The 57,671-nt window shown below is 69.6% G+C and carries 48 protein-coding genes (2 of these 48 cut by a window edge); 37 read left to right on the plus strand and 11 right to left on the minus strand.

What is annotated here, in order from left to right; translation table 11 throughout:
* Both eda and edd read right to left on the minus strand, forming a co-directional pair.
* On the minus strand, nt 1–175 hold the 5' portion of the coding sequence (gene eda / locus JAV51_RS18500) for a bifunctional 4-hydroxy-2-oxoglutarate aldolase/2-dehydro-3-deoxy-phosphogluconate aldolase (RefSeq protein ID WP_197322012.1). Its footprint begins 467 nt before the window's first position; only the first 175 of its 642 coding nucleotides appear in the window; its start codon is at nt 173–175; its stop codon lies beyond the left edge, outside the window.
* Entirely contained in the window at nt 172–2,088 is a 1,917-nt protein-coding gene (gene edd / locus JAV51_RS18505) for a phosphogluconate dehydratase (RefSeq protein WP_197322013.1), read from the minus strand. Before edd ends, eda begins: the two co-directional genes overlap by 4 nt.
* 275 nt (nt 2,089–2,363) lie before the next feature.
* On the opposite strand from edd, the gene JAV51_RS18510 reads away from it, so the two are divergent.
* The 4 genes from JAV51_RS18510 to JAV51_RS18525 are packed head-to-tail and all read left to right on the plus strand — an operon-like array spanning nt 2,364 to nt 6,223.
* On the plus strand, nt 2,364–2,654 hold the full coding sequence (locus JAV51_RS18510; protein WP_197322071.1) for a hypothetical protein: 291 nt from the start codon (nt 2,364–2,366) through the stop codon (nt 2,652–2,654).
* 40 nt (nt 2,655–2,694) lie between these two features.
* Complete coding sequence (locus tag JAV51_RS18515; RefSeq protein WP_197322072.1) at nt 2,695–3,492, plus strand: hypothetical protein; 798 nt, start codon at nt 2,695–2,697, stop codon at nt 3,490–3,492.
* Between the two features lie 57 nt (nt 3,493–3,549).
* Nucleotides 3,550–5,466, plus strand: coding sequence for a fumarate reductase/succinate dehydrogenase flavoprotein subunit (locus tag JAV51_RS18520; RefSeq protein ID WP_197322014.1), 1,917 nt, complete (start codon nt 3,550–3,552; stop codon nt 5,464–5,466).
* 1 nt (nt 5,467) lies between these two features.
* On the plus strand, nt 5,468–6,223 hold the full coding sequence (locus JAV51_RS18525; protein ID WP_197322015.1) for a succinate dehydrogenase/fumarate reductase iron-sulfur subunit: 756 nt from the start codon (nt 5,468–5,470) through the stop codon (nt 6,221–6,223).
* A gap of 69 nt (nt 6,224–6,292) precedes the next feature.
* Here JAV51_RS18525 and JAV51_RS18530 read toward each other — a convergent pair whose 3' ends face one another.
* The 4 genes from JAV51_RS18530 to JAV51_RS18545 all read right to left on the minus strand — a co-directional run bounded on the left by JAV51_RS18530 (nt 6,293) and on the right by JAV51_RS18545 (nt 9,595).
* On the minus strand, nt 6,293–7,153 hold the full coding sequence (locus JAV51_RS18530) for an amino acid ABC transporter permease (protein WP_197322016.1): 861 nt from the start codon (nt 7,151–7,153) through the stop codon (nt 6,293–6,295).
* The gene (locus tag JAV51_RS18535) at nt 7,150–7,797 is read right to left on the minus strand and encodes an amino acid ABC transporter permease (protein WP_197322017.1); all 648 of its coding nucleotides are present in this window, start codon (nt 7,795–7,797) and stop codon (nt 7,150–7,152) included. The genes JAV51_RS18530 and JAV51_RS18535 overlap by 4 nt, the downstream gene beginning before the upstream one ends.
* 103 nt (nt 7,798–7,900) lie before the next feature.
* The gene (locus tag JAV51_RS18540) at nt 7,901–8,815 is read right to left on the minus strand and encodes a glutamate ABC transporter substrate-binding protein (protein WP_197322018.1); all 915 of its coding nucleotides are present in this window, start codon (nt 8,813–8,815) and stop codon (nt 7,901–7,903) included.
* 51 nt (nt 8,816–8,866) lie between these two features.
* Complete coding sequence (locus tag JAV51_RS18545; protein WP_197322073.1) at nt 8,867–9,595, minus strand: amino acid ABC transporter ATP-binding protein; 729 nt, start codon at nt 9,593–9,595, stop codon at nt 8,867–8,869.
* 254 nt (nt 9,596–9,849) lie between these two features.
* On the opposite strand from JAV51_RS18545, the gene miaB reads away from it, so the two are divergent.
* Both miaB and JAV51_RS18555 read left to right on the plus strand, forming a co-directional pair.
* Nucleotides 9,850–11,337, plus strand: a complete 1,488-nt coding sequence (gene miaB, locus JAV51_RS18550) for a tRNA (N6-isopentenyl adenosine(37)-C2)-methylthiotransferase MiaB (protein ID WP_197322019.1) — start codon at nt 9,850–9,852, stop codon at nt 11,335–11,337.
* Nucleotides 11,334–11,819: a hypothetical protein gene (locus tag JAV51_RS18555; RefSeq protein WP_197322020.1), complete on the plus strand. Its 486-nt coding sequence runs from the start codon at nt 11,334–11,336 to the stop codon at nt 11,817–11,819. The genes miaB and JAV51_RS18555 overlap by 4 nt, the downstream gene beginning before the upstream one ends.
* A 67-nt stretch (nt 11,820–11,886) precedes the next feature.
* On the opposite strand, the gene JAV51_RS18560 is transcribed toward JAV51_RS18555, so the two are convergent.
* Nucleotides 11,887–13,248: a DUF349 domain-containing protein gene (locus tag JAV51_RS18560; protein ID WP_231642626.1), complete on the minus strand. Its 1,362-nt coding sequence runs from the start codon at nt 13,246–13,248 to the stop codon at nt 11,887–11,889.
* 173 nt (nt 13,249–13,421) lie between these two features.
* Here JAV51_RS18560 and JAV51_RS18565 point away from each other — a divergent pair, with 173 nt between their 5' ends.
* The 5 genes from JAV51_RS18565 (at nt 13,422) to JAV51_RS18585 (ending at nt 18,485) form a co-directional block, all read left to right on the plus strand.
* Nucleotides 13,422–14,126: a class III extradiol dioxygenase subunit B-like domain-containing protein gene (locus tag JAV51_RS18565; RefSeq protein ID WP_197322021.1), complete on the plus strand. Its 705-nt coding sequence runs from the start codon at nt 13,422–13,424 to the stop codon at nt 14,124–14,126.
* The gene (miaA, locus tag JAV51_RS18570; RefSeq protein ID WP_307845925.1) at nt 14,123–15,025 is read left to right on the plus strand and encodes a tRNA (adenosine(37)-N6)-dimethylallyltransferase MiaA; all 903 of its coding nucleotides are present in this window, start codon (nt 14,123–14,125) and stop codon (nt 15,023–15,025) included. Before JAV51_RS18565 ends, miaA begins: the two co-directional genes overlap by 4 nt.
* A 10-nt stretch (nt 15,026–15,035) precedes the next feature.
* On the plus strand, nt 15,036–15,872 hold the full coding sequence (gene dapF, locus JAV51_RS18575; RefSeq protein WP_197322023.1) for a diaminopimelate epimerase: 837 nt from the start codon (nt 15,036–15,038) through the stop codon (nt 15,870–15,872).
* A 111-nt stretch (nt 15,873–15,983) separates the two neighbouring features.
* Nucleotides 15,984–17,441: a GTPase HflX gene (hflX, locus tag JAV51_RS18580; RefSeq protein WP_197322024.1), complete on the plus strand. Its 1,458-nt coding sequence runs from the start codon at nt 15,984–15,986 to the stop codon at nt 17,439–17,441.
* Nucleotides 17,442–17,456: 15 nt separating this feature from the next.
* Nucleotides 17,457–18,485 carry a hypothetical protein gene (locus JAV51_RS18585; RefSeq protein ID WP_197322025.1) on the plus strand — a complete coding sequence of 343 codons (1,029 nt, stop codon included), beginning with the start codon at nt 17,457–17,459 and terminating at the stop codon, nt 18,483–18,485.
* Nucleotides 18,486–18,562: 77 nt separating this feature from the next.
* On the opposite strand, the gene lexA is transcribed toward JAV51_RS18585, so the two are convergent.
* Nucleotides 18,563–19,315: a transcriptional repressor LexA gene (lexA, locus tag JAV51_RS18590; RefSeq protein WP_307845926.1), complete on the minus strand. Its 753-nt coding sequence runs from the start codon at nt 19,313–19,315 to the stop codon at nt 18,563–18,565.
* 238 nt (nt 19,316–19,553) lie between these two features.
* On the opposite strand from lexA, the gene JAV51_RS18595 reads away from it, so the two are divergent.
* The 4 genes from JAV51_RS18595 (at nt 19,554) to JAV51_RS18610 (ending at nt 24,460) form a co-directional block, all read left to right on the plus strand.
* Nucleotides 19,554–19,859 carry a hypothetical protein gene (locus JAV51_RS18595; RefSeq protein ID WP_197322026.1) on the plus strand — a complete coding sequence of 102 codons (306 nt, stop codon included), beginning with the start codon at nt 19,554–19,556 and terminating at the stop codon, nt 19,857–19,859.
* 340 nt (nt 19,860–20,199) lie between these two features.
* Nucleotides 20,200–20,679, plus strand: a complete 480-nt coding sequence (gene nrdR, locus JAV51_RS18600; RefSeq protein WP_197322027.1) for a transcriptional regulator NrdR — start codon at nt 20,200–20,202, stop codon at nt 20,677–20,679.
* A gap of 56 nt (nt 20,680–20,735) precedes the next feature.
* Complete coding sequence (locus JAV51_RS18605) at nt 20,736–23,588, plus strand: vitamin B12-dependent ribonucleotide reductase (protein ID WP_197322028.1); 2,853 nt, start codon at nt 20,736–20,738, stop codon at nt 23,586–23,588.
* Nucleotides 23,589–23,692: 104 nt separating this feature from the next.
* Complete coding sequence (locus JAV51_RS18610; RefSeq protein WP_197322029.1) at nt 23,693–24,460, plus strand: SDR family oxidoreductase; 768 nt, start codon at nt 23,693–23,695, stop codon at nt 24,458–24,460.
* Here the strand turns inward: JAV51_RS18610 and JAV51_RS18615 are convergent.
* Nucleotides 24,420–26,498, minus strand: a complete 2,079-nt coding sequence (locus JAV51_RS18615; RefSeq protein ID WP_197322030.1) for a prolyl oligopeptidase family protein — start codon at nt 26,496–26,498, stop codon at nt 24,420–24,422. The two genes, JAV51_RS18610 and JAV51_RS18615, sit on opposite strands and share 41 nt — an antisense overlap.
* A gap of 261 nt (nt 26,499–26,759) precedes the next feature.
* On the opposite strand from JAV51_RS18615, the gene JAV51_RS18620 reads away from it, so the two are divergent.
* Together JAV51_RS18620 and JAV51_RS18625 are read left to right on the plus strand one after the other, a co-directional pair.
* Nucleotides 26,760–28,523 (plus strand): Xaa-Pro dipeptidyl-peptidase, encoded by a 1,764-nt coding sequence (locus tag JAV51_RS18620; RefSeq protein ID WP_307845927.1) that lies wholly within the window; start codon nt 26,760–26,762, stop codon nt 28,521–28,523.
* Between the two features lie 141 nt (nt 28,524–28,664).
* Nucleotides 28,665–29,801: a DUF4192 domain-containing protein gene (locus JAV51_RS18625; protein WP_197322031.1), complete on the plus strand. Its 1,137-nt coding sequence runs from the start codon at nt 28,665–28,667 to the stop codon at nt 29,799–29,801.
* Here the strand turns inward: JAV51_RS18625 and galE are convergent.
* Nucleotides 29,770–30,771, minus strand: a complete 1,002-nt coding sequence (gene galE / locus JAV51_RS18630) for a UDP-glucose 4-epimerase GalE (RefSeq protein WP_197322032.1) — start codon at nt 30,769–30,771, stop codon at nt 29,770–29,772. The genes JAV51_RS18625 and galE overlap by 32 nt on opposite strands.
* A gap of 385 nt (nt 30,772–31,156) precedes the next feature.
* The gene (locus tag JAV51_RS18635) at nt 31,157–31,855 is read right to left on the minus strand and encodes a metal-dependent transcriptional regulator (RefSeq protein WP_197322033.1); all 699 of its coding nucleotides are present in this window, start codon (nt 31,853–31,855) and stop codon (nt 31,157–31,159) included.
* A 94-nt stretch (nt 31,856–31,949) separates the two neighbouring features.
* Here JAV51_RS18635 and JAV51_RS18640 point away from each other — a divergent pair, with 94 nt between their 5' ends.
* From JAV51_RS18640 to ileS, 20 genes are all read left to right on the plus strand, one after another.
* Nucleotides 31,950–32,801, plus strand: a complete 852-nt coding sequence (locus JAV51_RS18640) for a sulfurtransferase (RefSeq protein ID WP_197322034.1) — start codon at nt 31,950–31,952, stop codon at nt 32,799–32,801.
* A 174-nt stretch (nt 32,802–32,975) separates the two neighbouring features.
* Complete coding sequence (locus tag JAV51_RS18645; protein WP_197322035.1) at nt 32,976–34,157, plus strand: acetoin utilization protein AcuC; 1,182 nt, start codon at nt 32,976–32,978, stop codon at nt 34,155–34,157.
* Between the two features lie 9 nt (nt 34,158–34,166).
* A complete protein-coding gene (locus tag JAV51_RS18650) occupies nt 34,167–36,929 on the plus strand; it encodes a GNAT family N-acetyltransferase (protein ID WP_374059069.1) in 2,763 nt (920 codons plus the stop codon).
* Between the two features lie 227 nt (nt 36,930–37,156).
* The gene (locus tag JAV51_RS18655) at nt 37,157–38,752 is read left to right on the plus strand and encodes a UDP-N-acetylmuramoyl-L-alanyl-D-glutamate--2,6-diaminopimelate ligase (protein ID WP_374059074.1); all 1,596 of its coding nucleotides are present in this window, start codon (nt 37,157–37,159) and stop codon (nt 38,750–38,752) included.
* Nucleotides 38,749–40,212: a UDP-N-acetylmuramoyl-tripeptide--D-alanyl-D-alanine ligase gene (gene murF, locus JAV51_RS18660; RefSeq protein ID WP_197322036.1), complete on the plus strand. Its 1,464-nt coding sequence runs from the start codon at nt 38,749–38,751 to the stop codon at nt 40,210–40,212. The genes JAV51_RS18655 and murF overlap by 4 nt, the downstream gene beginning before the upstream one ends.
* A gap of 58 nt (nt 40,213–40,270) precedes the next feature.
* A complete protein-coding gene (gene mraY, locus JAV51_RS18665; RefSeq protein ID WP_197322037.1) occupies nt 40,271–41,353 on the plus strand; it encodes a phospho-N-acetylmuramoyl-pentapeptide-transferase in 1,083 nt (360 codons plus the stop codon).
* An 8-nt stretch (nt 41,354–41,361) separates the two neighbouring features.
* Nucleotides 41,362–42,738 (plus strand): UDP-N-acetylmuramoyl-L-alanine--D-glutamate ligase, encoded by a 1,377-nt coding sequence (gene murD, locus JAV51_RS18670; RefSeq protein WP_231642658.1) that lies wholly within the window; start codon nt 41,362–41,364, stop codon nt 42,736–42,738.
* A 119-nt stretch (nt 42,739–42,857) separates the two neighbouring features.
* Entirely contained in the window at nt 42,858–44,246 is a 1,389-nt protein-coding gene (gene ftsW, locus JAV51_RS18675) for a putative lipid II flippase FtsW (protein ID WP_307845928.1), read from the plus strand.
* 163 nt (nt 44,247–44,409) lie between these two features.
* A complete protein-coding gene (gene murG / locus JAV51_RS18680) occupies nt 44,410–45,552 on the plus strand; it encodes an undecaprenyldiphospho-muramoylpentapeptide beta-N-acetylglucosaminyltransferase (protein WP_197322040.1) in 1,143 nt (380 codons plus the stop codon).
* Between the two features lie 43 nt (nt 45,553–45,595).
* Nucleotides 45,596–47,020: a UDP-N-acetylmuramate--L-alanine ligase gene (murC, locus tag JAV51_RS18685; protein ID WP_197322041.1), complete on the plus strand. Its 1,425-nt coding sequence runs from the start codon at nt 45,596–45,598 to the stop codon at nt 47,018–47,020.
* Between the two features lie 178 nt (nt 47,021–47,198).
* Nucleotides 47,199–47,858, plus strand: coding sequence for an FtsQ-type POTRA domain-containing protein (locus tag JAV51_RS18690; protein ID WP_307845929.1), 660 nt, complete (start codon nt 47,199–47,201; stop codon nt 47,856–47,858).
* 28 nt (nt 47,859–47,886) lie between these two features.
* The gene (locus tag JAV51_RS18695) at nt 47,887–48,393 is read left to right on the plus strand and encodes a DinB family protein (RefSeq protein WP_197322043.1); all 507 of its coding nucleotides are present in this window, start codon (nt 47,887–47,889) and stop codon (nt 48,391–48,393) included.
* Nucleotides 48,394–48,609: 216 nt separating this feature from the next.
* Nucleotides 48,610–49,908, plus strand: coding sequence for a cell division protein FtsZ (ftsZ, locus tag JAV51_RS18700; RefSeq protein WP_197322044.1), 1,299 nt, complete (start codon nt 48,610–48,612; stop codon nt 49,906–49,908).
* 67 nt (nt 49,909–49,975) lie between these two features.
* Entirely contained in the window at nt 49,976–50,680 is a 705-nt protein-coding gene (gene pgeF, locus JAV51_RS18705; protein WP_197322045.1) for a peptidoglycan editing factor PgeF, read from the plus strand.
* A complete protein-coding gene (locus tag JAV51_RS18710; RefSeq protein ID WP_197322046.1) occupies nt 50,665–51,414 on the plus strand; it encodes a YggS family pyridoxal phosphate-dependent enzyme in 750 nt (249 codons plus the stop codon). The genes pgeF and JAV51_RS18710 overlap by 16 nt, the downstream gene beginning before the upstream one ends.
* A gap of 81 nt (nt 51,415–51,495) precedes the next feature.
* Entirely contained in the window at nt 51,496–52,113 is a 618-nt protein-coding gene (locus JAV51_RS18715) for a cell division protein SepF (RefSeq protein ID WP_197322047.1), read from the plus strand.
* A gap of 47 nt (nt 52,114–52,160) precedes the next feature.
* Nucleotides 52,161–52,430, plus strand: coding sequence for a YggT family protein (locus JAV51_RS18720; RefSeq protein ID WP_197322079.1), 270 nt, complete (start codon nt 52,161–52,163; stop codon nt 52,428–52,430).
* Nucleotides 52,431–52,479: 49 nt separating this feature from the next.
* Nucleotides 52,480–53,319, plus strand: a complete 840-nt coding sequence (locus JAV51_RS18725) for a DivIVA domain-containing protein (protein WP_197322048.1) — start codon at nt 52,480–52,482, stop codon at nt 53,317–53,319.
* Nucleotides 53,320–53,385: 66 nt separating this feature from the next.
* Nucleotides 53,386–54,327 (plus strand): hypothetical protein, encoded by a 942-nt coding sequence (locus JAV51_RS18730; RefSeq protein WP_197322049.1) that lies wholly within the window; start codon nt 53,386–53,388, stop codon nt 54,325–54,327.
* Between the two features lie 334 nt (nt 54,328–54,661).
* Nucleotides 54,662–57,671, plus strand: the 5' portion of a protein-coding gene (ileS, locus tag JAV51_RS18735) for an isoleucine--tRNA ligase (RefSeq protein WP_197322050.1). Its footprint extends 170 nt past the window's final position; the window shows 3,010 of its 3,180 coding nt (coding positions 1–3,010); it begins with the start codon at nt 54,662–54,664; the stop codon falls past the right edge of the window.

A 57,671-nucleotide genomic window follows, 5' to 3' on the forward strand; every position in this document is an offset into this window, starting at 1 on the left:
CCTCGGCGGACACGCGCCGGATGGCATCCAACGCCGCGTCGGTGCGCAGCGTCAGCTCCATCACGCGCACACCGCCCGCGAGCAGGGCGCGCGCGGTGGGGACGGCCGCCTCTGCGTCGTCCAGCACGACGACGGGCAGGACGGGGGACAAGGCGAGCAGGTCGTCGGCGTTCATGCGCGTCCTTTCACGTCGACCAGGTCTGCGGTCCGGGTGGTGTCGGTCCTCGGGGCGGTCGTGTCGAAGGCCGGGCCGACGCCGCCGAAGACACCTCCGAAGACGCTGCCACCCAGTTCGGCGGGTCCCACGGTGCTGCGCAGCGCCGCGAAGAGTTCGCGTCCGTTGCCGTACCAGTCCTGATCGAGTGCCTGAGTGGCCGGACGTCGCGCCGCCAGGGTCTCCGCGTCCACGAGCACGTTCAGCTCACCGGCGTCGGCGTCCAGGTGCACGATGTCGCCGTCCTCCACCTTGGACAGTGGACCACCCACAGCGGACTCCGGACTGACGTGGATGGCGGCGGGGACCTTGCCCGAGGCGCCGGACATGCGGCCGTCGGTGACGAGAGCGACGCGGTGGCCCCGGTCCATGAGCACGCCCAGAGCCGGGATGAGGGCGTGCAGCTCGGGCATTCCCTTCGCCCGCGGGCCCTGGTCGCGCAGCACCACGACGACGTCCTGGTTCAGTTCACCGGCACGGAATGCCTGGGTGAAGTCGGCCTGTGAGGAGAAGACGCGAGCGGGGGCCCGCACCGCGCGGTGCTCCGGCGCGACGGCCGACACCTTGATCACCGCACGACCGAGGTTCCCGTCGACCATGCGGAGCCCGCCCTCGGGCGCGAAGGGGTTGTCGGCGGTGCGGAGCACCGTGTCGTCGAGCGAGGTGGTGGGAACGTCGCGCCAAATCAGCGTGTCGCCGTCGAGGATGGGTTCCTGCCGATAGCGGTCGAGGCCCGGGCCGGCCACGGTGTGCACGTCCGGGTGCAGCAGTCCCGCGTCGAGCAGCGTGCCGACGAGCACCTGCACACCCCCAGCGGCGTGGAAGTGGTTGATGTCGGCGCTGCCGTTGGGGTAGACGTTCGCGAGCAGCGGCACGGCCGCCGAGAGGTCGGCGAAGTCGTCCCAGGTGAGGTGGATGCCCGCGGCGGCGGCGACGGCGACGAGGTGCAACGTGTGGTTCTGCGATCCGCCGGTGGCGAGCAGTGCGACGATGCCGTTGACGATGCTGCGCTCGTCGACGACGTGAGCGATGGGCGTGTACTCGTCGCCACCGTGCGTGATCTCGACGATGCGCCGGGCGGCCTGTTCCGTGAGCGCCTTGCGCAGCGGCGTACCGGGTTGGACGAACGTCGCGCCCGGCAGGTGCAGACCCATCACCTCGACCACGAGCTGGTTGGAGTTCGCTGTGCCGTAGAAGGTGCAGGTGCCGGGCGAGTGGTAGGCGGCGGCCTCGGCGTCCAGGAGGTCCTCGCGCGTGGCCTTGCCCTCGGCGTAGAGCTGGCGGATGCGGGCCTTCTCCTTGTTCGGCAGGCCGGACGCCATGGGGCCGGCCGGGACCAGCATCGCCGGCAGGTGTCCGAACGCGAGTGCGCCGATGAGGAGACCGGGCACGATCTTGTCGCACACGCCGAGGAGCAGTGCGCCGTCGAACATCTCGTGGGAGAGCGCGATGCCCGTGGCCATCGCGATGACGTCCCGGCTGAACAGGGAGAGTTCCATTCCGGCGCGACCCTGGGTGATGCCGTCGCACATCGCGGGCACACCGCCCGCGAACTGTGCCACCCCGCCGGCCTCCCGTGCGGCGTCCTTGATCCACGCGGGGAACTCGTCAAGCGGCTGGTGGGCCGACAGCAGGTCGTTGTAGGCGGAGACGATCGCGATGCCGGGTTTGCGGGCCTCACGGACGGCGAGCAGGTCGGGTCCGGAGCAGGCGGCGAAGCCGTGGGCCAGGTTGCTGCAGCCGAGTCCGGCGCGCACGGGACCTTCGGCGGCGGCGCTCTCGACGCGCGCGAGGTACGCCTGGCGCGAGGCGGCGCTGCGCTCGGCAATGCGGTGGGTGACGTCGGCGATGACGGGATGAAGGCTCAACGGCATGGTCTCCGGGTTGAGTCACGGCAGGTGAACAGCGCAGATCTGCTTACGCAGAGTGACCGACTGAGGATGCGGTACGGCAGCGTCGGCGTCGTGTTCTGTGGGCAACTGACACGATACAGCGCCAGGCCGGGGCGACAATATCGATTCAGTGATCGAGATGTAGTGACGTCGATCACGTCAAACGGATGGGGGTGTGCTACTTGTCACATTGACCGGTCGGGTGCAGAGTCTGCCGTACCGGTTTCGGACGCGAGCAACAATTCCGGAGGGTGAGCATGTCGAGCGCCGAGATGACGGAGCTACGCCGGGCCATCGGGCAACTCCGACAGTGTGTAGGGGCCCTGAGATCACGGTACGGCGAGTCGCCCGCCGTCCGCCGCATCGTCAACGACGTCGACCGGCTCGACATCGACGCCGAGGACCTGGCCAAGCTGCCGCCCGTGCCCACGCAGTCGACCGGATCTCCTCCCGAGGTGGTGAAGATCCCCGACACCCCGTACGACCCGGCGCTCTGGAAGGGTGCCGACGACGAGGGCGTGGGTGGTTACCAGCGTGACCAGCACTGACCACTCGAAGGAGGACGACGCCACGGATTCCGACACCACTATGGACGGTGTGCCCACCTCGCGGAAGCGGGTCGCCCTGACCGAACGCACCCTGCGAACCGACCGGTGGTGGGCCGCGCCACTGTTCACCGCCCTCGGCCTCGCGGCGTTCGTCGTGTACGCCACGTTCCGGTCGTTCCTGCGTGAGGGCTACTTCGACGCCGAGTACCACTACCTCACCCCGTTCTACTCGCCGTGCCTGAGCGACTCGTGCGTGCCCGGGTCGAGTCACTTCGGCACGCCGTTCGGCGAGCTGCCGGGCTTCGTTCCGCTGGCGTTCCTCTCCCTGCCGTTCCTGCTCGGGTTCCGGCTCACCTGCTACTACTACCGCAAGGCGTACTACCGCTCGGTGTGGTTCGCGCCGCCTGCGTGCGCGGTGACCGAACCGCACGCGCGCTACACCGGCGAGACGCGTTTGCCGTTGATCGTGCAGAACGTGCACCGGTACTTCTTCTACGTCGCCCTCGTCATCACGGTGATCAACACCTACGACGCGGTCCTGGCGTTCGGCGGAGAGCGTGGGTTCGGGATCGGACTCGGCAACGTCGTCCTGCTGGTCAACGTGTTCTTCCTCTGGTGCTACACGCTCTCCTGCCACTCGTGCCGTCACGTGACGGGCGGCCGACTCAAGCACTTCTCGAAGAACCCGGTCCGGTACTGGATCTGGACGCAGGTCAGTCGGCTCAACGTCCGGCACATGCAGTTCGCCTGGATCACCTTGGGCACGCTGGTCCTCACCGACCTCTACGTGTGGTTGGTGTCGACCGACACGATCTCCGACCTGCGTTTCGTCAACTGACATCCCAGCCGTGCGGTGTGTGGCACGGCGGCACGACAGAAGGTGGCCTGACTTTTCATGACCGAGGTCGAACGGCACAGCTACGACGTGGTGGTGATCGGTGCCGGTGGGGCGGGCCTGCGGGCCGTGATCGAGGCGCGGCAACGGGGACTGTCCGTCGCGGTGGTGTGCAAGTCGCTGTTCGGCAAGGCGCACACCGTCATGGCCGAGGGCGGCTGTGCGGCGTCCATGGGCAACGTCAACCCGAACGACGGGTGGCAGGTGCACTTCCGCGACACCATGCGGGGCGGCAAGTTCCTCAACAACTGGCGGATGGCCGAACTGCACGCCAAGGAGGCCCCCGACCGGGTGTGGGAGTTGGAGACCTACGGGGCTCTGTTCGACCGAACCGGTGACGGCCGGATCAGCCAGCGCAACTTCGGTGGCCACACCTACCCGCGACTGGCGCACGTGGGTGACCGCACCGGTCTGGAGCTGATCCGCACGATGCAGCAGAAGATCGTGTCGCTGCAGCAGGAGGATCACGCGACCTACGGCGACTACGAGGCCAAGCTGAAGGTCTTCGCCGAGTGCACGATCACCGAGTTGCTCACCCAGGACGGTGCCATCGCCGGAGCGTTCGGGTACTGGCGGGAGTCCGGTCGGTTCGTGTTGTTCGAGGCGCCCGCCGTGGTGCTGGCCACGGGCGGGATCGGCAAGTCGTTCAAGGTCACGTCGAACTCCTGGGAGTACACCGGCGACGGGCACGCGCTGGCACTGCGGGCAGGTGCGTCGCTCATCAACATGGAGTTCGTCCAGTTCCACCCCACCGGAATGGTCTGGCCGCCCAGCGTCAAGGGCATCCTCGTCACGGAGGGGGTCCGGGGGGACGGCGGCGTGCTGCGCAACTCCGAGGGCGAACGGTTCATGTTCCGCTACGTCCCGGACGTCTTCAAGGGACAGTACGCGGAGACCGAGGAAGAAGCCGACCGCTGGTACACCGATCCGGACAACAATCGCCGCACGCCCGACCTGTTGCCGCGCGACGAGGTGGCCCGCGCGATCAACACCGAGGTCAAGGAAGGACGCGGTTCCCCGCACGGCGGGGTGTACCTCGACATCGCGAGCCGGATGTCCGCGGACGAGATCAAGCGCCGACTGCCGTCGATGTACCACCAGTTCAAGGAACTGGCCGACGTCGACATCACCGCGGAGCCGATGGAGGTCGGACCCACCTGTCACTACGTGATGGGCGGTATCGAGGTCGACCCGGACACCGCCGCGGCGAGCGTGCCGGGGCTGTTCGCTGCGGGGGAGTGCTCCGGCGGGATGCACGGCTCCAACCGGCTCGGCGGGAACTCGTTGTCGGACCTGCTCGTGTTCGGACGTCGAGCCGGTCTCGGGGCCGCCGACTACGTCGAGTCGCTCGCCGAGCGCCCCTCCGTGTCCGAAGTAGACGTCGCGGTCGCCGCGCGGGCCGCGCTCGCCCCGTTCGACCCGCCTCGTGACGGCCAGGAGGCGGAGAACCCGTACACCCTGCAGGCCGAACTACAACAGTGCATGAACGACCTTGTGGGCATCATCCGTACAGCCGACGAGATGGAGAAGGCACTGGAGAAGCTCGACGAGATCCGGGGCCGGTTGCGTGGTGTCACGGTCGAGGGACACCGCCAGTACAACCCCGGCTGGCACCTGGCACTCGATCTGCGCAACATGCTGCTCGCCAGCGAGTGCGTCGCGCGTGCGGCCCTGCGGCGCACCGAGAGCCGGGGCGGTCACACCCGGGACGACTACCCGCAGATGGACGCGCGGTGGCGCAACACGCTGCTCGTGTGCACGGTTGCCGGGGACGAGACGCCGGTGCCGCACATCGAAGTGACCACCAAGGAGCAGGAACCGATGCGCACCGACCTGCTCGGTCTGTTCGAGCTGGCCGAACTGGAGAAGTACTACACCGACGAGGAACTGGCCGACCATCCGGAAAGGACGGCCTGACATGGGATACGACGCGCACCTGCGGATCTGGCGCGGTGACGACGGCGACGGGGAGCTGCGGGACTACACCGTCGAGGCGAACGAGGGCGAGGTGGTGCTCGATCTGATCCACCGGTTGCAGGCGACGCAGGCACCGGACCTCGCCGTGCGCTGGAACTGCAAGGCAGGCAAGTGCGGCTCGTGCTCCGCCGAGGTCAACGGCAGGCCACGGCTGCTGTGCATGACCCGCATGTCGGTGTTCCGGCCCGACGAGGTCATCACCGTGACTCCGATGCGGACGTTCCCGGTGGTCCGCGACCTCGTCACCGACGTCTCCTACAACTACGAGAAGGCGCGGGAGATCCCGGCGTTCGCGCCACCGCCGGAGCTCGAACCGGGCGAGTACCGCATGCAGCAGGTCGACGTGCAGCGGTCGCAGGAGTTCCGCAAGTGCATCGAGTGCTTCCTGTGCCAGAACGTCTGCCACGTCATCCGTGACCACGAGGAGAACAAACCCGCCTTCGCCGGACCGCGGTTCCTGATGCGGATCGCGGAGCTGGACATGCACCCGCTCGACGTGGCCGACCGCAAGGACGCCGCACAGGACGAGCACGGTCTCGGCTACTGCAACATCACGAAGTGCTGCACCGAGGTGTGCCCGGAGAACATCCACATCACCGACAACGCGCTCATTCCGATGAAGGAGCGCGTCGTGGACCGCCGCTACGACCCCGTGGTGTGGTTGGGCGACAAGCTGTTCCGCCGTCACAAGAGCTGAGCGACGACGAAGGCCGCCGTCCCCGGAATCCGGGGACGGCGGCCTTCGCGTGCCGGGTCGACGTGCCGGTCAGGCCGGCTTGCCGTCGGTGAGGGTGGCCTCCTCGGTCTCGGCCGTGACGTCCACCGTCAGGGCCTTCTTGCTGCGCCGGTTGCGCGACTCCAGCCACTTCGCCACACCGGTCAGGGCGAGGCACATCAGGATGTACATCGCGCCGACCACGATGGTGATCGGGATGAGCGGCCGGTCGAACTCGATGATGCCGCCGAGGTAGCGGGCGTAGCGCAGCAGTTCCTCGTAGGTGATGAGGAAGCCGAGCGCCGTGTCCTTCAACAGCACCACGAGCTGGCTGATGATGGCGGGCAGCATCGCGCGCAGAGCCTGCGGCAGCAGCACCATGCGCATCACCTGCGTCTTGCGCAGACCGATGGCGTACGCGGCCTCGCTCTGGCCCCGGGGCAGCGACAGGATGCCCGCGCGGAACACCTCGGCGAGCACCGAGCCGTTGTACAGCGTCAGGCCCAGCACCACGGAGTAGAACGGCGCGCCCAGCGCGAGCCCGTAGTGGAAGAAGAAGATCATCACCACGAGGGGCACGGCGCGGAAGAACTCCACCACGAGGGTGGCGGGCACCCGCAGCACGGCGTGGTCGGACAACCGTGCCGCCGCGAAGATCGCACCGAACGCCAACGCGAGCACCGCCGAGACGGCGAACGCCCGCAGCGTGTTGAGCAGCGCGTCGAGCAGCTCCAACTGGATCCGCTCGTAGAGGATCCACTCCCAGATGCCGGCCTCGAACTGGCCGGCTTCGGCGAACTTGTAGACGACGTACCCGATCAGCCCCAGGACGGCGGCCACGCCGAGGACCGCGTACCCCCGGTGCCGGACCCGTGCCTTCGGTCCCGGGATGTCGAACAGCACCGCGCTCATCGGGCCACGCTCCAGCGCTTCTCGAGGCTGCGTTGCAGCAGGGTCAGAGGAGTGATCAGGATGACGAAGCCCAGCGCAACCCACAGCAGGCCGGTCAGCACGCTGTACCCGCGCTCCGACAGGTAGTTCTGGATCGCTCCCGCCTCGACGACCGAGAAGCCGGCCGCGATGGTGGTGTTCTTCAGCAGCGCGATCATGGTGCTGACCATCGGAGGCACCACGGACCGCGTGGCCTGCGGCAGGATGATCTGGTTCAGCGTCTGCCCGAACGTCAGACCGATCGCGCGTGCGGCTTCCGCCTGGCCGACGGGCACCGTGTTGATGCCGGAGCGCACGACCTCACAGACGAACGCCGACGTGTACACGGTCAACGCCACGACGGCGGCCCAGAAGTACGACAGGTCGACGATGTCGAGCAGCGGATAGGCGAAGACGAAGAAAAAGAAGAGCAGAGTCAGCGGGGTGTTGCGGAACAGCGTCACGTACGCCGCGCCCGCGGCGCGCAGGATCGGGACCGGGCTCACCCGCAACATCGCCAGGATCGTCCCCAGCACCAACGAGCCGATCGCCGACAAGACGAACAGTTTGATGGTGTTGAGAAAACCCGGCCCGTACAGGTCGAGGTTGTCCAGCAGTACGTCCATGTTTCCCTCGAAGGTGCGGGGACAGATGGGGCGGCTGCCGACATGCGCGGCCCCCGGCGGTCACGCCCGCGCGGGCGGTCACCACCGAGGGCCGGCGTCGGCGTCAGTAGCGGTCGACCTCGGGCATGTCGGCCTTGTTGCCCGACTTGCCGAGCGTGGCGTCGTAGATCTCCTGCCACGTGCCGTCTTCCATGGCCTCTTCCAGGATGTCGTTGACCTTGTCCCGGAGAGCGTCGTCCTCCTTGGGCAGACCGATGCCGTAGGGCTCCTCGGTGAAGGACTCGCCGACGACCTTCAGCTCGTCGGGCTGCTGGGCGGCGTAGCCGAGCAGGATCGCGTCGTCCGTGGTGACGACGTCGACCTTGCCGTTGAGCAGCTCGTTGACGCACTGCGAGTAGTTCTGCAGCTCGACGATCTCGCCGCCGGGCTCGTGCAGGCCCTCGTCACGCACGTTCTGGATCGGCGTGGACCCGCTCACGGAGCAGACCTTCTTGCCCTTCAGGTCGTCCTTGCTGTTGATGTCGTTGTTGTCCTTGGCCACCAGCAGGCCCTGACCGGCGACGAAGTACGGACCCGCGAAGCTGATCTGCTGCTTGCGCTTGTCGTTGATCGTGTACGTGCCGACGTAGTAGTCGACGTCGCCGTTCACGATGGCCTGCTCCCGACCCGCGGAGGGAACGGCCTTGTACTCGATGGTCTTGGGGTCGAAGCCGAGCTTCGCGGAGACGAGCCGGGCGATCTCGATGTCGAACCCGTTGTACTCACCCGTGGTCGGGTCCTTGTAACCGAGGTTCGGCTGGTCCTCCTTGACGCCGATGACGACGTGACCGGCCTTCTTCATACGGTCGAAGGTCGGGGAGTCCTCGATGGTGACGTCCTGCGCCACCTCGTAGGTCAGGGCCGCGGCGTTGCCGTCGCCGTTGCCGCCTTCGGAGTCGGACGGCGACCCTTCCTTGCCACATGCGGTGAGGGCGAGGCTCGCGGCCAGCAGTCCCACCGTCAGGGTGCGAATCTTCATGGCACCTCTCCTGTTTCGGGGTTGAGGCGGCCCACGCCGCCACGACATGTGTCAGTGAGTAAGGATCTTGCCGAGGAAGTCCCTCGCGCGCTCCGACTGCGGCGCGGTGAAGAACGCATCGGGCGTGGAGTCCTCGACGATCTCGCCGTCGGCCATGAACACCACCCGGTGGGCGGCACGGCGGGCGAAGCCCATCTCGTGGGTGACCACCAGCATCGTCATGCCCTCGTCGGCGAGCTCCGTCATGGTGTCGAGCACTTCCTGCACCATCTCGGGGTCCAGGGCGGAGGTCGGCTCGTCGAACAGCATCACCTTGGGGCGCATGGCGAGCGCCCGCGCGATGGCGGCACGCTGCTGCTGCCCACCGGAGAGCTGGGCGGGGTACTTCTGAGCCTGGTTGGCGATTCCGACCCGGTCGAGCAGTTCCATGGCCGTCTTGCGGGCTTCCTCGGGATTCTGCTTGCGCACCTTGATCGGGCCAAGCGTCACGTTGTCCACGATCGTCTTGTGCGCGAACAGATTGAACTGTTGGAAGACCATCCCGACGTCGGCACGGAGAGCGGCGAGCGCCTTGCCCTCGGCGGGCAGCGGCTTGCCGTCGATGCTGATCTCACCGGAGTCGATGGGTTCGAGCCGGTTGATGGCACGGCAGAGCGTCGACTTGCCGGAACCCGACGGCCCCAGGACCACGACCACCTGGCCCTTGGGCACTTCGAGGTCGATGTCCTTGAGCACGTGCAGGTCGCCGAAGTGCTTGTTCACCGCCGCCGCCTTGATCATCGGCGGTGTTGGCGTCGCGGTGCTCATCTGGCCTCCATAACACGGCAAGCCGCGGGTCGCGGGTTGTCACTAACAACATCCGGATCTAACACCTTTGGGGCAATCCGGCATGCTTCCTCAATCAAAAAGCAACCTTAAGTGTTCAATCTGGTCGTCCCGGGTGGGGGACGCCAAAGCATTCCCGGAACTCTAACGGCGGTGTGCGGGTCGGACGCCGTGAGGTGGCGGAACAGCGTTGACCTACCCTGACAGACGTGACCCGCACCTACGCGATCCGCACCTTCGGGTGCCAGATGAACGTGCACGACTCGGAGCGTCTCGCCGGGCAACTGGAGGACGCCGGTTACACGCATGCCACCGACGGTGAAGACCCCGACGTGGTCGTGCTGAACACCTGCGCGGTGCGCGAGAACGCGGACAACAAGCTCTACGGTCACCTCGGTCATCTCCGCGCGGCCAAGACGGCCAAGCCGGACATGCAGATCGCCGTCGGCGGCTGCCTCGCCCAGAAGGACCGGGGCGAGATCGTGCAGCGGGCCCCGTGGGTGGACGTCGTGTTCGGCACCCACAACATCTCGTCGCTGCCGGTGCTGCTGGAGCGAGCCCGGCACAACGCCGAGGCTCAGGTCGAAATCCTCGAAGCCCTGGAGACGTTCCCCTCGACGCTGCCTGCGCGGCGGGAGTCCGCCTACTCGGGGTGGGTGTCGATCTCCGTCGGCTGCAACAACACGTGCACGTTCTGCATCGTGCCGTCGTTGCGCGGCAAGGAGCGCGACCGTCGGCCCGGCGAGATCCTCGCCGAGGTGGAGGCGCTCGTGGCGGAGGGCGTGCTGGAGGTGACCCTGCTCGGGCAGAACGTCAACTCCTACGGCGTCGAGTTCGGCGACCGCTACGCGTTCGGCAAGCTGCTGCGCGCCTGTGGTTCCGTGGCCGGTCTGGAGCGCGTGCGGTTCACGTCGCCGCACCCGGCGGCCTTCACCGACGACGTGATCGACGCGATGGCCGAGACGCCCAACGTCTGCCACCAGTTGCACATGCCGTTGCAGTCCGGTTCCGACCGGGTGCTCAAGGCGATGCGGCGGTCGTACCGCTCCACGCGGTTCCTGTCGATCCTCGACCGGGTGCGCGAGGCGATGCCGGACGCGGCGATCACCACCGACATCATCGTCGGCTTTCCCGGGGAGACCGAGGAGGACTTCGAGCAGACGCTCGAGGTGGTGCGGCAGGCCCGCTTCTCCAGCGCCTTCACCTTCCAGTACTCGCCGCGCCCCGGCACCCCGGCGGCCGAGATGGCCGACCAGGTGCCGAAGGAGGTCGTGCAGGAGCGCTACGACCGACTGGTCGAACTGCAGAACGACATCGCGTGGCAGGAGAACAAGAAGCTCGTCGGCAGGACCGTCGAACTGCTCGTGGCGACGGGGGAGGGCCGCAAGGACGCCGAGACGAACCGGATGAGCGGACGGGCCCGCGACGGCAGGCTCGTGCACTTCTCCCCGGTCGGCGCGGCCGTCGATCGGGAGATCCGGCCCGGCGACATCGTCGAGACGACGATCACCTACGCGGCGCCGCATCACCTGGTGGCCGACGGCGACGTGCTCTCGCACCGCCGGACGAAGGCCGGTGACAACGTGGAGGCCGGTCGACGGCCGAAGACGAAGGGCGTGAGCCTCGGTCTGCCGTCCTTCGGGGCCGCCTCGGTCCCGGCGGCCTCGCCCGCCGACGTAGGAGGGTGCTCGCTGTGAGCGATGATTCGGGAGCCAGGCCTCCGGAGCAGATCGACGCCCGCACCGCCGCCGACGTGGAGGAGACGCTCGGCCGCGCGACGCGCACGGTGGAGTTCGGCCGTCGCGGATTCACGATCGCGGTGTTCGTGTTCGTGTTGTTGATCGGGTTCGTGCTGCCCTGGGTCGACGGTCTCCCCGGATGGCAGGCGTTGATCGGTGAGGCGGGAGCGATTCCGCAGTTGTTCGCCGCGACGTCCGCCGGGTTCGGGGTGTTCGCGTCGGCACTTGCGCTCGCGACCCGGCGGTGGTGGCTGACGTGGGTGTGCGCGACCGGCGGCTGGTTCGCCTCGGTCGACGGCATCCTGGCTGTCTGGTCCCAACAGTCGTCGGGCATCAGCGGCGTGTCCGGAGGTGGGCCCGGGATCGGAATGGTCTTCGCGGCCGTCGCGATGATCGTGCTCGCGTTCCAGTGGATGCGCGTCGCCTGGTCGCGACACTGACACCACGAGATCCGATACGACAACGAAGGGGTGGGCAGCCGCAAGTTCCCCACCCCTTCGTCGTGCGTCAGCGGTTGGCGACCGCTTCCTCGGCCGTGCGCAGCCACTCACGCCACTGCGCGGCCTGGGCCTCGGCCTGCTTCGCGCGCTTCTCGTCGCCCGCGGCCCTCGCCTTCTCGGCCTGGGCCTCGAACTGTTCGACGCGCTCGCGGAACTGCGCGGCCCGCGCCTCGGCCTCGGGGTCGGTGCGACGCCAGCGCGCGTCCTCGGCGGCGCGAATCCGGTCGGCGACCGCCTTCAACCGGCCGTCGAGTTCGCGGATGCGGTCGCGCGGCACCTTGCCGATCTCGTCCCAGGTCTCCTGGATGCGGCGGAACTGCGCCTTCGCGGCGTCCAGATTGACCGACGGGTCGATCTTCTCGCCCTCGACGAGCAGCTCCTCCTTGCGCGCCGCGTTCTGTGCGAACTCGGCGTCCCGCTCCGAGAACGCCGCCGCCCGGCGGGAGAAGAAGGCGTCCTGCGCGGCGCGGAACCGCTGCCACAAGGCGTCGTCGGCGTCCTTCGGCGCCCGTCCCGCAGCCTTCCACTCGGCCATGAGTTCCTTGTAGCGGCTCGCGGTCGGTCCCCAGTCGGTGGAGTCGGACAGCGCCTCGGCCTGCTCGATCAACTCCTCCTTGCGGCGCTTGGCCGCGGCACGCTGCTTGTCCAGTTCGGCGAAGTGGGAGCCCCGTCGGCGGCTGAACGCCTCGCGCGCCTTCGAGAACCGCTTCCACAGCTCGTCGTCGGTCTTGCGGTCGACGCCCTTGATCGTCTTCCACTCTTCGAGGATGGCCTTGAGGCGGTCGCCCGCGGCCTTCCACTGCGTCGACGAGGCGGCGATCTCCTCGGCCTCCTCCGCGAGCGCCTGCTTGCGGGCGACGGCCTCGGCCCTGGCACGTTCGCGTTCCTGCTTGCTGTGTTCGAGGGCCTTCTCCGCGTGGGTCACGACCTGGTCGAGGCGGACGCGCAGGGCGTCGAGGTCGCCGACCACAGCGGCCTCGGCCAGGCTGTCGCGCAGGTGCGTAGCGCTGGACAGGGCCTGCTTGGGGTCACCCGCGCCCGAGGCCAGTCGGGACTCCAGCAGCTCCACCTCGGTCCGGAGGTCGTCGAACTTCCGGGCGTAGTGCGTCAGTCCCTCGTCGGGCGAGCCGGCCTGCCACACGCCCACGGCACGTTCACCGTCGGCCGTGCGCACGTAGACGGTGCCGTCGTCGGCGACGCGACCCCACCGCGACGGGTGTGTCTCGGCGACCGGCACAGCGGGTGCCTGCGCGCCCCCGGCGGGATGGGGCACCTTGTGTGGTGCGGGGACGTCCGCCGGTGCGGCGGTACCGGGAACGTCGGCAACTCCGCTGACGTCACTGCCGCGGTGGGTGTTCTGCTCGGCCATGGCCGGCTCCTTCTCGCTGTCCGGCCCGCGTGCGTGCGGGCGCCCCGCGGTGTTGCGGGGCCGGGTGGTGCGTGTACGGGTCTGTAGGCCGCATTCAAACAGGTAACACCGCTGATGGGTACTCCATGCCTCGATAGGTACCTCTCGTGGCGCTGCCGGTAACCTCGTGATGCGTGATCACGTGTGCCGTCGTGGTGCCCTCGCCGCCGCTGCTCGTGCCTGCTCTCGTGCCCGGCGCGGTCGAGCGCAGCGCTGCCGTGCGCGACGCCACGGTGAGCGTCGTGCGCGCCTTGGCACAGGTCGGCCGTCGGTGGGTCGCGGTCGGTGTGGCTGCGGCTCGACAGACGGTGCGGCCGAGTGCTCGCGGCAGCTTCGGTGGTTTCGGCGTGGACGTCCCCGTCGCGCTGTCCGACTCCGCGACCGAGGATCGGCGACGCTCCATGCCGCTGCCCGCACTCCTCGCGGGATGGCTCCGCGAACAGGCGGGAGCGGAGTCCGTGCGGGTGGAGCTCGTGGACGCCGGGGCGTCCGTCGAGGACTGTGTCGCACTCGGCGAGCAGCTCGCCCGCTCCGACGAGACGGCGCTGCTCGTGCTCGGTGACGGGTCGACCCGGCATGCGTCGGCTCCACCCGGATGGGCGGACCCACGAGCGGAGCCGTTCGACACCGTGGTGCGGACGGCGCTCGCCGAGGCGGACGACGAGGCGCTGCTGTCGCTCGACCCGGAGCTGGCCGTCGAGCTCCAGGCGGAGGGACGGGCGGCCTGGCAGGTGTTGGCGGGACTCGCTCGTTCGACCGGGGACTGGAGCGGTGAACTTTGGTACTCCGACGCTCCGTTCGGCGTGGCCTACCACGTGGCGAAGTGGACGCGGTCGTGATCGCGCCGGTCGCCGTCGTCGGGCCCACCGCCACGGGGAAGACGGCTCTCGGGGTGGAACTCGCGCTCGCGTTGGGCGGTGAGGTGGTCAACGCCGACGCCATGCAGCTCTATCGGGGCATGGACATCGGCACGGCCAAGGCCACGAGCGAGGAACGGCGTGGCGTGCCGCACCACCTGTTGGACGTGCTCGACGTGACCGAGACCGCCTCGGTGGCGGCGTACCAGAAGCAGGCCCGCGCGACGATCGAGTCGCTGTTGGACCGGGGTCGGGTCCCGGTGATCGTCGGCGGTTCGGGGTTGTACGTGCAGTCGATCGTCGACGACCTGCGGTTTCCGGGGACCGATCCGGTCGTGCGACGGGATCTGGAGGAGCAGGCGCGAAATCAGGGGGCCGCGGCCCTCCACGCCCGGCTTGCGATGCTCGATCCCAAGGCGGCCGACACGATCCTGCCCACCGACACCCGACGGATCGTGCGGGCCCTGGAGGTCATCGCCGTCACGGGAGAGCCCTTCTCCGCGAACCTGCCCACCCCGGGACCGCCGCGCTACGGGACCGTGCTGATCGGCGTCGACCGCGCGGTGGCCGACCTCGACGAGCGGGTGGAGCAGCGTGTGGAGCACATGTTCGACGTCGGGCTGGTGGACGAGGTGCGCAGGCTCGAACAGCGCGGGTTGCGACACGGCAGGACGGCGTCGCGGGCGCTCGGGTACCGGCAGGTGCTCGACGCGCTCGCCGGGGACGGCGACCTCGACGCCGCCGCACGCGAGACGGTCGTGGCCACCCGGCGGTTCGTGCGGCGGCAACGATCGTGGTTCCGGCGTGACGACCGCATCACGTGGTTCGACGGCGGCGCGGACGATCTGGTCGGCGCCGTGCTCGCCCACCTCGACCCGTAACCTGGACGTCATGGCTGGCATCGAGTTTCTCAAGGGGCACGGCACCCAGAACGACTTCGTGCTCCTGCCCGACCCCGACGCGTCGTTGGAGCTGACCGCGCGACGGGTGGCCGTGTTGTGCGACCGGCAGCAGGGGCTCGGTGCCGACGGCGTGTTGCGGGTCGTGCGGTCGTCGGCGATGGGTGTGGAGTCCAAGGGCGAGTGGTTCATGGACTACCGCAACGCCGACGGATCGATCGCGGAGATGTGCGGCAACGGGACACGGGTGTTCGCGCGCTACCTCGTCGAGGCGGGGCTGGAGGCGGGGCCGGAGTTCGTCGTGGCGACCCGGGCCGGCGATCGGCCGGTGCGCGTGCAGGGCGACGCGACGGGGGACCTCTCCGTGACCGTCCACATGGGACCTGTCGCCGTGACGGGGACCTCGGTGGCCGTCGTGGACGAGCGGCAGGTCTCCGGAGTCGCGGTGGACGTCGGCAATCCCCACCTCGTCTCGGTGATCGACGAGGACGTGGACACGCTCGACCTCAGCCGCGCGCCGCGCTACGACTCCGAGGTGTTCCCCGAGGGCGTCAACCTCGAATTCGTGAACGTGCTCGGTCCCGACGCGCTGCGGATGCGCGTCCACGAACGCGGTGTGGGGGAGACCCGGGCGTGCGGAACGGGCACCGTGGCGGCGGCCGCGGCGGCGCTGCACCTGCGGGGCGAGGACGCGGGCGAGCTGACCGTCGACGTGCCGGGCGGTCGTGTCTCGGTGACCGTGCGCCAGGGCGCGTCGACACTCACCGGTCCCGCGACGTTCGTGGCGAAGGGTGAACTGGACGCCGACTGGTGGGACGCGCTCGACTAGTCAGGAATGCGTCGTCGACTCCCCACGTTGTGCCAGGTGAACGAGCCGGCACCGCGTCCGAGCAGGTAAACGGCTCGACTTTCCCACGAACCGTGGGACGATAGGGAGACGATGACAGAACTGACACACGAGACTTCTCACGGTGCCGTCGAGGCCGCCGACGACGACATGGAACTGTCGCAAGGCGAACTCGAACTCTCCGACCGCGCCTCGCTGCGCCGGGTCGCGGGCCTGTCCACCGAACTGTCCGACGTCACCGAGGTCGAGTACCGGAAGCTGCGGCTCGAACGGGTCGTGCTCGTCGGCGTGTGGACCGAGGGCACGGCGGCGCAGTCCGAGGAGTCTCTGGCCGAGCTCGCGCGGCTCGCCGAGACCGCGGGGTCGGAGGTGCTCGAAGGCCTGGTCCAGCGTCGCACGAGGCCGGACCCGTCCACCTACATCGGGTCGGGCAAGGTGCGCGAACTCGCCGACATCGTCCTGGCGACCGGCGCCGACACCGTGATCTGCGACGGCGAGCTGTCACCCGGGCAGCTTCGCAACCTGGAGGAGAAGCTGCGGGTCAAGGTCATCGACCGCACCGCGTTGATCCTCGACATCTTCGCTCAGCACGCGCGGTCTCGGGAGGGCAAGGCGCAGGTCGAACTGGCCCAGTTGCAGTACCTCATCCCGCGACTGCGTGGGTGGGGCCAGTCGCTGTCGCGGCAGGCCGGTGGTCGTGCCGGTGGCGCCAACGGTGGTGTGGGTCTACGTGGTCCCGGTGAGACGAAGCTCGAAACCGACCGCCGCCGCATCAACAAGCGCGTCGCGAAGCTGCGCAAGGACATCGCCGCGATGGACACGATCCGGGCCACGAAACGCGGCCGTCGGGTCGCCAACCAGGTGCCGAGCGTGGCACTCGTCGGCTACACCAACGCCGGCAAGTCGAGCCTGCTGAACGCCATCACCGGTGCCGGTGTGCTGGTGGAGGACGCGTTGTTCGCGACGCTCGACCCCACTACGCGCAGGGCGGCCACGCCCGACGGGCTCGTGTACACCCTGACCGACACCGTGGGCTTCGTGCGGCACCTGCCCCACCAGTTGGTCGACGCGTTCCGCTCGACGCTCGACGAGGCCGCCGACGCGGATTTGCTGGTGCACGTCGTCGATGGTGCGGCACCGTCGCCCGAGGATCAGGTCGCCGCCGTGCGCGAGGTGCTCGGTGAGATCGCCGAGAAGCGGTCGGAGTCGTTGCCGCCGGAACTCGTGGTGGTGAACAAGGCCGACCGCGCCGACGAGGTGACACTCGCGCGACTGCGGAATCTGCTGCCCGACGCCGTCGTGGTGTCGGCGCACAGCGGTCAGGGAATCGACACGTTGGTCGCCGAGATCGCCTCTCGGTTGCCCCGCCCCGACACCGTCGTGGAGGTGCTCGTGCCGTACACGCACGGCGAACTCGTCGCCCGGGCGCACGCGGAGGGCGAGGTCCTCGGAGAGGAACACCGGCCGGAAGGCACTCTGCTCAAGGCGAGGGTGCGCCCGGAGCTGGCTTCCACCTTGTCCGCCTACGTCACGGACGGCTCGCGCGCGTGACGCTACCGTAGCGGTGTGGGACGACGACTGGGTTCGGCCGCTACCGCGGCGGCGCTCGCGATCACGCTGATCGTTCCGGCCTGGGCGGGAGCGTCGCCCGACGCGTCCCCGCCCGCTCCGGAGGTGCTCTGTCACATCGACGACCCACGTCTGGAAGAGCTTTCCGGACTGGCCGCCGACTCCGAGTACGTCTACGCCGTGCCCGACGGCGGGGAGCGGCTGGAGGTCGCCGTCCTGGACGACGACTGCCAGGTGCGTGAGGTGCTGACGGCGCCCACCGACCCGTACGACGTCGAGGACCTCGCGCTCGCACCGGACGGGACGCTGTGGCTCGGCGACATCGGCGACAACCGCGCCGTTCGCGAGACGGTGGCGTTGCACGCGTTGACGCGAGACGGCACCGCGACGCTCTACCGGCTCACCTACCCGGATCGGCCCCAGGACGCGGAGGCCCTCGTGCTCGACCCGTCCGGGACGCCGTACGTCGTCACCAAGAGCGCGTTCGGTGCCTCCGACGTCTACCGCCCTGCGAAGGAGCTGACGAGCCCGGGACCGACCCCGATGGAGAAGGTCGGCTCGGTGTCGTTCCTGCCGACCGGCACGCCCGGTGGGCAGGTCGGGGCGGTGAGCAGCATGTTGGTCACCGGTGCCGCGATGTCGGCCGACGGCAGCGTGGTCGCCCTCCGCACGTACACCGACGCCTACCTGTATCCCGTGACCGACGGGGACCTCGTGGAGGCGTTCACCCGTGAGCCGGTCCGGGTGCCGCTGCCGAACGAGCCGCAGGGGGAAGCCATCGCGTTCACTCCCGACGGCACGTTGTTGTCGGCCGGGGAGGGAATCGGGGAGCCGCTTCGAGCCGTGCCGGACGCGGCGTCACTCGTGCGCCCGGGTGAGCGGACCGAGGGCCGCGGGGACCGGGGATCGTCCGAGGAGTCGACCGGCGGTGAGGAAAGCGGGTTGAGTCCCGTGCCCGCGGCGGCCGTGGCGATTGCCGTCGCCGCGGTACTCGTCGTCTTGGGAAGTCGTCGCCGTCGACGCTGACGTCTCCCGCGATCGCCGTCACGAAACGACGCGGCAATTCACGGGCGGCGATTCTGTGCGCGGAGACCCCGCGTCGCTCAGAGTCGACGAAGAACGGCGACGACCTTGCCGAGGATCGTGGCCTCGTCACCGGGGATCGGGTCGTAGGCATCGTTGTGCGGCATCAGCCACACGTGCCCGTCGTCCCGGCGCTTGAATGTCTTCACGGTGGCTTCGCCGTCGATCATCGCCGCGACGATGTCGCCGTTCTCCGCGGTCGGTTGTTGACGTACCACGACCCAGTCCCCGTCGGTGATCGCGGCGCCGATCATCGAATCGCCCGTGACGCTGAGGAGAAAGACCTCGCCCTCGCCGACGATGTCCTTCGGCAACGGGAAGACGTCCTCGATGGACTCCTCGGCCAGCACCGGGCCACCCGCCGCGATGCGTCCGACGAGCGGGACCAGTGCGGGTTGCGGGAGGGTGGTGGCCTCGTCGGACGAGTCGGAACCGGCCGCCGCTGTCGCGGTGCCCGCCGCGGGGGAGGCGCCGCCGTCACGGTCGATCGCGAGCACCCCGACGGCCCGGGGCCGATTCGCATCGCGGCGGAGATATCCCTTGCGCTGCAATGCCTTCAGTTGATGGGAAACCGACGAGGTCGAGGTGAGACCGACCGCCTCGCCGATTTCTCGGACGCTCGGCGGATATCCGTGTCGCTCCACCCAGGTGCGAATGACGTCGAGGACTTTCCGCTGGCGCGGTGTCAGGCTTTCGTCCGGGTTCTCGACCGGGCGCGGAAGGTCGGAAACCTCACCGCTGCTCACGTCGTTGCCCGTTGTCTTGCGTGCCACCGCGATTTGCCTCCCAGTCATGAGTCGCCCGTTGTGGGCGCTCGTGTACACATCCGGTTGCGACGCTAGTCCGCTTCGTCGGGGATTTCAAACATTTGTTCGACCTACACGCCGCATGCTCTCGATTTTCGCACGCGTTGGTGGTGCACATTCGCACGGGCGTTCGATAGAACGAGTGTTCGATCGCGGGGGACGTGTCGCTGTCCGAGGTTCGCTCGTCGATGAAGAGGTGGTTGGCATGGTGCTGGTGGCGCCGCGGTCCCGTGTCCGTCGGATTTCCCAACGGCCGCCCGTCGGGGTGGGCGTTCGGCATTCGCGGCGTCCTCCGTCGCGGCCGAGCGCCGCGCCGGGGTTGCGGCGAGGGCGGGCCGTTCGTGCCGTCCCCGGCGGCGGCTCCGGTGGGGGTGGCTGGCTGTGGCAACTCGTGGTGACCGTGACGGTCGCCGCCGCCGTGGTCGCGGCGGGGCTCGCCGTGGGCGTGGAACTCGACTCCGGGGATCGTGTCGACGGAGGCTCCGGTGAGGTCGTCCCGTACGGCCCGTAGGCTGTCCGGTCGGGCTCGCGAGCGGTGTCGGTGCGCGTGGAGCGCGGCCGTGTCGGTGGGCGTCGATCTCCGAACGAGGCATGGCATCCTAGGCCGGATTCACGCCCGTCGGTGTGAGGGGGGTCCGGTTGCGGCACCTCGGGGGTCGGCTTATCGTCAACCCCAACATCTAGTAGTTACATCGCTGTAGTTGGTCTACAGGTTGGGGTAGGATCGAGGTCTCGCTCGCGATCGGTGTTGTCCGTTCGGGGCGTGGGCGACACTCACGCGCGGTATGCCGTGAGATGCGGTTGTGGTGACGTTCCCGCTGCGGTGGGACTGTTTCGGGAGGTGTTCGGCCGTGCGGTGTCCGTTCTGTCGACACGCGGACTCCAGGGTCGTCGATTCCCGTGAGGTGGACGAGGGGCAGGCGATCCGACGACGTCGGTCGTGCTCGGCCTGTGGTCGCCGGTTCACGACGTCGGAGACGATGGTGCTCGCCGTCGTCAAGCGGTCGGGAGTGACCGAACAGTTCAGCCGCGACAAAGTGGTCCGGGGTGTGCGCCGCGCGTGTCAGGGGCGTCCGGTCGACGACGACGCTCTCAAGCAGCTGGCTCAGAAGGTCGAGGAGTCGATCAGGGCGACCGGGGTCGCGGAGATCCCGAGTCACGAGGTGGGTCTCGCCATCCTCGGCCCGCTGCGTGAGCTCGATGCCGTCGCGTACCTGAGGTTCGCGAGTGTCTACCGATCCTTCTCGTCGATCGAGGACTTCGAGTCCGAGATCAAGAACCTGCGTGAGGCGATCGCCGAAGAGGCGGCCCAGCAGGACCGCAGCGAGTGAGGACGTGGGCGACGAGTCACGTCGCCACAAGTTTCGACAACGCGGGAGTGGGAGTCATGACAGAAACCGTGGGGGTCGGCGCGGAATCCTCGCCGAAGCCGAGCAAGAAGCGTGGTGGCTCGGGTTCGCGCAAGGGCCTTCGCATCAAGCGGGTCTACACCACCGAGGGCGTGCACCCCTACGACGAGGTGCGGTGGGAGCGTCGCGACGTCGTCATGACCAACTGGCGTGACGGCACGGTGAACTTCGAGCAGCGAGGCGTGGAGTTCCCCGAGTTCTGGTCGGTGAACGCGACCAACATCGTCACCAGCAAGTACTTCCGCGGCGCGGTGGGGAGCCCGGAGCGGGAGAACAGCCTCAAGCAACTGATCGACCGCGTCGCGAAAACCTACGTCAAGGCGGGGCTGGAGCACGGCTATTTCGCGGGTACGGCCGACGCCGAGATCTTCGAGCACGAGCTGACGTGGATGCTGCTGCACCAGGTCTTCAGCTTCAACTCGCCGGTGTGGTTCAACGTCGGCACGAGTTCGAAGCAGCAGGTCAGCGCCTGCTTCATTCTCTCGGTCGACGACAACATGGACTCGATCCTGAACTGGTACCGGGAAGAGGGCCTGATCTTCAAGGGCGGCTCGGGCGCGGGGCTGAACCTCTCCCGCATCCGGTCCTCGCGCGAGTTGCTGTCCTCCGGTGGTACCGCGTCGGGCCCGGTGTCGTTCATGCGTGGTGCCGACGCCTCGGCGGGCACCATCAAGTCGGGCGGCGCGACGCGTCGTGCGGCGAAGATGGTCGTGCTGGACGTCGACCACCCCGACGTCGAGGAGTTCATCGAGACGAAGGCGAAGGAGGAGCACAAGATCCGCGTGCTCCGCGACGCCGGTTTCGACATGGACCTCGGCGGCGCCGACATCTCCTCGGTGCAGTACCAGAACGCGAACAATTCGGTGCGCGTCTCCGACGAGTTCATGCAGGCGGTCGAGACGGGCGGCAAGTTCGGGCTGCGGTCGCGTACCACCGGTGAGGTGCTGGAGAGCGTCGACGCCAAGGGCTTGTTCCGCAAGATGGCGCAGGCGGCGTGGGAGTGCGCCGACCCGGGGCTGCAGTACGACGACACCATCAACGACTGGCACACGTGCCCTGAGTCGGGGCGGATCACCGCCTCGAACCCGTGCTCGGAGTACATGCACCTCGACAACTCGAGCTGCAACCTCGCCTCGCTGAACCTGCTGAAGTTCCTGCGCGAGGACGGCACGTTCGACGCCGAGCTGTTCGCCAAGGCCGTCGAGCTGGTCATCACGGCGATGGACATCTCGATCTGCTTCGCGGACTTCCCCACCGAGCCGATCGCGGAGACCACCCGCAAGTTCCGCCAGCTCGGGATCGGCTACGCCAACCTCGGCGCGCTGCTGATGGCCACCGGGCATGCGTACGACTCCGAGGGCGGTCGGGCGCTCGCCGCGTCGATCACCTCGCTGATGACCGCGGTGTCGTACCGGCGTTCGGCGGAGCTGGCGGGTGTCGTGGGCCCGTACGAGGGCTACGCCCGCAACGCCGAGCCGCACCAGCGGGTGATGCGCAAGCACGCTGCCGCGAACGAGCTCGTGCGCACGTACCACCACAACGACGCCGCGATCCGGGCGTTGGCCACCAAGGAGTGGGAGCGCGGCATCGAGATCGGCACGAGCAACGGCTGGCGCAACGCGCAGGCCAGCGTGCTCGCGCCCACCGGCACCATCGGCTTCATGATGGACTGCGACACCACGGGCATCGAGCCGGACTTCTCGTTGGTGAAGTTCAAGAAGCTCGTCGGTGGCGGCTCCATGCAGATCGTCAACAACGCGGTGCCGCGGGCGCTGCGCTCCCTGGGCTACCAGGAGGAGCAGGTCGAGGCGATCGTCGACTACATCGCCGAGCACGGCCACGTGGTCGACGCTCCGGGACTGCGCCCCGAGCACTACGAGGTGTTCGACTGCGCGGTCGGTGAGCGTTCGATCGCGCCGATGGGTCACGTCCGGATGATGGCCGCCGTGCAGCCGTTCCTGTCCGGGGCGATCTCCAAGACGGTGAACATGCCCGAGTCGGCCACCGTCGAGGACGTCGAGGAGATCTACTTCCAGGGCTGGAAGCTCGGTCTCAAGGCGTTGGCGATCTACCGCGACAACTGCAAGGTGGGTCAGCCGCTGTCGACGGCCAAGAAGGACAAGGCCGAGGACGCGCCGAAGGCCGAGGAGAAGGTCGTGGAGTACCGGCCGGTGCGCAAGCGCCTGCCGAAGAAGCGTCCGAGCCAGACGGTGTCCTTCACCGTGGGTGGTGCCGAGGGCTACCTGCACGCCGGGTCCTACCCCGACGACGGTCTCGGCGAGATCTTCGTCAAGCTCGGCAAGCAGGGCTCGACGCTGGCCGGCGTGATGGACGCCTTCTCCATGTCGATCTCGGTGGGTCTGCAGTACGGCATCCCGCTCGAGTTCTACGTGCAGAAGTTCCAGAACCTGCGGTTCGAGCCCGCGGGCATGACCGACGACCCGGACATCCGGATCGCCACGAGTGTGCTCGACTACCTGTTCCGCAGGCTCGCGCTCGACTACCTGCCGTACGAGAAGCGGGCGCAGCTCGGCATCTTCACCGCCGACGAGCGGGCGGCCCAGGTGGAGGCGGACTACGGCAACGGTGCTGCCGAGAACGTCGACCTGGACGCGTTGCGCAGCAGCGTCGAGGCGGGTGAGCGGTCGGCCTCCGACGAGGCGAAGACGGATCGCCCGAAGCGAGAGGCGCAGACGACCACCGAGTTGGTCGAGTTGCAGCTCGGCAAGGCGGCCGACGCGCCGCTGTGCATGACCTGCGGCACGAAGATGCGTCCGGCCGGCTCGTGCTACGCGTGCGAGGGTTGCGGCGCCACGTCCGGCTGCAGCTGACGGACGGTTCACGACGAGGGGGAGTCGACCGCCGGGGTCGGCTCCCCCTTTCGTGTGCGCGGAGAACGAGCGTCGGCCTTCCCGCGGTGCAACAGTGGTGATTCGTGAGCACGGTGGCTGTCACGGGAGGAACCGGCACTCTCGGCCGGGCGGTCGTGGGTGCGCTCGTGGCCGCCGGTCACGACGTCGTGGTGACGAGTCGGTCGTCGTCCTCGACACGGGAGGGGGTGCGCACGGTACGGGTCGACTACCGCGACCCCGCCGGGCTCGGACGCGCGTTCGACGGCGCCGAGGCGGTGGTGCACTGCGCCACCAACGTCAGCGGCCGTCATGGCGGCGAGGCGGAGCTGGGTGAGCGGGTCCTGGCAGCCGCCCACGCAGCCGGATGCGGGCACCTGGTGTACGTCTCGATCGTCGGCGCCGACCGTATTCCTCTGCCGTACTACCGGGCCAAGTCGGCCACGGAACGCCTCGTGGAGAACGGGGACGTGCCGTGGACGATTCTGCGGGCGACCCAGTTCCACGAGTTGATCGTCCGACTGTCGGCGCTGCTGACACGGCTGCCGCTCGTGCTCGTCCCGAACATCCGGTTCCAGCCGGTGTCCGCCACCGAGGTGGGCGCGCGGCTGGCCGACCTGGCGACCCACGCCCCGGCGGGACGGGTGCGGGAGTTCGGTGGCCCCGAGATCGAGAACTGGCCCGATCTCGTTCGACAGTTCCAGGCGGCGACCGGTCAGACTCGCCCGGTGCGGCCGATCCGGTTGTTCGGGTCGATCTACGAGGGCTATCGCGACGGGCACCACCTGGCGCCCGTCGGCGACAAGGGAACGATCACCTTCCAGGACTTCCTGGCCGCTCGCTTCCCCGAGTGAGGCGCTGCCACAGGAACTCGAACACGAGTGCCCACTTGAAGGCGAGCTGGGCGTTGTCGGCCGCGGCGCCGTGACCGCCCTCGATGTTCTCGTAGTAGGCGACGTCGTGCCCGGCGGCGTGCATCTTCGCCATCATCTTGCGAGCGTGTGCGGGATGCACGCGATCGTCGCGGGTGGACGTGACGAACAGCGTGGGCGGATAGGTCCGGTCACTGTGGACGTTGTGGTAGGGCGAGTACTGCTTCAGATACGCCCATTCCTCCGGCACGTCCGGGTCGCCGTACTCCGCCATCCAGGACGCTCCCGCGAGCAGCTCGTGGTAGCGCCTCATGTCGAGTAGCGGCACCTGGCTGACCACCGCGCCCACCAACTCGGGGTAACGCGTGAGCATGACTCCGGTGAGCAGCCCGCCGTTGCTGCCGCCCTGCACGCCGAGGAGCTGCGGCGTCGTGATGCCGCGGGCCACGAGGTCCCTGGCCACGGCGGCGAAGTCCTCGTAGACCCGCAGGCGGTTGGTCTTCACGACCTGGTTGTGCCAGTCGGGGCCGTACTCACCGCCGCCTCGCAGGTTGGCGACCACGTACGTGCCGCCTCGGGCGAGCCAACCCCGACCGGTCACGCCGCTGTAGGACGGCGTCAGTGAGATCTCGAAGCCCCCGTAACCGGTGAGCAGCGTCGGCGACGGCTCGGTGCGCTCGCGCGGCCCGACGACGAAGTAGGGGATGCGGGTGCCGTCGTCGGAGGTCGCGAAGTGTTGCGTGACCTCCAACGATTCCGCGTCGAAGAAGGCCGGGGTGGTCTTCAGCGTGTCGAGGGGCCCGCCGACCTCTCCCCGCAACAGGGAGGGCGGCTCGGTGTACCCGCTGGTTTCGAGGAAGAACTCGTCGCTGTCGTACGGATCGGTGGCCACCAAATCGATCGCACCGACCTCGGCCACACCGGTGAGCGGTTCGTCCCGCCAGCCGTCCGCGGTCGGCGTGAGCACGCGAAGCCGCGTCTTGACGTCGACGAGCGTGCTCAGCAGCAAATGGTGGCGGGTCCACGCGTAGTAGTCGAGCGAGGTGTGCGCGTCGGGTTCGAAGAGGACGGTGAAGTCCCGGTCGCCGTCGAGGAACCGCTGCAGTTCGATGCCGAGCAGCGCCCCGGCGGGGTGCTGGACGTTCTGGCCGGTCGAAGTGGACACGGTCCACGGGCTCCGCGTCCGCACGAGCAGCCACTCGCGGTGCAGGGTCGCGACGGCGTCGTCGGGGACGTCGATCCGGACGAGGCCCGAGTCGGTCCGCAGGTGCACCTCGGAACGGTAGAAGTCGATCGCCCTGCGGACGACGTCCCTCTCCCAGCCCTCCGTTGGGTCGTGGACCGCCCTCACCGACACGTCGTCGGCCTCGCCTTCGAACACCAGGGTGGCGTCCTCGAGCGGGGTGCCCCGCTTCCACTCCTTGACCAGCCGCGGGTAGCCCGACGTCGTGAGCGAGTCTTCGCCGAAGTCGGTGCCGACGAAGATGCGGTCCTCGTCGATCCACGCCACGGAGCTCTTCGCCTCCGGCAGGACGAAGCCGTCCTCGACGAACTCGCGGCGTTCGAGGTCGAACTCCCGCACCACGGTGGCGTCCGCGCCACCGCGCGACAGCTCGACCAGGCAGCGTCGGAAACCGGGACGCAGCACGGTCGCGCCCTGCCACACCCAGTTCTCGTTCTCGCGTTCGGCGAGCGCGTCGACGTCCAGCAGGACGTCCCACTCGGGGTCGGATGTGCGGTAGGAGTCGAGCGTGGTCCGTCGCCACAGGCCGCGCGGGTGCTCGGCGTCGCGCCAGAAGTTGTAGAGGTGCTCGCCTCGGCGCCGCACGTAGGGGATGCGGGTGTCCGCGTCGAGGACCTCGCGCAGTTCGTCCCGCACCGCCTCGAAGCGCTCGCCCGAGGCGTAACGGTCGACGGTCGCGGCGTTGTGCCCTCGCACCCAGTCGAGCACGGACTCGCCGGTGACGTCTTCGAGCCAGCGGTACGGGTCGTGCTCCACGGTCGGATCAAGCTCGTCCATGACCGCCAGTGTGCCAGCAGCAGGGGACGCCCCAGGACGGCGACAAGCCGCCGCCGGAGTCGTCACGAGTGGTGATGAACGCTCGTCGGAGTTCGCCGTGGCGGGGCTTGGAATCACTGTGACGGGTGACGATGCCGTGTCGTCGACCACGACGAGTGTCCGCCGTTCGTCGGATCGTGCCCGTCCGCGCTTGACAGCCGGGGACGCCGCCGTAATGGTCGACACCATTCTTTGGTCGCCGCCGTCCGATCTGGGGGCTTCGTGAAAGTCGAACGTGTGTGGGGTCTCGTCGCCGCCGCTGCCGTGTCACTGCCACTCGTGGCGATACCCGCCTCGGCAGAAGGTGTGCAGCAGCCCGTGTTCACCGACGGGCAGGCTCAGCCGGTCTTCGACCCGGCCGACGTGGTCAGGGAGGACGTCTGGGTCGAGGCCGGAGTGGACTCCGACCACGACGGGGTCGGAGACGTGGTCCACGTCGAAGTGGTCCGTCCCCGCGCCACCGAGCAGGGCCTCCGCGTGCCCGTGGTGTACCAGGCGAGTCCGTACTTCGCCGGTGGCAACGACGTCGCCAACCACGACGTCGACCGCGAACTGTACGTCCCCGGCAAGCCGGCGGCCGAGATCAGCTGGCGCTACCAGGACTACTTCCTGGCGCGCGGATTCGCCGTCGTGTACGCGGAATCGCTCGGCACCGGCCGCTCCACGGGATGTCCCACGACGGGTGGGGAGAACGAGACCCGCGGAGCGACGTCGGTGATCGACTGGTTGAACGGGCGCGCACGGGCTCGTGACGCGGGCGGAGCCGAGGTCAACGCCGACTGGACCACCGGGCGCACGGCGATGATGGGCGTCTCGTACAACGGCACGCTGCCCAACGCCGTCGCCACGACCGGTGTGGAGGGGCTGGAGACGATCGTCCCGATCGCCGCGATCTCCAACTGGTACGACTACTACCGCGAGAACGGCGCCGTCGTGGCACCCGGCGGGTACCAGGGCGAGGACGCCGACGTGCTCGCCGAGTACGTCTACACCCGTGAGGACCAGGACATCTGCCGCCCCGTGATCGAGCAGCTCGCCCGGGAGCAGGACCGGCTCACCGGCGACTACAACGCCTTCTGGGACGAGCGCAACTATCTCGACGACGTCCACAAGATCGAGGCGTCGGTGCTGGCGGTGCACGGACTCTCCGACTGGAACGTCACGGTCAGCCAGGTCGTCGAGTGGTGGAACGCGTTGGCCGAGCACGGCGTCGAGCGCAGCATCTGGCTGCACCAGTCCGGTCACGCCGACCCGTACTCGCTGCGACAGGAGGAGTGGCTGACCACGCTCAACCGCTGGTTCAGTCACTACCTCTACGACGTCGACAACGGGGTGGAGACGGAGCCGAGGGCGACGATCCAGCGCGAGGACGGTTCGTGGACCCAGGAGGCCGACTGGCCCGCTCCGGGGACCGACGATGCGACGCTGTGGCTGAAGCCCGGGGGCGGTGAACGCGGTGAGCTCGGGGTCGGCCGCCGGAACGGGAAGCCCGTCACGGAGTGGCTCACCGACGACGCCACCAAGACGGTCGAGGAGCTGGTCGACGCGCCCGCGTCGGAGCACCGGCTGTCCTACACGACCGAGTCCGCACGCGAACCGGTGCGGTTGAGCGGAACTCCCACCGTGCGCCTGCGCACGACGTTCGGACAGCCCGCGGCCAACGTGACGGCCGTGCTGGTCGACCGGGCTCCGGACGGCAGTGCCCACGTGATCACCCGGGGCTGGGCCGATCCGCAGAACCGCGACGGGGTGTGGCGGACGAAGGCACTGCGGCCGGGAGTGCCGTACTGGTTGTCCTTCGACCTGCAACCACAGGACTACGTCCTGGCCGAGGGACACCGGCTGGAGTTCGTCCTGCTGTCCAGCGACCACGACTTCACGTTGCGCCCGTCGCCCGGCGCGAGGATCGGGCTGGAGGTCACCCGATCGACCGTGACACTGCCGGTCGTGGGCGGGGACGACACGTTGCGCACGGCGTTCGGCTGAGGCGGACGGCACTAGCACGCCACACCGACATTTCCACGACCCCGGGTCCGTACGGGCCCGGGGTCGTCCACATCGGCCCGAGTTGTCCACAGAAGCCGTCGACCGTCCCCTCTCGCCGTCTCCGGCCGTCATCGTGGACGCATGACTCCTTCTTCCACGACCGACTCCCAGACCGCAGACCGCGCCCCCATCGACCTCCGTGACCCGGGGGAGTTGCTGGCAGCCACACCGCACCTCTTGGGCTTCGACCCCGCCGAATCGCTGGTACTGGTCGGGCATCGCGGTCGGACGGGAGTGCGGATCGGCAACATCGTGCGGGCCGATCTGCCCTCGCCCGGAGACGAGACCGCGTTGGCCCGGCACCTTCTCGGTCCGTTGACGCACGACTCGGTCGCGGTGACCGTGATCGTCGTCGGTGGTACTCGAACCGAAGGAACCCCGGGACCGCCCGCTCGTGCTGTCGTCGCCGCGGTCAGCGCAGTGTTCGGACAGGCGGGGCTTCCCGTGCTGCACGCGCTGTGGGTACCGAGGATTCGGGCGGGGGCTCCGTGGCGTTGTTACGAGCAGTCGTGCTGTGCGGGCCACCTGCCCGACCCTCGGAGCACGGTGATGGCTGCCGTGAGCGCCCACGCCGGGCTGGTCACCCACCGCAGCAGGGCGGAGATGGAACGGCAGCTCCATCCCGTGGCGCCCGAGGTGTTGGAGCGACGGGCGGCGATGCTGCGTCGACGGTCGTCCGGAGGAGGTCGCGACGACGTGGCCGCGCTGCGACGGGGGCGGTCCGCGGTCCGTACCGTGTTGGCCCGGGCGTGGAAGGGGACTCTGCACCTGTCCGACACGGAGGTTGTCGAGCTGGCCGTGGCGCTGTCCCAGCCGAAGATCCGCGACGCGTGTCTGGCCACCGCTCTTCCCGTCGACAGCCCGGGCGCGGCGACGGCCGAGCGGCTGTGGCTCTTGCTGACGAAACACACCCCGACGCCGCAACGCGCCGAACCCGCCACCTTGTTGGCGTACTCCGCCTACGTGCGTGGGGAAGGGGCGCTCGCGGGCATGGCCCTCGACGCCGCGCGGGACGCCGACCCGGACCACCTGCTGTCAGGCTTGTTGCGGCAGGCACTCGATCATGGCCTGCCTCCGGAGAAGCTCGCCGGCCTCGCCACGTCGTGCGACGAGGAGTCGATCTGGACGGCGCCGAAGGAGAAGGGGCCGTCCAGTCGGTGCTCGCCGCACGAGGTGGCCAGACCTCCTACTGCCGGCTCTCCTGCCGACGACGGGTGAACTCCCACGCGTCGGCGACGATGCCGCCGAGATCGGTGTGCTGCGGCTTCCAGCCGAGCTCGGACTGCGCCTTGTCGCTGGCGGCCACGAGGATGGCGGGGTCACCGGCGCGGCGCTGCGTCACCGCGGCGGGAATGTCGTGGCCGGTGACTTCGCGGCAGGCGTCGATCACCTGACGCACCGAAAAGCCGGTTCCGTTGCCCAGGTTGAAGATGTCGTGCCTGCCGGGGGTTGCGTGCGCGAGCGCCAGCAGGTGGGCGTCGGCGAGGTCGACCACGTGGATGTAGTCGCGGATGGCCGTGCCGTCCTCGGTCGGGTAGTCGTCGCCGTAGATCTGCACCTGGGCACGGTTCCCGGTGGCCACCTGAAGGATGAGCGGGATGAGGTGGGTCTCGGTGGTGTGCCGCTCACCGTACGCGCCGTAGGCGCCCGCCACGTTGAAGTACCGCAGGCTCGCCGCCGCGAGTCCGTGGGCGCGCGCGTAGCTCGTGATGGCGTGGTCGATGGCGAGCTTGGTGGCGCCGTACGTGTTGGTGGGGTCGGTCGGCGCGGTCTCCGGGATCGGCGTCACCTCGGGCTCGCCGTAGGTTGCCGCGGTCGAGGAGAACACCAGCCGGGGCACCCCGTGCGTCCGCATCGCGTCGAGCAGCCGGAGGGAGGTGAGGACGTTGCCCCGCCAGTAGGTGCCGGGGTCCTGCATGGACTCGCCGACGAGGCTCTTGGCGGCGAAGTGCAGCACGCCGTCGAAGCCCTCGGCGAGGAGGGTCCCGGCGACCTCGGCGGCGTCACCCTGGACGAAGCGGGCTCCGTCCGGAACGGCATCCGCATGGCCCGTCGAGAGGTCGTCGACGACGGTGACCTCGTGGCCCGCCTCGAGTAGCCGAGCCGTGCACACGCTACCGATATAGCCTGCGCCGCCCGTGACAACGAGTTTCATGGGCGTGCTCGACGTCGGGGTGTCGGTGGGCATTCGTGCGGGCCCTTTCTCGAATGGGAGTACGTGTCAAACCGGTACGAGGCGACAGTGTGCACCCCTCGCGGGGTGGCCAGGAGAGGGGGGTCGGCGGCGCGGACGGAGCGCCGGAACGACGCAGGTATCGGACACGAGCGGGGCGTGAGAGCTGACGCGGCGACCGCGGGAAGGAGGTGATCCGTCGGTGCGAAGGCGGGACGTCGACGGTGGAGCGTGGGACGCCGACGTGGTCGTCGTGAGACGTGTCGTCGTCGGGCGGAGTGGTGCGAACGGGACGGGCGGTGACGACGCCGCGACGAGGTGGCGCGGCGTCGTTCGCCTCGGTCGAGGCGAGGCCGGTCGTCGCCGTGATCGGCGGTACGGCCGTCGCCGACCGACGGGGTCAGCGTGCCTGCGCGAGTACCGCGTGCAGCGCGGAGGTAGGAATGCGCGCGGCCGAAGTGCCGTCGGTGACCTCGACGGTGGAATCACCGGCCGTGAGACCGCTGATGGTGACGGTCCGCCCCGGCACCACACCGACGGCCCGCAGTTGGCCCATCAGGTTCTCGTCGAGCTGCACGTGCTCGGCGATGCGACGGATCTCGACCTTGCCGCCACCCGTCTTGGCCACTTCGTCCAGTCGGACGAGACCGGCCTCAGCGGGGGGAGCGGGTTCGCTGTCGGCGTCGAGCTTGTCGAGACCCGGGATCGGGTTGCCGTACGGAGAGGTGGTGGGGTTGTTGAGCAACGTGATGAGCTTGCGTTCCACCGCCTCGCTCATGACGTGTTCCCACCGACACGCCTCGTTGTGCACGTGCTCCCATTCGAGCCCGATGACGTCGACGAGCAGCCGTTCGGCGAGCCGATGCTTCCGCATGACCGCGACCGCGAGCTCACGCCCGTGATCGGTGAGTTGGAGGTGTCGGTCGTCGGCGACGACGACGAGGCCGTCCCGCTCCATGCGCGCCACGGTCTGGCTCACGGTGGGCCCACTCTGGTGCAGCCGCTCCGCGATGCGGGCGCGCAGCGGCACCACGCCCTCCTCTTCGAGCTCGTAGATAGTGCGCAAGTACATCTCGGTGGTATCGATGAGATCGTTCACGCCTGTCCCCTTTGTTCGCCCCTGACCATGGTAGTGGCTGGTCTCGACGCTGAGGTCACGCGCCGTCGAGACCCGTTGCGGGCAGGATGGGGGCATGCGACCCGTGATCTCGACCTCCGAACTGGCGCAGCGGTTGGCGACCGACGCACAACCGATCGTGCTCGACGTGCGATGGCGGCTGACCGGTCCACCCGGACGCGAGTCCTACGACGAAGGCCACATCCCCGGGGCGGTGTTCCTCGACGTGGACGGCGATCTCGCGGACGCGCCCGGGCCGCGTGGCAGGCACCCGCTCCCCGACCCCGAGAGTCTGCAGCGAACCCTCCGCGCCGCCGGGGTGAGCGAGAACCGTGCGGTGGTGGCGTACGACGACGCCGACGGATCGGTCGCGGCGCGCGCCTGGTGGTTGCTGCGTTGGGCCGGGCATCGCGAGGCGGCGGTGCTCGGCGGTGGGTTCGCCGCGTGGCAGTCGGAGGGACGGCCGGTCAGCCGCGACACGCCCAGCCCCGAGCCGGGGAACATCGTGGTGCGGCCCGGGTCGGTTGCCGTGCTCGACGCGACACAGGCGGCGGAGCGGGCTCGGCAGGGCCTGTTGCTCGACGCGCGGGCTCCGCAGCGCTACACGGGCGAGACCGAACCGGTCGATCCGCGGGCGGGGCACGTGCCCGGTGCGGTCAACGCCCCGTTCGCCGCCCATGTCGGCGACGACGGACGGTGGCGCTCGCCCGAGGAGTTGGCTCGGCACTACGAAGGAATCGGTGTCCGGCCCGGTGTGCCGGTGGGTGCGTACTGCGGGTCCGGGGTGACCGCATGCTCGGTGGTCCTGGCACTCGAATGGGCCGGTTTGTCCGACCCCGATCGACCCGCCGCCCTGTACGCGGGCTCGTGGTCGAACTGGGCTGCCGACCCGACGCGGCCCGCGGCGACCGGTCCCGAGCCGGGCTGATCCTTCCTCCCGCTTCCCTGCTCGCCGGTAGCGGAGAGACCGGGCGGGGACGACCGGCCGAGCAGGAACGTGGCCGCGCGGGAGCGGAGCGCCTGATGCGGGGCGGTCCTGGAGAGCGGGGTCATGAACCTCGACGATCTCCCGCTCGGGCGTTCGAGCCCCTAAGCTCGGGCCATGTCGCGCTCGGCCGTCGTCTGGGACCCCGCACTGCTCGCCTACAAGCTGGGCGACGACCATCCGTTCAACCCGGTCCGGCTCGATCTCACGATCCGGCTCGCCACGGCACTCGGCGTCTTGGAGGACGTGCCGTTCGTCGTGCCGGAGCCTGCGGAGACCGAGGAGCTCTACCGCGCTCACGTGGCCGAGTACGTGGAGGCGGTCAAGCAGGCGCCCATGGCGGGATGGGACGTGGGACACGGGTTGGGCACACCGGACAACCCGGTGTTCACGGACATGCACGAGGCGTCCTCGTTGGTGGTGGGCTCCACGCTGGTGGGGGCCCGTTGTCTCGCCGAAGGACAGGCGATGCGGGCGGTGAACATCGCGGGCGGACTGCATCACGCCATGCCCGACAGGGCGTCGGGTTTCTGTGTCTACAACGACTGCGCGGTGGCGATCTCGTGGCTGCTCGACCACGGCTTCGACCGCATCGCCTACGTCGACACCGACGTGCACCACGGCGACGGCGTGCAGACCGCGTTCTACGGCGATCCGCGAGTGTTGACCGTGTCGTTGCACCAGCACCCCTTCACGTTGTTCCCCGGCACCGGGTATTCCGCCGAGACCGGCGTGGAGGACGGCGAGGGGTACGCCGTCAACATCCCGTTGCCGCCCGCGACGAAGGACGCCGGGTGGCTGCGTGCCTTTCACGCGGTCGTTCCGTCGCTGCTGGAGGCGTTCCGGCCGCAGATCCTAGTGACGCAGTGCGGCGTGGACTCCCACGAGGAGGACCCACTGGCGGATCTGTCCCTCTCCGTGGACGGCCACCGCACCATCTACCGCACCCTTCGAGAACTGGCGGACCGGTTCGCGGAGGGCCGATGGCTCGCCGTGGGTGGCGGCGGTTACCAGTTGATCCGGGTCGTGCCCCGGTCGTGGACACACCTGCTGGCGACGGTGTTGGATCGCGACGTGGCCCCGACGACTCCGTTGCCCCGCGGCTGGACGGAGCAGGTCCTCGCCCTGGCCCCGAAGGCGGAGGTCCCGGCCAGGATGACCGACGAGGCCGACGGCGAGGAGCCGACGTTCGCGTGGTGGGGCGACGGTCTCGACGACGCCGTCGACGTCGCGATCAGGGATACCCGCCGCGCCGTGTTCCCCCTGCACGGACTCGACCCCGACGACCCGAGGGACTGAGGTGAATCGATGGCCCCGATGGGTGAGGCTCCCGACGGTGTGCGCGCCGACGGTGACGGCGGACGCGACCCGTTCGACTATCCCAGGCACTGGGAGGCCGACGTGGTGCTGGCCGACGGCCGCACCGTGCACCTGCGGCCGATCGTGCCGACGGACGCCGACCGCATCGTCGCCCTGCACGCGCGGCTGTCGGAACGGACGCGCTACCTGCGCTACTTCGGGGCCTATCCACGGATACCCGCGCGGGACCTGAAGCGGTTCACGACGGTCGACCACCACGACCGGGTCGCGTTCGTGGCACTGCTCGGCGACGACATCGTGGCGGTGGGCCGGTACGAGCGCATCAACGCGACGTCGGCCGAGGTGGCGTTCGTGGTGGACGACGCCCACCAGGGACGCGGGCTCGGATCGATCCTGCTCGAACATCTCGCCGCCGCCGCGTCGGAGTGCGGGCTGCGGCGGTTCGTCGCCGAGGTGTTGGCCGAGAACACGGCGATGACACGGGTGTTCCGGGACGCGGGTTACCAGGTCAGCAGGGCGTTCGAGGAAGGTCTGTTGCACCTCGAGTTCGACATCGATCCCACCGACGAGTCGGTGGCGGTGGCGCGGGCGAGGGAGCAGGCCGCCGAGGCGCGGAGCGTGCACAACCTCCTCCACCCGCGCTCGGTGGCGGTGATCGGCGCCTCCACCGACTCGACCAAGATCGGCTACGCGGTGCTGTCGAACCTGCTCGCGGCCGACTTCACGGGCCCGGTGTACCCGGTGAACCCGGAACACGTCTCGGTGCGCGGGGTGCGGGCCTACAAGTCGGTGCTGGAGATTCCCGACCCGGTCGACCTCGCGGTCGTGGCCGTGCCCGCGGACCAGGTGGCGGAGGTGCTCGACGGGGCGTTGGCCAAGGGCGTGCACGCGCTGGTGATCGTGTCCGCCGGTTTCGCGGAGTCCGGGCCGCACGGGCTGGACGCCGAGCTGCGGCTGGTGAGCGACGCGCGTGCCCACGGCATGCGGGTGGTGGGTCCGAACGCACTCGGGGTGCTGAACACCGACCCGAAGGTGCGGCTCAACGCGACGCTCGCGCCCCGCCTGCCGAGGCGAGGTCGCACCGGGTTCTTCTGCCAGTCGGGTGCGTTGGGCATCGCGATCCTGGCCGACGCCGAGGCACGCGGACTGGGGCTGTCGACGTTCGTCTCGGCGGGCAACCGGGCCGACGTCTCCGGCAACGACCTGTTGCAGTACTGGGAGACCGATCCGCACACCGACGTGGTGCTGCTGTACCTGGAGTCGTTCGGCAACCCGCGCAAGTTCGCCCGCCTGGCCCGCAGGCTGGCCCGGACGAAGCCCGTGGTGGCGGTGAAGTCCGGGCGGCACGCGGTCCGACCGCAGCTCGCGGCGACGTCCACCGAGATCGACGAGTCGAGTGTGCAGGCGCTGTTCGAGCAGGCCGGGGTGGTGCGGGTCGACACGTTGGCGCAGCTGTTCGACACGGCGCTCGTGTTCGCCAACCAACCGCTGCCCTCGGGCTCGCGCATCGGCATCGTCGGCAATTCGTCGGCGATCGCCCTGCTGGCCGCCGACACGGCGAAGGCGCAGGGCTTGAGCCTCGGGATCGAGCCGGTGGACGTCGGGTCGCAGGCACCGCCGGAGAAGTTCGCCGAGGCGGTGGGAACCGCGCTCGCCTCCCCGGACGTCGACGCGTTGGTCGTCGTCTTCGTCCCGCCGGTGGCGACCCCGGGCACCGCCTATGCCCGCGCGTTGCGCGAGACGGTGCTGGCCACGCCCACGACGCCCGAGAAGCCCATCGTGTCGACCTTCCTCGCAGCGGAGGGCGTCCCGGACGAGTTGGCGGTCACCTCGGAGGACGGCACCGTGGTGTTCGGGTCGATCCCCTCGTACCCGAGCCCGGAGCGCGCGGTGAACGCGTTGGCGCGGGTCGTGCGCTACGCCGAGTGGCGTCGGCGTCCGCAGGGCACCGTGGTGCGGCCCGACGGGCTGGACGTCCACGGGGCCGAGGCGTTGGTGCGGGAGTTGGTCGGAGCCCTGTCCGCCGAGGACGGCACCGTCGTGGTCGGTGTGGACGACATGGTGCGGCTGCTGGGGTGCTACGGCATCGACGTCGTGTCGTTCCGGGTGGTGTCCGGAGTGGACGATGCCGTCGCAGCGGCGGAGGAACTGGGTTACCCGGTGACGTTGAAGGCGTACGACGATCGCCTTCGCGACCGTGCGGACTTCGCGGGCGTCCGGCTCGATTTGTCCACACCGGATTCGGTTCGCGTGGCGTACCGGGACCTGCGCGAGGTGTCGGGACGCGATGAGGTGTACGTGCAGCGCATGGCGCCCAAGGGGGTGTCGTGCGCGATCGGGCTGCAGGACGACCCGTCGTTCGGCACGCTCGTGTCGTTCGGGTTGTCCGGAGTGGTGAGCACTCTGTTGGGCGACCAGGCGTTCCGGGCGGTGCCGCTGACCGACACCGACGCGGAGACGTTGGTGCGGGAACCTCGGACGGCGCCGTTGCTCACCGGCTACCGGGGGGACGAGCCTGCCGACCTCGCCGCCCTGCAGGACCTCGTGCTGCGCGTGGCCGCGCTCGCGGAGGATCTCCCGGAGGTTCGCTCGTTGTCGTTGGACCCGGTACTGGCCTCACCCGAGGGAGCGTTCGTCACGAACGCGCGCATCGTGTTGGGGCCGCCGCCGTCGCGGCCCGACACGGGGCCACGGCGGTTGCGGAAGATCACGACGCCGACCGAGCAGCGGGAGTCGACCCGCGGCGCGTAGCGCGGGCCGATCACCTGCTTCCTGCGCAGACGGTGCGCGGATCGACCCCGGTGCACGACGTGTCGAGCACCGTGCGGGGGCGCGGGTCGACCGTCCGCGATCGCGCCGCCGCCAGTCCTCCCGACGAGCGGGCAGGAGGGTGTCGACGGCGGGTATGGAGGCCTCCACACGGCCGTGCGGGCGGGTCAGCGGCTCACCGACCTCGCCGGTAACCTTCCGGCGTGTCTGTGAACAACGACGAGGCGCGCTCCCAGGAGCGATCACCCCAGCACAAGCAGGCGGGTATCGCGGTGGCGCCGCCCCGCCCGAGGCTGATCGAACCCGTGCCGCTGACCACGCTGGTCGCGAGGGCGGACGCACGCCTCATCGCCGACCCGGCCGACGCCGAGAGCGTCGCGGTGACCGGGGCGACGTTGCGGGCACAGCACGTCCTCCCCGGCGACCTGTTCGCCGCGCTCCCGGGTGCCCGTGTCCACGGCGCGGACTTCGTCGCCGACGCGGTCGCCGGAGGCGCCGTGGCGATCCTGACCGACGAGGAGGGAGCTGCTCGCCCCGCCGTGCGGGAGGCCGGCCTGCCCGTGCTCGTCCACGCCGATCCGCGTGGCGTGCTCGGCGCCGTCGCCGCCTGGATCTACGGCGAGCCGTCGTTGACGTTGTCCGTGGTGGGCATCACGGGCACGTCCGGCAAGACGACCACGAGCTACCTCGTGGAGTCGGGGCTGCGGGCGGCGGGCCACCACACCGGCTTGGTGGGCACGGTCGAGACGCGCATCGGCACCGAACGGCTGGCCAGCGCGTTCACGACCCCCGAGGCGCCCGACCTGCAGGCCCTGTTCGCGGTGATGGTCGAGCGTGGGGTCACGCACGTGGCCATGGAGGTGTCGAGCCACGCGCTCGCGTTGGGTCGGGTCAACGGCACGCGGTTCGCCGTCGGCGCCTTCACCAACCTCTCGCAGGATCACCTGGACTTCCACCGCGACATGGAGGACTACTTCGAGGCCAAGTCGATGCTGTTCGACGGCCGCTCGACGCACGAGGTCGTGGTCGTCGACAGTGCGTGGGGGCAGGCGCTGGTCACTCCGCAGACGGTGACGGTGTCCACGGAGGCCGACAGCGATGCCACCTGGCGGGCCACGGACATCGCCTCGGCCGCCACGGGGGAACAGTCGTTCGTCCTGCACGCGCCGGACGGGCGGCGGGCGAAGGCCCTGTTGCCGCTGCCGGGCGCGTTCAACGTCGCCAACGCCGTGCTCGCCGCCGCCGTGCTGGACACCGTCGGGGTCGACCTCGACGACATCGTCGCCGGGCTGGGTGCGGTGGAGGTGCCCGGCCGGATGGAGCGGGTGTTTCTCGGCCAGCCGTTCACGGCGGTGGTGGACTACGCCCACAAGCCCGCGGCGGTGGCGCAGGCACTGCAGGCTCTGCGGGCCCGGACCCACGGTCGCATCATCACGGTCCTCGGTTGCGGTGGCGACCGGGACACCGCCAAGCGTCCGATGATGGGCGAGGCCGCCGTGCGTGGCAGCGACGTGCTGATCGTGACCGACGACAATCCGCGTAGCGAGGATCCGGCCGCCATCCGGGAGGCGATGTTGGCGGGCGCCCGTGCCGTCGGTCCCGCGGAGGGCGGTGAGGTCGTCGAGATCGGCGACCGCCGCACGGCCATCGCGGAAGCGGTGCGACGCGCCGAGGACGGGGACGTCGTTCTCATCGCGGGCAAGGGTCACGAGAGCGGACAGGAGATCGGTGGCGTGGTCCACCCCTTCTCCGACCGCGACGAACTGGAGGCCGCCATCCGCGAAAGGCTGGGAGTCACGGAATGATCGAGCTCACGCTCACAGAGATCGCCGAGGTCGTCGGGGGTCGGCTGCACCGCGCCGACGGGTCGGAGCGGGTCACCGGCTCGGTCGAGTTCGATTCGCGCAAGCTCACCGACGGCGGATTGTTCGTGGCGCTGCCCGGCGAGCGGGCCGACGGCCACGACTTCGCGGCGGCCGCGGTGGAGCGCGGCGCGGTCGGGGTGCTGGCCGCCCGCGAGGTGGATGCTCCCGCCGTGATCGTCCCGCCGCTGCCCCCGGGACGGGCGCACGAACGGTCCGTGGCGCTGACCGGCGACACCGACGGATCCGGGGCGGCGGTCCTCGCCGCGCTCGGTGCCCTCGCTCGGCACGTCGTGACGCGCCTGTCCGAGTCCGATCTCACGGTCGTCGGGGTCACCGGTTCCTCCGGCAAGACCTCCACCAAGGACGTGATCGCCCAGCTCCTGGAACCGCTCGGGCCGACGGTCGCGCCCCCGGGGTCGTTCAACAACGAGCTGGGCCACCCCTGGACCGCGTTGCGTGCCGACCGCGAGACCCGGCACCTCGTGCTGGAGCTGTCGGCTCGTGGTCCCGGCCACATCGCCGAGCTGGCCGCCGTCGCCCCGCCGCGGATCGGTGTGGTGCTCAACGTCGGCAGCGCCCACGTCGGCGAGTTCGGCTCACAGGCCGGTATCGCGAAGACCAAGGGCGAGCTCGTCGAGGCTCTGCCGTCCGACGGCGTCGCGGTGCTGAACGCCGACGACCCGCTGGTGTCGGCGATGGCCTCGCGGACCCGGGCGCGGGTCGTGCGGGTCGGGGAGAGCGGTGATGCCGACGTGCGCGCCGAGAACGTGCGCCTCGACGAGCACGCGCGCGCGTCGTTCGACCTGGTGGTCGGGTCGGAGCGGGCCTCCGTGACGCTGCAGCTCGTCGGTGAGCACCACGTCGGCAACGCCCTCGCCGCGGCGGCGGTGGCCCTGGAACTGGGCACGCCGCTGTCCGACGTCGCCGCGCGGCTGAGTGCGGCGACCCGGCGGTCCGACCGTCGGATGGAGGTCACCACCCGGGCCGACGGGGTCACCGTCCTCAACGACTCCTACAACGCCAACCCCGAGTCCATGCGGGCGGCGCTGAAGACGCTGGCGTCCATGACCTCGGCCAGACGATCTTGGGCGGTCCTCGGTGTCATGGGCGAACTGGGGGCCGATAGCGTGTCCGCGCACGACGAGATCGGTCGGCTTGCCGTCCGGTTGAACATCAACCGGCTCGTCGTGGTGGGCGAGCACGCAGCCGCCATGCACCACGGGGCGAGCCACGAAGGTTCTTGGGGAGAGGAGTCGGTCCTGGTACCGGACACCGACGCCGCGATCGCGCTGCTGCGCGAGGAAGTGCGGCCCGACGACGTTGTTCTTGTCAAGGCATCGAAGGTCGCCGAGCTCTGGAAGGTGGCCGACGCGCTGTTGGAGGAGGACGGGCGCGCGTGAGTCGACACGACGCACCGAGAGACACCGAGCGGAGCTCCATGACCGGGAGGACTGAAGCGTGATCAGCATCTTGATCGCGGCCTCCGTGGGACTGGTCGTCTCCATCCTGCTCACGCCGTACCTGATTCGCTTCTTCTCGAAGCAGGGTTTCGGACAGGAGATCAGGGAAGAGGGCCCGGAAGGCCACAAGTCCAAGCGAGGCACACCCACGATGGGTGGCGTCGCGATCATCGTGGCGATGGTGGTCGGGTACTTCGTCGCCCACCTCGTCGACTACTGGCGGGGATCGAGCGAGGGACCGACCGCGTCGGCTCTGCTCGTGCTCTTCCTGTCCGTGGGGCTGGGGCTGGTCGGCTTCCTCGACGACTTCATCAAGATCCGCAAGCAGCGCAACCTGGGTCTGAACAAGACGGCCAAGCTGGTCGGTCAGCTCGTGGTGGCGGTGGCGTTCGCGTTCCTGGTGCTCCAGTTCCCCGACGCGAACGGGCTCACCCCGGCGTCGCAGCACCTGTCGTACGCCCGGGACATCGCGCTGATCTTCTTCCCGATCCCGATCTTCGTGCTGTTCTGCTACCTGCTGGTGTCGGCCTGGTCGAACGCGGTGAACTTCACCGACGGGCTCGACGGCCTCGCCGGTGGCGCGGGTGCCATGGTGCTCGCCACCTACGTGGTGATCTCGTTCTGGCAGGCGCGGCTGAGCTGTGTCGAGGCGTTCCAGCCCGCTTGCTACAACGTGCGTGACCCGCTCGACCTCGCCGTGGTCGCGGCCGCCGCGACGGGTGCCTGCATCGGATTCCTCTGGTGGAACGCGGCACCGGCGAAGATCTTCATGGGTGACACCGGTTCGCTCGCGCTGGGTGGTCTGGTGGCGGGTCTGTCGATGACGACGCGCACCGAACTGCTGGCGATCGTCATCGGTGGCCTGTTCGTGGTCGAGATGATCTCGGTGGTCCTGCAGATCGCCGTGTTCCGCACCACGCGCAAGCGCCTGTTCCGCATGGCTCCGTTCCACCACCACTTCGAGCTGGCAGGCTGGGCGGAGACGACCGTCATCATCCGGTTCTGGTTGCTGGCGGCGACGTGCTGCATGTTCGGGCTCGGGCTGTTCTACAGCGAGCAGCTCGGCCTCGGAGGAGGATGAGTCGAGCCATGGATCTCGCCGGGGTCGCCGTCTGTGTCGCGGGTGCCGGGGTGACCGGACGTTCGGTGGCGGCTGCGCTGTCCGACATGGGCGCGCGGGTCACGGTCACCGACGCCGACGCCGATCGGCTGGCCCGTCTCGACGACCTCGACGTCCAGCTCGTTCCCGGTCTCGACGCGCCGCCGGAGGGCACGCGGCTCGTGGTCACCAGCCCCGGCTGGCGACCCACGTCGCCGCTGCTCACTTCGGCGGCCGCGTCGGGCATCGAGGTGATCGGCGACGTGGAGCTGGCGTGGCGGGTCGCGCAGCAGCAGCCGAACCCGCCGACGTGGCTCGCGGTGACGGGAACCAACGGCAAGACGACGACGGTCGGCATGGTCGAGTCCATGTTGCGGGCCGCCGGGATCGACGCCGTGGCCTGCGGCAACGTCGGGTTCGCCGTGCTGGACGCCGTGCTCGCCGGACACTCGACGTTGGCCGTCGAGCTGTCGAGTTTCCAGCTCCACTGGTCGAGCACGCTCGCTCCCGCGGCGTCGGTCGTGCTGAACGTCGCCGAGGACCATCTCGACTGGCACGGCGGGCTGTCCGAGTACGCCGAGGCCAAGGGCGGTGTCCACGGTGGTTCCGCCACGGTCGTGGCCAATCGGGACGATCGGTGGTCGCGGACGCTGGCGGACCGGCACGCATCCGCCGACGCACGGCGGGTCGGCTTCACACTCGACTCGCCGCGACCGGGTGAACTCGGCGTGGTGGAGGACCTGCTCGTCGATCGCGCGTTCGTGGCGGACCCGGTGCACACGGCCGAGGAGCTGGGCACCGTGGGCGACGTCCGCCCCGGAGGTCCTCACAACGTCGCGAACGCGTTGGCGGCGGCCGCTCTGGTGCGGTCGATCGGGGTGAGTCCGGACGCGGTCGCCGAGGGACTGCGGCGGTTCACCCCGGGCGCGCACCGCGCCGTGGAGGTGGCCGAACTCGACGGCGTCCGTTACGTCGACGACTCGAAGGCCACCAACCCGCACGCCGCGGCGGGTTCGTTGTTGGCCCACCCCGGCGTGGTGTGGATCGCGGGTGGACTGCTCAAGGGCGCGTCCGTGGACGACCTGGTCGAGGCGGTGGCAGGACGGCTGCGTGGTGTGGTGCTGCTCGGTGCCGACGCCGACGTCTTCGCGGAGGCTCTCGCGCGACACGCGCCGGATGTCCCCGTCCGACGCGTCGATCCGGGTGACGATGAGCCCATGACGGCAGCGGTGAGATCGGCGCGCGAACTGGCGCGCCAGGGAGACACGGTGCTGCTCGCGCCCGCCGCGGCGTCGCTGGACATGTTCCGCGACTACGCCGCGCGGGGCGAGGCGTTCGCGGCGGCGGTCGGCGAGCTATCGCGGTGACGGCGGTGGGCGCCGGTCGCGACGACTCGCGGGCGTCGAGCCGGACGCGGCGAAGTCGGCGAACACGACAGCGTGGCGCGGAACGGTCGCCGAGGGCCCGTTCCGATCGCCGTCCCGTCGTGCCGAACACGCCTCTGACAGCCTGGTTGTCCCGACCACTCGCGGACTTCCATCTCATCCTTGCGCTGTGCGGCACGCTCGCGGCCCTGGGCACCGTGATGGTGCTGTCGGCGTCGTCGGTGTCGTCCTACAGCGGGAGCGACAGCAGCGTGTACGCGCTGTTCCAGAAGCATCTGTTGTTCGTCGGTGTCGGCTCGGTCGCCTTCTGGTTGGGCGTGAGGGTGCCGTTGGGGCGCATCCGCAAGCTCTCGCCCACCGCGATGGTGGTGTGTCTGGGCTTGCTGGCGCTCGTGCTGACCCCGCTGGGCACCTACTCGAACGGGTCGCAGGGCTGGTTCGTGATCGGTCCGGTCTCGCTGCAGCCCGTGGAGGTCGCCAAGGTGGCGTTGGCGCTGTGGGGCGCGCACGTCCTCGTGGTGAAGTACGAGGTGCTGCACCAGTGGCGGCATCTGCTGGTCCCCGTGGTGCCCGCCGCGCTGCTCATGTTCGCCCTCGTCATGGCCCAGCCGGACCTCGGGGGCACGATCACGCTCGCGGTGGTGCTGTTGGCCCTGCTGTGGTTCGCAGGGGCACCGAAACGTCTGTTCGGGCTCATCCTCACGGGCGCTGTGGCCGGTGCGGTGATCCTGGCCGTGGTGGCGCCGTACCGGTTGGAGCGGGTGACGGCGTTCCTCGATCCGGAGGCCGATCCCCTCGGGGGAGGCTGGCAGGCGAGCCAGGCGCTGTACGCACTGGCCGACGGGGGGCTGTTCGGCAAGGGCCTGGGGCAGGGCCAGTCGAAGTGGATGTACCTGCCGAACGTCCAGCACGACTTCATCTTCGCGTTGATCGGTGAGGAACTCGGGTTCGTCGGCTGCCTGGTCGTGCTCGCACTGTTCGGGCTGCTCGGCTTCGTCGGACTGCGGATCGCGATGCGCAATCTCGACCCGTGGATCCGCATCGTCGCGGGGACTCTCACGACGTGGGTCGTGTCACAGGCGGCGGTCAACATCGGTTACGTGGTGGGGCTGCTGCCCGTCACCGGTGTGACGCTTCCCCTCATCTCCTACGGCGGGACGTCGCTGGTCGTCACGATGCTGTTGTTCGGCATCCTCGCCAACTGCGCACGGCACGAGCCGGAGGCGGTCGCGGCGTTGCGTACACAGGGTCCCGGTAAGTTCGGACGCCTGATGCGACTGCCTGCGCCGGAGCCGTACCGGCCACCCGCGCGACGGCGTGGCGGCAACCGAGTGGCGTCGAATCGGACGGGCCGTCCAGCCCGGCGCGCGGACCGCAAGAGTCGGGCCGTGGCGGGGGAGCGTCGTCGTGCGGCGCCCGAGTACGGTCGGCGCACGAGCTCCCGGACTACGGCGCGGCGGACCACCGTGCCGCGGCGAGGACGGCGGTGAGCGAGGTCCGGTGGAGGTGGCCCGCGGTTCGCGGGCGCTCGCCGGAGGGGCGTGGTGCGTCGCCGGTGGTGCGGCGCGCGGAAGACACTGGAGAAGGACGGACGTGACCGAGGCAAGTCCCGGCGGCGCTGACACGCCGCGTGCACAGTCGTCGGAAGGCGACATGGTTGAGAACTCCGCGACCGGTTCTCCGAACGGGGCCGTACCGACGGCGTCGGCTCCGACCGTCGTGGTGGCGGGCGGTGGAACGGCAGGACACATCGAGCCCGCGATGGCGCTCGCGGACGCGGTGATGCGACTGCGTCCGGACGCCCGTGTCGTCGCGCTCGGCACCGAGCGCGGGTTGGAGAACAAGCTCGTGCCCGCGCGGGGCTATCCGCTGGAGCTGGTGCCGCCGGTGCCGATGCCGCGCAAGCCGACGTTCGATCTGGTGAAGTTGCCGCTCAAGGTTGCCGACTCGGTGCGTCGGACCCGGGAGGTGCTCGACCGCGTCGGGGCGGACGTCGTCGTGGGCTTCGGCGGCTACGTCTCGCTGCCCGCCTATCTCGCGGCGCGGGGCCGGGTGCCGATCGTCGTCCACGAGGCCAACAAGCACGCGGGGCTCGCCAACAAGGTGGGTGCCCGGTTCGCCGCCAAGGTCGTCGCGGCGGTGCCCGGCACGTCGCTGCCGGGCGCGGAGGTCGTGGGCATCCCGCTGCGCCGGTCCATCACGGCTCTCGACCGGGCGGGGCTACGCGCCGAGGCGCGTCGGCACTTCGGGCTCGACCCGGAGGCACCGGTGCTCCTGGTGTTCGGCGGCTCGCAGGGGGCGCGCTCGCTGAACACCGCGGTCTCGCAGGCTGCGCGGGAATTCGCCGACGCCGGGGTGTCCGTGCTGCACGCGCACGGGCCCAAGAACACGCTCGCGGTGCAGGAGTTCCCCGGCAAGCCCCCGTACGTGCCCGTGCCGTACCTGGAGCGCATGGACCTCGCCTACGCCGCCACCGACCTGGTGCTCTGCCGGTCGGGTGCGATGACGGTGGCGGAGGTCTCGGCTGTCGGTCTGCCCGCGGTGTTCGTCCCGCTCCCCCACGGCAACGGCGAGCAGGCTCTCAACGCGAAGCCCGCCGTGGACGCAGGGGCGGCGTTGTTGGTGCCCGACGCGGAGCTGACGAGCGACAAGGTGACCGAACTCGTGATACCTCTGGTGACCGACCCGGAGCGGCTCTCGCGGATGAGTGCCGCCGCGGTCGGTCTGGGGCACCGGGAAGCCGACGAGGTGCTCGCGGCCATGGTGTTGGCTCAGGCCGAGGGGAGGGGTCGGTGAGCTGGTTGAGCACTGCATTCGACGAGGGGGAAGGTTGGGGTCCATGACGGAGACACCCACCGTGCGGGAGTTGCCCGAGGTGTTGCGACGCCCGCATCTGATCGGCATCGGCGGAGCGGGGATGAGCGGGATTGCGCGCATCCTCCTCGCCCGGGGAGCCCGGGTGTCGGGCTCCGACGCCAAGGACTCGCGGGCGTTCCTCACCCTGCGGGCCCAGGGCGCGCGCATCGAGGTGGGGCAGCGAGCGGAGAACCTCGACGTGTTCGACGACGCGCCGTCGGCGATCGTCGTGTCCACGGCGATCAAGGAGAGCAACCCCGAACTCGCCGCCGCCCGTGAGCGGGACATCCCGGTGTTGCACCGTGCGGAGGCGCTGGCGGCGCTGATGGAGGGGCACCGCGTCGCCTGCATCGCCGGGACGCACGGCAAGACCTCGACCACGTCGATGCTGACGGTGGCCTTGCAGCACTGCAGGTTGGACCCGTCCTTCGCGATCGGCGGTGACCTCAACGAGTCGGGAGCCAACGCCCACCACGGCGAGGGCGGGATCTTCGTGGCGGAGGCCGACGAGAGCGACGGGTCGTTCCTGTCGTACACGCCGTCGGTGGCCGTCGTGACCAACGTCGAGCCCGATCACCTCGATCACCACGGTACGGCCGAGGCTTACCACCAGGTGTTCACGGAGTTCGTGCGCCGCATCGACCCGGACGGCGTGCTGGTCGTGTGTGTGGACGACCCGGCGGCGGCCGACCTGGCCACGTTCGCCGACGGCATCGGCCTGCGGGTGCGGCGCTACGGTCGGGCGGCCACGGGCGACGGTGACGCCCACGTCGTCGACTACCGCCCGAGCGAGGACGGCGGTGTCGTGCGGGTCGTGCTCGGCGGTGAGGAACTCGAGGTGCGGGTCGCGGTCCCCGGCGAGCACATGGCGTTCAACGCCGTGGGCGCGTTGCTGGCGGGTCTGGAGCTCGGTGCCGATCCGACGGCACTGGCCGAGGGACTCGCCGCCTTCGGAGGCGTGCGTCGCCGGTTCGAGTACAAGGGCCGGTCCGCCGACGTCCGGGTGTACGACGACTATGCCCACCACCCGACGGAGGTCGAGGCGCAGTTGCGGGCGGTGCGGCAGGCGGCGGGCAGTGGCCGGGTCGTCGTCGTGTTCCAGCCGCACCTGTACTCGCGGACCAAGGCGTTCGCGAGCGAGTTCGGCGAGGCTCTGGGGCTGGCAGACGAGGTCGTCGTGCTGGACGTCTACGGCGCCCGTGAGGACCCCGAGCCCGGGGTCACGGGCGAGTTGGTGGCCTCGCGGGTCCGTGGTGCGAACGTCCACTACGAGCCCGCCTTCGACCGGGTCGTTCCCCTGGTCGCCGACCTGGTCAAGCCCGGTGATCTCGTGGTGACGATGGGGGCGGGCGACGTCACCCAGCTCGGCCCCGAGGTACTCGCCGAGCTGGACCGTCGCGACCACTGAGGACGACGCCGCCGTGGCCACGACACGTCAGCGCGGTTCCCGTCGCTCCCGGGCGACGGGAACCGGGTCGTCCCGTGGTGCGCGACCGGCCCGGGGCACCGGACGCGGAACGGCCCCGGGACGGCGTTCTGCGCGGACGTCGGGCGCGTCGGGGTCGAGGAAGGGGCACAGCCACCGGGTGAGGCAGCGACGCCGCATCGTCGCGCTGAGCGCCGTCACCGTGGTGGGCCTCGGCTATCTGCTGTTCTTCACCTCGTTCCTCGGGGTGAGCACGGTGGAGGTGGTGGGCGCGCGCACGGTGGCCGAGCGAGACGTGCTCGCGGCTGCCGAGGTGGCCGAGAACGAGCCGTTGTTGCGCCTGGACACCGACGCGGTGGCCGAGCGGGTCGCCACGCTGCCCGACATCGCGACGGCGACGGTGGAGCGGAGCCTGCCGTCCACCGTCACGATCACCGTGACGGAGCGGCGAGCGGTCGCCTACCACGACGGCGATCGCGGTCTCCGCCTCGTCGACGCGGCCGGTGTGCCGTACAAGACCGTGCCCGAGCCTCCGGACGGGCTGCCGCGCCTCGAACTGTTCGACCCGGGCCCCGCCGACGACGTGACGCGGGCGGTGACGACCGTGCTCGCGGCGTTGCCCGCCGAACTCGCCGACGAGGTCGTGGCCGCGAGGGCGAGCACGCCCGGTGCCGTCGAGTTCGACCTGGCCGACGGTCGGGTCGTGCGGTGGGGCGACGCCGACCAGAACACGCAGAAGGCCCAGGTGCTCGCCGTCCTGCTCACGCGGGAGGGCGAGGTGTACGACGTGTCGAGCCCGGAGCTGCCCACCGTCTCGTGACGAAAGCGGGACGTGGCAATGTGAACGCGTGAGCAAGATCGACACGCGTCCCGAGCCGCCGCACAACGGATCGGAACGCGACACCCTGGGCGGGTTCCTCGATTTCCTGCGCGCGACGATCCGCTGGAAGTGCGAGGGCCTGACCGACGAGCAGGCTCGCCGAGCGCTGTTGCCGAGTGAGCTCACCACGGTGTCGGGACTGGTCGGCCATCTCACCTACGTCGAGCACTACTGGTTCGAGGTCGTGCTGGCGGGTGAGCCGAACGTGTGGTCCGAGGCGCTCGCGTCCGACCCGGACGCCGAGTTCCGTCGCGCGCTCGATGTCCCGTTGGCGATTCTGCTCGACCGTTACGAGGCGCAGTGCGAGCGCAGCCGCCACATCGTGGCGAACCGGGCGTTGGAGGACGAGGTGCCCTTCCGCGAGGGAGTGGTGAGCGTTCGGTTCGTCCTGACTCACCTGATCGAGGAGACGGGTCGTCATGCCGGACACCTGGACGTGTTACGAGAACTACTCGATGGACGGACAGGTGAGTGAGCACGGGGAAACACGTTGTGGCGAAAGACGTTTGCGACACGCCGCGTGGCTGCTGGATTCCTGGCTGCAGTGTGCCTACGGTCCGTCAGCAACGTTGGTAGTTGACATAACTCTCGACCTCTACTTCAGGTTCAGGGTTCTCGCGGATCGGCCCGCGCTCGTCGACGATCCAGCGCCGATGCACGACAGCACCACCACGATCAGGAAGGCAACCCGATGACGCCCCCGCACAATTACCTCGCGGTGATCAAGGTCGTCGGAATCGGCGGCGGCGGTGTGAATGCCGTGAATCGCATGATCGAGGTCGGCCTGAAGGGCGTCGAGTTCATCGCGGTGAACACCGACGCGCAGGCCCTGCTGATGTCCGACGCGGACGTCAAGCTGGACATCGGCCGCGAACTCACGCGGGGCCTCGGCGCGGGCGCGTCCCCCGAGGTCGGCCAGAAGGCCGCCGAAGACCATCGCGAGGAGATCGAGGAGGTCCTCAAGGGGGCCGACATGGTCTTCGTGACCGCCGGCGAAGGCGGTGGTACCGGCACCGGCGGCGCGCCCGTCGTCGCGCAGATCGCCCGCAAGCTCGGGGCTCTCACCATCGGCGTGGTCACGCGGCCGTTCTCCTTCGAGGGCAAGCGCCGTGCGCGGCAGGCGGAGGACGGCATCCAGGCCCTGCGCAACGAGTGCGACACCCTGATCGTGATCCCGAACGACCGGCTGTTGCAGCTCGGCGACATCGGCGTGTCCCTGATGGACGCGTTCCGCTCCGCCGACGAGGTCCTGCTGTCCGGTGTCCAGGGCATCACCGACCTGATCACGACCCCGGGTCTGATCAACCTCGACTTCGCCGACGTCAAGAGCGTGATGTCGGGCGCGGGGAGCGCGCTCATGGGCATCGGCTCCGCGAGGGGCGAGGGACGGGCCGTGCAGGCGGCCGAGAAGGCCATAAACTCGCCGCTGCTGGAGGCGTCGATGGACGGCGCACACGGTGCTCTGCTGTCCATCGCGGGTGGTTCGGACCTCGGGCTGTTCGAGATCAACGAGGCGGCCTCCCTGGTCCAGGAATCGGCCCACCCCGAGGCGAACATCATCTTCGGGACGATCATCGACGACTCCCTCGGCGACGAGGTGCGGGTCACCGTGATCGCGGCGGGCTTCGACGCCGGTGCGCCGACCCACAAGAAGCTCGACCCGGGCACCTTCGGCACGCGCAGCTCGTCCGGCGACTCGGACTCCAGTGGGTCCCTGTCCCCGACGTCGCGCGAGCAGCGGGACGGTACCTCCCGGTCGCGCAGCGAGGCCACCAACCCGACGCCTCCGGTGAGGAGGGCGACCCCGTCCGCCGGACAGGGCAGTCAGTCCGGCTCGTTGCCGTCCGCGGGATCGCGCGGGTACTCGGTTCCGTCGCCGACGTCGTCCACGGCGCACCGGACGCAGGGCAGCCTGCCCAGCCGGTCGTTTCCCGTGAACGACGACCCCAGCGACGACGACGTCGACGTCCCGCCCTTCATGCGCCGCTGAGCCGCCGGACGCCGCGGCTAAGCTCGCGGACGCCGGTGGAAAGCAGGTGTCGAAGGAGTTGAACGCGGTGCGCATTCGGCGTGTGGTGACCACGAGGGCGGGCGGACGGTCGAAGCCGCCGTTCGACTCGTTCAACCTCGGTGATCACGTCGGTGACGATCCCGAGGCCGTGGCCGCCAACCGTCGCCGTCTGGCCCACGAGTTGAGTCTGTCGGAGGACCGCCTCGCCTGGATGGAGCAGGTGCACGGCCGGACCGTGACCGTCGTGGACGGCACGGAGACCCGTCCCGCCGAGGCCACCGACGCGCTCGTGACCACCGAACCCGGGGTGGCGCTCGTGGCGTTGGTCGCCGACTGTGTGCCGGTGCTGCTGGGCGACCCGGAGGCGGGCGTCGTGGCCGCCGTGCACGCGGGCCGGGTCGGTGCCCGGGTCGGTGTGGTCAGGGCGGCTCTCGAGGTCATGGTCGCGCAGGGAGCGCGACTCGACCGGGTCGAGGCGCTGCTCGGTCCCGCCGTGTGCGGCGAGTGCTACGAGGTGCCGAAGGCGATGGCCGAGGACGTGGAGGCACACCTTCCGGGCAGTGCGTGCACGAGCCGGAAGGGAACGCCCGCGCTCGATCTGAAGGCGGGGCTGTGGAATCAGCTGGCCGACTTCGGCGTCGGCAAGATCGGAGTCGACCCGCGGTGCACGATGGAGGACGAGACCCTCTTCAGTCACCGCAGGAGTGCTCCGACGGGAAGGATCGCGGCCGTCACATGGATGGAGAAGTGAACGACCAGCAACGTCACGACGAGATCGCGGCGGCGCTGCGCGCGGTGACCGAGCGCGTGGCGGCGGCGTGTCGCCGCGCCGGACGCTCGCCCGACGAGGTCCGGATGATCGCCGTCACCAAGACGTTCCCGGCTTCGGACGCCGCGGTGCTGGCCGATCTCGGTGTGCGCGACTTCGGGGAGAACCGGGTCCAGGAGGCCGCCGCGAAGGTCGAGGAGGTGGCGCGCCTGCGTCCGGAGGCCGACGTGCGGTGGCACATGCTCGGCCGACTCCAGCGCAACAAGGCGCGATCGGTGGCGAGGTGGGCCGCGGAGGTGCAGTCGGTGGACTCCCTCCGGCTGGCCGACACGCTCACCAAGGCGGTGCGGGCCGCACTGGACTCGGGCGAGCGGGATCGGCCGCTCGACGTGCTCGTCCAGGTCAGCCTCGACGACGATCCGTCGCGTGGCGGCTGCCCGGTCGACGATCTTAGTGAGCTCGCCGACACAATCGCCCGGCAGAGTGATCTTCTCCACTTACGCGGTGTGATGGCCGTCGCGCCGCTGGGAGTCGACCCCGCGCCGGCCTTCGACCGGCTAGCCTCGATCTCCGAGATGCTGCGGAAAGATCATCCGGGGGCCACGGAGATCTCGGCGGGCATGAGTGGTGATCTGGATCAGGCCATCGCGTACGGCTCGACGTGTGTGCGTGTCGGAACCGCGTTGCTCGGCGGACGAGGTTTAGCCTCCCCCTAGCAAGGTCCACCCGAGCGGCATCCAGACGGCCCGACCGTGTGTTGGACCGCACGAGTAGACCGTGGAGGGCGAGGGAGAGGCATGAGCGCGCTGCAGAAGCTGAAGGCCTACTTCGGGATGGTCCCTGCTGAGGACGACGAGTACGACTTCGACGACGACTACCGGCGCGACTACCAGAGCGACGACTACACCTACGACGAGTCGACCTACAAGGACTCGACGAGGCGCTCCCGGCCGCGCTACCGCGTCATGGACGAGTTCGAGGAGGCCGAGAGCCCTTCGAGCCGAGTCCGTCGTGGCTCGTCCCGCAGTGAACCGGCCGTCCACGGCTCCCTGGCGATGGACCGGCAGCCCGAACCGGTGGCTCGGGTACGGCCGATGAGTTCCGTGACCCCGGCGGCGGATTCCGCGCGTGATCCGCTGAGCCGCATCATCACGTTGCACCCGACGAGTTACGCGGAGGCACGTGAGATCGGTGAGGCGTACCGGGACGGGGCGCCTGTGATCATGAACCTGACGGAGATGGAGAACGCCGACGCCAAGCGTCTGGTCGACTTCGCGGCTGGTCTGGCCTTCGCGCTGCGCGGGTCCATGGACAAGGTCACCAACAAGGTGTTCTTGCTCTCACCGCCCGACGTGGACGTGACGGCGGAGGATCGCAGGCGCATTGCGGAGGGCGGGTTGTTCCTCCGGCACTGATCACGAAGCCGACGTGTGGCAGAGTGGTCACCGTGGTCGCTGTTCGCATGATCCTGTACTGGCTGCTGTTCGCGTTCTGGCTCCTGCTCACGGCGCGTATCGTGGTGGAGCTCGTTCGTGCCTTCGCTCGTGACTGGCGCCCCGTCGGTGGGGTTGCGGTCACGCTGGAGACCATCTACACAGTGACCGACCCACCGGTTCGGCTCGTGCGTCGGATTATTCCGATCGTACGGATCGGCGGAGTGGGACTAGACCTATCGATTATGGTGCTGCTGTTGGTTGTGTTCATACTGATGCAGCTGGCGCTGCCCGGGTAACGGGGAACCCGGGTGGAACGGCAGGCCATGGAGTGCGTGAGGTGATCTGATGTCGTTGACTCCTGCTGACGTGCATAACGTCGCGTTCAGCAAGCCTCCGATCGGCAAGCGGGGCTACAACGAGGACGAGGTGGACGCGTTCCTCGACCTTGTGGAGACCGAGCTTGCCCGGTTGATTGAGGACAATAACGAGCTGCGGCAGCAGGTCGAACAGCTCGATGCCGAGTTGGAATCAACTCGTAGCGAGTTGGAATCCGCGAAGGCCCACGGTGCCAGGGACGACGCGCCCTCGCGCCGGCTCGCGCCGGTTCCGCCCCCCGCGACCGCGATGGAGCAGACCCAGGCCACCGGTCTGATGCCCGACGCCGGTGAGCCGAACGTCCAGGCGGCGAAGGTGCTCGGCCTCGCCCAGGAGATGGCCGACCGGCTCACCGCCGAGGCGAAGACCGAGTCGGACAGCATGCTCGCCGAGGCGCGGACGAAGTCGGAGCAGTTGCTCTCCGACGCCCGGTCCAAGGCCGACTCGATGGTCAACGAGGCGCGCACCCGCGCCGAGACCATGCTCAACGAGGCGCGCACCAGGGCGGAGACGCTGGAGCGCCAGGCGCGCGAGAAGGCGACCAACATGGATCGCGAGGCGCAGCGCAAGTACACCGAGACGCTGAACAACCTCAACACCGAGAAGTCCGCGCTCAACAAGAAGATCGAAGAGCTGCGCACGATCGAACGCGAGTACCGCACCCGCCTCCGGGGCTTCCTGGAGTCGCAGCTGCGGGAGTTGGACGACAGGGGATCGGCGGCGCCCGCGTCGGCGTCCACATCGAGCTCCAGCAGCTCGAGCAGCAGCGGACAGGGCTACTCGTTCGGTCCGCGCGCTGAGGCCGGCTGAGGCGGCCAGCCGGGCGTTATGGCAGGTCACCCGGTCGTGACGCCCGTGGCTGTGTTGTAATTCACCGTGCTCTACATCGTCCTCCTTCTGGTGCTGATCGCCCTGGGGTTGGTGGTGGCGGCACTCGCCACAGCCAGCTCCCTGTGGGCGTGGGTGTCGATCGGTGTCTCCGGGCTCGCCGGGATGCTCCTCCTCGTCGACCGCGTGCGTATGCGGCGGCGGACGGGGTCGGCGAGCGAGTCGGAGACAACTCGCGACGACGACACGGGCAAGGTGGGTGGCGACGGCGACGAGGCCGACGCCTCCGCGTCCGACGATCCGGACGGTCGCGACTCCGAGGTCGCTGAGGGGGCCGCCGGTCCCGCGACGCGTGAGGATGCCGAGGCGGCCGACGTGGACCCGGCCACCGAGTCCACATCGACTGCCGACGCAGCCGAAACCGCCGAGGTCACCGAGACCGCTGAGGTGGAGGCCAAGCAGGCCGACACGCTGGTGCTCGACCCCGACGCCGCGGCCGAGCAGACCGACGGTGTGCCGTCCGACGGTGTTGCGTCCGAGTCCCCCGCCGCACAGTCCGACGACCGCGGCGACGACGCCACGCGGGCCGAGTCGTCGGAGGCCGGCGAGGCGGACGAGGAACCGGCGGTTCCGGAGCGGGAGCCGGTGGCGGCGGACGGCATCGATCCGCTCACCGACACCCAGCCCCGTACCGCGCTGTTGGCTTCCTCAGGCGAGCTCGCCGGGGCCGACGTCGATCCTCCCGAGGAGGACTCGTCCGTCGACGACGCGTTGCTCGTCTCCGATTCGACGGCCGAGGTCCTCGTGGTGGACGAGTATCCGCGCTACCACCTCGGGCACTGCGGCTGGCTCGGTACGCGCGCGACGATCCCGCTGGCGGTGCGGGAGGCGCGCGAGCTGGGTTTCACCCCGTGTGGGCTGTGCAAGCCCGACGCCGCACTGGCCGCTGCCCACAGGCGGCGCCGCGCCTCGCGCCGCAACACGGCCTGAGGTGAGCGGCACGGACGGTGAGTGACGGGTCCCTGGTCCGTGGTGTGGTGGCCGGGGCTACTCTGTACGGCACAGGCGTCGATCCGGCCATCACCGGGGAGCTTCCGGAAGAACGGACCTGCGGTGTTCCGCATACGGGTCTCAGTAGAACCGGACGGGACCGGCCCGTCACAGCCGTCGAATGAGTGGTCCGCGCGTGTCGTCCGCGCGGGCAAGCGGGGTGGTACCGCGCTACGTGCGTCGCAGGACGCCGTTTCGTCCCCGAGCACGCCATTGCCAACGCATGGCAGGCACGGCCTGAGCGAGACAGCGAACACCGCGAGGAGCGCACCAGATGTACCCGAAGGCATCCTTCGGCGATCAGCCCGCCGACCAGGTTCCCGCCCAACCGTCGTTTCCCGCGTTGGAGAAGGACGTCCTCGCCTACTGGGAGTCCGACCGGACCTTCGCGGCGACCGTCGAGGCGCGTGAGGCCGGGACGAACGGCAGCAACGAGTACGTCTTCTACGACGGACCTCCGTTCGCCAACGGGCTTCCGCACTACGGCCACCTGCTGACCGGCTACGTCAAGGACATCGTTCCGCGGTACCAGACGATGCGGGGCAAGCGCGTCGAGCGCCGGTTCGGTTGGGACACGCACGGGCTGCCCGCCGAGCTGGAGGCGGAACGACAGCTCGGCATCACCGACAAGTCGCAGATCGACGACATGGGCATCGCCGAGTTCAACCAGGCGTGCCGTGAGTCCGTGCTGCGGTACACGAAGGAGTGGCAGGAGTACGTCACTCGCCAGGCCCGCTGGGTCGACTTCGACAACGACTACAAGACGCTCGACATCTCCTACATGGAGTCGGTGATCTGGGCGTTCAAGCGGCTGTGGGACCAGGGCCTCGTGTACGAGGGCTACCGGGTCCTGCCGTACTGCTGGCGGGACGAGACGCCGCTGTCCAACCACGAACTCCGGATGGACGACGACGTCTACAAGAGCCGGCAGGACCCTGCCGTGACGATCGGGTACCGCATCGACGGCAACGTCGGCGCGCTCGCGGAACTCGACGGCGCCTATCTGTTGATCTGGACCACGACGCCGTGGACGGTGCCGTCGAACCTGGCCACCGCGGTGCACCCGGAGGTCGACTACGTCGTCGTGCGGACCGACGACGGCAAGCGCTTCGTCCTGGCCGAGGCCCGCGTGAGCGCGTACGCCAAGGAACTCGGCGAGGAGCCCGAGGTGGTGGCGCGGTACAAGGGCGCGGACCTGCTCGGGACCCGCTACGTGCCGCCGTTCCCCTACTTCGTCGGGCACGAGAACGCGCACCGCGTGCTGGCGGCCGACTACGTGACCACCGACGACGGTACGGGCATCGTGCACATCGCCCCCGCCTACGGTGAGGAGGACAAGGCCGTCACCGACGCCGCCGGGATCACGCCGGTCACCCCGGTGGACGCCCGCGGGCGGTTCGACGCCCAGGTGCCCGACTACGAGGGCCAGAACGTCTTCGACGCCAACGCCAACATCATCCGCGACCTGAAGAACGGCACCGGGTCCGCGACGCAGGGCGCCATCCTGCTGCGTCACGAGACGTACGAGCACTCCTACCCGCACTGCTGGCGGTGCCGGAACCCGCTCATCTACCGGGCGGTCTCGTCGTGGTTCGTGGCGGTGACGAAGTTCAAGGACCGCATGGTCGAGCTGAACCAGCAGATCACCTGGTACCCGGAGCACGTCAAGGACGGGCAGTTCGGGAAGTGGCTGGAGAACGCGCGCGACTGGTCGATCTCGCGCAACCGCTACTGGGGCACGCCGATCCCGGTGTGGGTGTCGGACGACCCGAACTACCCGAGGGTGGACGTCTACGGGTCGCTCGACGAGCTGGAGCGGGACTTCGGGGTGCGACCCACCGACCTGCACCGCCCGCACATCGACGCCCTCACCCGGCCCAACCCGGACGACCCGACCGGCAAGTCCACGATGCGCCGGGTCCCGGACGTGCTGGACGTGTGGTTCGACTCCGGGTCGATGCCGTACGCGCAGGTGCACTACCCGTTCGAGAACGCCGAGTGGTTCGAGCACCACTACCCGGGCGACTTCATCGTCGAGTACATCGGCCAGACCCGCGGCTGGTTCTACACGCTGCACGTGCTGGCCACGGCCCTGTTCGACCGGCCCGCCTTCCGCACGTGCGTCTCGCACGGCATCGTGCTCGGGTCCGACGGGCAGAAGATGTCGAAGTCGCTGCGCAACTACCCGGACGTCACCGAGGTGTTCGACCGCGACGGCTCCGACGCCATGCGTTGGTACCTCATGTCGAGCCCGATCCTGCGTGGCGGCAACCTGATCGTCACCGACAAGGGCATCCGCGACTCCGTCCGGCAGGCCGTGCTGCCGCTGTGGAACTCGTACTACTTCCTCGCCCTCTACGCCGGGGCGGAAGGCGTGTCGGGCACGGTGCGGACCGACTCGACGCACGTGCTCGACCGGTACCTGCTCGCGAAGACGCACGAACTCGTCACCGACGTGGCCAGTGCCCTCGACGACTACGACATCGCGGGTGCGTGCTCGACGGTGCGGGACTTCCTGGAAGTGCTCACCAACTGGTACGTCCGTCGTTCGCGGGACCGGTTCTGGGAGGGCGACCGCGACGCGATCGACACCCTGCACACCGTGCTGGAGGTCGTGTGCCGCACCGTGGCGCCGCTGCTGCCGCTGACCACCGAGGCGGTGTGGCGGGGGCTCACGGGCGGTCGCTCGGTGCACCTGACGGACTGGCCGCTGGTGGACGAGCTGCCCGCCGACCCGGCGTTGGTGACGGCCATGGACCGGGTGCGTCAGGTGTGCTCCTCGGCGCTGTCGCTGCGCAAGGCCAACAAGCTGCGGGTGCGGCTTCCGCTCGCGAAGCTGCTGGTGGCGGCGGAGGACGTCGAGACGTTGCGCCCCTTCGCCGACATCGTGCGCGACGAGGTGAACGTCAAGTCGGTCGAGTTCACGACGGACGTGGCGGCGCACGGCCGGTTCGAGGTCGTGGTCAACGCCCGCGTCGCCGGTCCTCGCCTCGGCCGGGACGTGCAGAAGGTGATCAAGGCCGTGAAGGCGGGTGACTGGACCGCGACCGCCGAGGGCGGGGTGGTGGCCGCCGGGATCGAGCTGCGGGACGGCGAGTACGAACGTCGGCTCGTCGCCAAGGAGTCGGGTGCCGCCGCGGAGCTGCCGGGCGGGCACGGGCTGGTCGTGCTCGACACCGAGGTGACCGACGAACTCGCCCTGGAGGGTGTGGCTCGGGACCTGGTGCGCGTGGTGCAGCAGGCTCGCCGCGACGCCGACCTGGCCGTGTCCGACCGCATCACCC

Origin of the sequence: Saccharomonospora sp. NB11 (assembly GCF_015910535.1) — a bacterium.
Lineage (GTDB): Bacteria > Actinomycetota > Actinomycetes > Mycobacteriales > Pseudonocardiaceae > Saccharomonospora.

What these genes read in the sequence shown, in the direction of transcription:
- edd (WP_197322013.1), bottom strand. Translation starts at nt 2,088, where the DNA reads ATGCCGTTGAGCCTTCATCCCGTCATCGCCGACGTCACCCACCGCATT.
- JAV51_RS18510 (WP_197322071.1), top strand. Translation starts at nt 2,364, where the DNA reads ATGTCGAGCGCCGAGATGACGGAGCTACGCCGGGCCATCGGGCAACTC.
- JAV51_RS18515 (WP_197322072.1), top strand. Translation starts at nt 2,695, where the DNA reads ATGGACGGTGTGCCCACCTCGCGGAAGCGGGTCGCCCTGACCGAACGC.
- JAV51_RS18520 (WP_197322014.1), top strand. Translation starts at nt 3,550, where the DNA reads ATGACCGAGGTCGAACGGCACAGCTACGACGTGGTGGTGATCGGTGCC.
- JAV51_RS18525 (WP_197322015.1), top strand. Translation starts at nt 5,468, where the DNA reads ATGGGATACGACGCGCACCTGCGGATCTGGCGCGGTGACGACGGCGAC.
- JAV51_RS18530 (WP_197322016.1), bottom strand. Translation starts at nt 7,153, where the DNA reads ATGAGCGCGGTGCTGTTCGACATCCCGGGACCGAAGGCACGGGTCCGG.
- JAV51_RS18535 (WP_197322017.1), bottom strand. Translation starts at nt 7,797, where the DNA reads ATGGACGTACTGCTGGACAACCTCGACCTGTACGGGCCGGGTTTTCTC.
- JAV51_RS18540 (WP_197322018.1), bottom strand. Translation starts at nt 8,815, where the DNA reads ATGAAGATTCGCACCCTGACGGTGGGACTGCTGGCCGCGAGCCTCGCC.
- JAV51_RS18545 (WP_197322073.1), bottom strand. Translation starts at nt 9,595, where the DNA reads ATGATCAAGGCGGCGGCGGTGAACAAGCACTTCGGCGACCTGCACGTG.
- JAV51_RS18560 (WP_231642626.1), bottom strand. Translation starts at nt 13,248, where the DNA reads ATGGCCGAGCAGAACACCCACCGCGGCAGTGACGTCAGCGGAGTTGCC.
- dapF (WP_197322023.1), top strand. Translation starts at nt 15,036, where the DNA reads ATGGCTGGCATCGAGTTTCTCAAGGGGCACGGCACCCAGAACGACTTC.
- hflX (WP_197322024.1), top strand. Translation starts at nt 15,984, where the DNA reads ATGACAGAACTGACACACGAGACTTCTCACGGTGCCGTCGAGGCCGCC.
- JAV51_RS18595 (WP_197322026.1), top strand. Translation starts at nt 19,554, where the DNA reads ATGGTGCTGGTGGCGCCGCGGTCCCGTGTCCGTCGGATTTCCCAACGG.
- JAV51_RS18605 (WP_197322028.1), top strand. Translation starts at nt 20,736, where the DNA reads ATGACAGAAACCGTGGGGGTCGGCGCGGAATCCTCGCCGAAGCCGAGC.
- JAV51_RS18615 (WP_197322030.1), bottom strand. Translation starts at nt 26,498, where the DNA reads ATGGACGAGCTTGATCCGACCGTGGAGCACGACCCGTACCGCTGGCTC.
- JAV51_RS18625 (WP_197322031.1), top strand. Translation starts at nt 28,665, where the DNA reads ATGACTCCTTCTTCCACGACCGACTCCCAGACCGCAGACCGCGCCCCC.
- galE (WP_197322032.1), bottom strand. Translation starts at nt 30,771, where the DNA reads ATGCCCACCGACACCCCGACGTCGAGCACGCCCATGAAACTCGTTGTC.
- JAV51_RS18640 (WP_197322034.1), top strand. Translation starts at nt 31,950, where the DNA reads ATGCGACCCGTGATCTCGACCTCCGAACTGGCGCAGCGGTTGGCGACC.
- JAV51_RS18645 (WP_197322035.1), top strand. Translation starts at nt 32,976, where the DNA reads ATGTCGCGCTCGGCCGTCGTCTGGGACCCCGCACTGCTCGCCTACAAG.
- JAV51_RS18650 (WP_374059069.1), top strand. Translation starts at nt 34,167, where the DNA reads ATGGCCCCGATGGGTGAGGCTCCCGACGGTGTGCGCGCCGACGGTGAC.
- murF (WP_197322036.1), top strand. Translation starts at nt 38,749, where the DNA reads ATGATCGAGCTCACGCTCACAGAGATCGCCGAGGTCGTCGGGGGTCGG.
- murD (WP_231642658.1), top strand. Translation starts at nt 41,362, where the DNA reads ATGGATCTCGCCGGGGTCGCCGTCTGTGTCGCGGGTGCCGGGGTGACC.
- murG (WP_197322040.1), top strand. Translation starts at nt 44,410, where the DNA reads ATGGTTGAGAACTCCGCGACCGGTTCTCCGAACGGGGCCGTACCGACG.
- murC (WP_197322041.1), top strand. Translation starts at nt 45,596, where the DNA reads ATGACGGAGACACCCACCGTGCGGGAGTTGCCCGAGGTGTTGCGACGC.
- ftsZ (WP_197322044.1), top strand. Translation starts at nt 48,610, where the DNA reads ATGACGCCCCCGCACAATTACCTCGCGGTGATCAAGGTCGTCGGAATC.
- JAV51_RS18710 (WP_197322046.1), top strand. Translation starts at nt 50,665, where the DNA reads ATGGATGGAGAAGTGAACGACCAGCAACGTCACGACGAGATCGCGGCG.
- JAV51_RS18715 (WP_197322047.1), top strand. Translation starts at nt 51,496, where the DNA reads ATGAGCGCGCTGCAGAAGCTGAAGGCCTACTTCGGGATGGTCCCTGCT.
- JAV51_RS18720 (WP_197322079.1), top strand. Translation starts at nt 52,161, where the DNA reads ATGATCCTGTACTGGCTGCTGTTCGCGTTCTGGCTCCTGCTCACGGCG.
- JAV51_RS18725 (WP_197322048.1), top strand. Translation starts at nt 52,480, where the DNA reads ATGTCGTTGACTCCTGCTGACGTGCATAACGTCGCGTTCAGCAAGCCT.